Annotated in this window: 55 protein-coding genes (2 of these 55 cut by a window edge); 35 read left to right on the top strand and 20 right to left on the bottom strand. The window is 41.1% G+C overall.

Annotation, left to right across the window (positions count from 1 at the left end; translation table 11 throughout):
- On the top strand, positions 1 to 188 hold the 3' portion of the coding sequence (locus tag CSV70_RS02045) for an alpha/beta hydrolase (protein WP_099661114.1). The gene continues 562 nt to the left of window position 1, outside the view; 188 of the gene's 750 nt are visible here — the last part of the coding sequence; its start codon lies off the left edge, out of view; it ends in the stop codon at positions 186 to 188.
- A gap of 91 nt (positions 189 to 279) precedes the next feature.
- On the opposite strand, the gene CSV70_RS02050 is transcribed toward CSV70_RS02045, so the two are convergent.
- Positions 280 to 702 carry an organic hydroperoxide resistance protein gene (locus tag CSV70_RS02050; RefSeq protein ID WP_085132221.1) on the bottom strand — a complete coding sequence of 141 codons (423 nt, stop codon included), beginning with the start codon at positions 700 to 702 and terminating at the stop codon, positions 280 to 282.
- A 162-nt stretch (positions 703 to 864) separates the two neighbouring features.
- Here CSV70_RS02050 and CSV70_RS02055 point away from each other — a divergent pair, with 162 nt between their 5' ends.
- Both CSV70_RS02055 and CSV70_RS02060 read left to right on the top strand, forming a co-directional pair.
- The gene (locus CSV70_RS02055; RefSeq protein WP_099661113.1) at positions 865 to 2058 is read left to right on the top strand and encodes a DUF4317 domain-containing protein; all 1194 of its coding nucleotides are present in this window, start codon (positions 865 to 867) and stop codon (positions 2056 to 2058) included.
- Positions 2059 to 2305: 247 nt separating this feature from the next.
- A complete protein-coding gene (locus CSV70_RS02060; RefSeq protein WP_099628441.1) occupies positions 2306 to 3817 on the top strand; it encodes a malate:quinone oxidoreductase in 1512 nt (503 codons plus the stop codon).
- Between the two features lie 65 nt (positions 3818 to 3882).
- Here the strand turns inward: CSV70_RS02060 and CSV70_RS02065 are convergent, their stop codons facing one another.
- From CSV70_RS02065 to CSV70_RS02080, 4 genes are all read right to left on the bottom strand, one after another.
- Positions 3883 to 5100, bottom strand: coding sequence for an NAD(P)/FAD-dependent oxidoreductase (locus tag CSV70_RS02065; RefSeq protein ID WP_099628442.1), 1218 nt, complete (start codon positions 5098 to 5100; stop codon positions 3883 to 3885).
- A complete protein-coding gene (locus CSV70_RS02070) occupies positions 5090 to 5431 on the bottom strand; it encodes a (2Fe-2S)-binding protein (protein WP_099628443.1) in 342 nt (113 codons plus the stop codon). Before CSV70_RS02070 ends, CSV70_RS02065 begins: the two co-directional genes overlap by 11 nt.
- The gene (locus CSV70_RS02075; RefSeq protein WP_085132216.1) at positions 5428 to 5697 is read right to left on the bottom strand and encodes a (2Fe-2S)-binding protein; all 270 of its coding nucleotides are present in this window, start codon (positions 5695 to 5697) and stop codon (positions 5428 to 5430) included. Before CSV70_RS02075 ends, CSV70_RS02070 begins: the two co-directional genes overlap by 4 nt.
- 66 nt (positions 5698 to 5763) lie before the next feature.
- Positions 5764 to 7485, bottom strand: a complete 1722-nt coding sequence (locus CSV70_RS02080; RefSeq protein WP_099628444.1) for a sigma-54 interaction domain-containing protein — start codon at positions 7483 to 7485, stop codon at positions 5764 to 5766.
- Positions 7486 to 7782: 297 nt separating this feature from the next.
- Here CSV70_RS02080 and CSV70_RS02085 point away from each other — a divergent pair, with 297 nt between their 5' ends.
- The 6 genes from CSV70_RS02085 to CSV70_RS02110 are packed head-to-tail and all read left to right on the top strand — an operon-like array spanning position 7783 to position 14761.
- Positions 7783 to 8916, top strand: a complete 1134-nt coding sequence (locus CSV70_RS02085; RefSeq protein WP_369802570.1) for an NAD(P)/FAD-dependent oxidoreductase — start codon at positions 7783 to 7785, stop codon at positions 8914 to 8916.
- Positions 8916 to 9935: a proline racemase family protein gene (locus CSV70_RS02090; protein ID WP_099628445.1), complete on the top strand. Its 1020-nt coding sequence runs from the start codon at positions 8916 to 8918 to the stop codon at positions 9933 to 9935. Before CSV70_RS02085 ends, CSV70_RS02090 begins: the two co-directional genes overlap by 1 nt.
- Before the next feature lie 15 nt (positions 9936 to 9950).
- Positions 9951 to 10856: a proline racemase family protein gene (locus CSV70_RS02095; protein WP_099628446.1), complete on the top strand. Its 906-nt coding sequence runs from the start codon at positions 9951 to 9953 to the stop codon at positions 10854 to 10856.
- 35 nt (positions 10857 to 10891) lie between these two features.
- Positions 10892 to 12337 carry a Na+/H+ antiporter NhaC gene (gene nhaC, locus CSV70_RS02100; RefSeq protein WP_085132212.1) on the top strand — a complete coding sequence of 482 codons (1446 nt, stop codon included), beginning with the start codon at positions 10892 to 10894 and terminating at the stop codon, positions 12335 to 12337.
- A gap of 23 nt (positions 12338 to 12360) precedes the next feature.
- A complete protein-coding gene (gene dapA, locus CSV70_RS02105) occupies positions 12361 to 13290 on the top strand; it encodes a 4-hydroxy-tetrahydrodipicolinate synthase (protein ID WP_099628447.1) in 930 nt (309 codons plus the stop codon).
- On the top strand, positions 13271 to 14761 hold the full coding sequence (locus CSV70_RS02110) for an aldehyde dehydrogenase family protein (RefSeq protein WP_085132210.1): 1491 nt from the start codon (positions 13271 to 13273) through the stop codon (positions 14759 to 14761). The genes dapA and CSV70_RS02110 overlap by 20 nt, the downstream gene beginning before the upstream one ends.
- Positions 14762 to 14946: 185 nt before the next feature.
- Here the strand turns inward: CSV70_RS02110 and CSV70_RS02115 are convergent, their stop codons facing one another.
- Positions 14947 to 15483, bottom strand: a complete 537-nt coding sequence (locus tag CSV70_RS02115) for an ECF transporter S component (RefSeq protein ID WP_085132209.1) — start codon at positions 15481 to 15483, stop codon at positions 14947 to 14949.
- A gap of 175 nt (positions 15484 to 15658) precedes the next feature.
- Between CSV70_RS02115 and CSV70_RS02120 the strand changes: the two genes are divergently transcribed.
- The 6 genes from CSV70_RS02120 (at position 15659) to CSV70_RS02145 (ending at position 22352) form a co-directional block, all read left to right on the top strand.
- A complete protein-coding gene (locus CSV70_RS02120; protein WP_099628448.1) occupies positions 15659 to 16369 on the top strand; it encodes a polysaccharide deacetylase family protein in 711 nt (236 codons plus the stop codon).
- Between the two features lie 391 nt (positions 16370 to 16760).
- Entirely contained in the window at positions 16761 to 18281 is a 1521-nt protein-coding gene (locus CSV70_RS02125; protein WP_085132207.1) for a phytoene desaturase family protein, read from the top strand.
- A 13-nt stretch (positions 18282 to 18294) separates the two neighbouring features.
- Positions 18295 to 19158, top strand: a complete 864-nt coding sequence (locus CSV70_RS02130) for a phytoene/squalene synthase family protein (RefSeq protein ID WP_085132206.1) — start codon at positions 18295 to 18297, stop codon at positions 19156 to 19158.
- Between the two features lie 18 nt (positions 19159 to 19176).
- Positions 19177 to 20679 (top strand): phytoene desaturase family protein, encoded by a 1503-nt coding sequence (locus CSV70_RS02135; protein ID WP_099628449.1) that lies wholly within the window; start codon positions 19177 to 19179, stop codon positions 20677 to 20679.
- Positions 20680 to 20712: 33 nt separating this feature from the next.
- On the top strand, positions 20713 to 21831 hold the full coding sequence (locus CSV70_RS02140; RefSeq protein WP_099628450.1) for a glycosyltransferase family 2 protein: 1119 nt from the start codon (positions 20713 to 20715) through the stop codon (positions 21829 to 21831).
- Positions 21832 to 21869: 38 nt separating this feature from the next.
- Positions 21870 to 22352 (top strand): glycosyl-4,4'-diaponeurosporenoate acyltransferase CrtO family protein, encoded by a 483-nt coding sequence (locus CSV70_RS02145; RefSeq protein WP_099628451.1) that lies wholly within the window; start codon positions 21870 to 21872, stop codon positions 22350 to 22352.
- Positions 22353 to 22458: 106 nt separating this feature from the next.
- Here CSV70_RS02145 and CSV70_RS02150 read toward each other — a convergent pair whose 3' ends face one another.
- The gene (locus CSV70_RS02150) at positions 22459 to 23244 is read right to left on the bottom strand and encodes a lantibiotic ABC transporter permease (RefSeq protein WP_099628452.1); all 786 of its coding nucleotides are present in this window, start codon (positions 23242 to 23244) and stop codon (positions 22459 to 22461) included.
- Positions 23245 to 23397: 153 nt separating this feature from the next.
- On the opposite strand from CSV70_RS02150, the gene CSV70_RS02155 reads away from it, so the two are divergent.
- Positions 23398 to 23790, top strand: a complete 393-nt coding sequence (locus CSV70_RS02155; RefSeq protein ID WP_099628453.1) for a (deoxy)nucleoside triphosphate pyrophosphohydrolase — start codon at positions 23398 to 23400, stop codon at positions 23788 to 23790.
- A gap of 24 nt (positions 23791 to 23814) precedes the next feature.
- Positions 23815 to 26718, top strand: a complete 2904-nt coding sequence (locus CSV70_RS02160) for a DEAD/DEAH box helicase (protein WP_099628454.1) — start codon at positions 23815 to 23817, stop codon at positions 26716 to 26718.
- A gap of 37 nt (positions 26719 to 26755) precedes the next feature.
- On the opposite strand, the gene CSV70_RS02165 is transcribed toward CSV70_RS02160, so the two are convergent.
- Positions 26756 to 28543: a multicopper oxidase family protein gene (locus CSV70_RS02165; protein WP_099628455.1), complete on the bottom strand. Its 1788-nt coding sequence runs from the start codon at positions 28541 to 28543 to the stop codon at positions 26756 to 26758.
- A 163-nt stretch (positions 28544 to 28706) separates the two neighbouring features.
- Between CSV70_RS02165 and CSV70_RS02170 the strand changes: the two genes are divergently transcribed.
- Both CSV70_RS02170 and CSV70_RS02175 read left to right on the top strand, forming a co-directional pair.
- The gene (locus tag CSV70_RS02170) at positions 28707 to 29564 is read left to right on the top strand and encodes a YitT family protein (RefSeq protein WP_099626637.1); all 858 of its coding nucleotides are present in this window, start codon (positions 28707 to 28709) and stop codon (positions 29562 to 29564) included.
- Positions 29565 to 29784: 220 nt separating this feature from the next.
- Positions 29785 to 31239 (top strand): protein adenylyltransferase SelO, encoded by a 1455-nt coding sequence (locus CSV70_RS02175; RefSeq protein WP_099628456.1) that lies wholly within the window; start codon positions 29785 to 29787, stop codon positions 31237 to 31239.
- Positions 31240 to 31357: 118 nt separating this feature from the next.
- Here the strand turns inward: CSV70_RS02175 and CSV70_RS02180 are convergent, their stop codons facing one another.
- The 4 genes from CSV70_RS02180 to CSV70_RS02195 form a co-directional block, all read right to left on the bottom strand.
- Complete coding sequence (locus CSV70_RS02180) at positions 31358 to 32029, bottom strand: ABC-2 transporter permease (protein WP_099626639.1); 672 nt, start codon at positions 32027 to 32029, stop codon at positions 31358 to 31360.
- Positions 32029 to 32886 carry an ABC transporter ATP-binding protein gene (locus CSV70_RS02185; protein ID WP_099626640.1) on the bottom strand — a complete coding sequence of 286 codons (858 nt, stop codon included), beginning with the start codon at positions 32884 to 32886 and terminating at the stop codon, positions 32029 to 32031. Before CSV70_RS02185 ends, CSV70_RS02180 begins: the two co-directional genes overlap by 1 nt.
- 5 nt (positions 32887 to 32891) lie before the next feature.
- The gene (locus tag CSV70_RS02190; protein ID WP_099626641.1) at positions 32892 to 33263 is read right to left on the bottom strand and encodes a GntR family transcriptional regulator; all 372 of its coding nucleotides are present in this window, start codon (positions 33261 to 33263) and stop codon (positions 32892 to 32894) included.
- Positions 33264 to 33387: 124 nt separating this feature from the next.
- Positions 33388 to 34743, bottom strand: a complete 1356-nt coding sequence (locus tag CSV70_RS02195) for a TrkH family potassium uptake protein (protein ID WP_255397414.1) — start codon at positions 34741 to 34743, stop codon at positions 33388 to 33390.
- A 137-nt stretch (positions 34744 to 34880) separates the two neighbouring features.
- Here CSV70_RS02195 and CSV70_RS02200 point away from each other — a divergent pair, with 137 nt between their 5' ends.
- Positions 34881 to 35108 (top strand): group-specific protein, encoded by a 228-nt coding sequence (locus CSV70_RS02200; protein ID WP_099626643.1) that lies wholly within the window; start codon positions 34881 to 34883, stop codon positions 35106 to 35108.
- 27 nt (positions 35109 to 35135) lie between these two features.
- Here the strand turns inward: CSV70_RS02200 and CSV70_RS16410 are convergent, their stop codons facing one another.
- Positions 35136 to 35291 (bottom strand): hypothetical protein, encoded by a 156-nt coding sequence (locus CSV70_RS16410; protein WP_157111245.1) that lies wholly within the window; start codon positions 35289 to 35291, stop codon positions 35136 to 35138.
- 75 nt (positions 35292 to 35366) lie between these two features.
- Positions 35367 to 36284 (bottom strand): patatin-like phospholipase family protein, encoded by a 918-nt coding sequence (locus CSV70_RS02205; protein WP_099626644.1) that lies wholly within the window; start codon positions 36282 to 36284, stop codon positions 35367 to 35369.
- 170 nt (positions 36285 to 36454) lie between these two features.
- Here CSV70_RS02205 and CSV70_RS02210 point away from each other — a divergent pair, with 170 nt between their 5' ends.
- The 7 genes from CSV70_RS02210 (at position 36455) to CSV70_RS02240 (ending at position 41778) form a co-directional block, all read left to right on the top strand.
- Positions 36455 to 36802: a DUF378 domain-containing protein gene (locus tag CSV70_RS02210; protein WP_085132190.1), complete on the top strand. Its 348-nt coding sequence runs from the start codon at positions 36455 to 36457 to the stop codon at positions 36800 to 36802.
- 138 nt (positions 36803 to 36940) lie between these two features.
- A complete protein-coding gene (locus CSV70_RS02215) occupies positions 36941 to 37504 on the top strand; it encodes an RNA polymerase sigma factor (protein ID WP_099626645.1) in 564 nt (187 codons plus the stop codon).
- On the top strand, positions 37497 to 38210 hold the full coding sequence (locus CSV70_RS02220; protein ID WP_099628522.1) for an anti-sigma factor: 714 nt from the start codon (positions 37497 to 37499) through the stop codon (positions 38208 to 38210). Before CSV70_RS02215 ends, CSV70_RS02220 begins: the two co-directional genes overlap by 8 nt.
- Before the next feature lie 180 nt (positions 38211 to 38390).
- A complete protein-coding gene (locus CSV70_RS02225) occupies positions 38391 to 39752 on the top strand; it encodes a copper amine oxidase (RefSeq protein ID WP_099626646.1) in 1362 nt (453 codons plus the stop codon).
- Between the two features lie 40 nt (positions 39753 to 39792).
- On the top strand, positions 39793 to 40428 hold the full coding sequence (locus CSV70_RS02230) for a class F sortase (protein WP_099626647.1): 636 nt from the start codon (positions 39793 to 39795) through the stop codon (positions 40426 to 40428).
- A gap of 121 nt (positions 40429 to 40549) precedes the next feature.
- Positions 40550 to 40972: an RNA polymerase sigma factor gene (locus CSV70_RS02235; protein WP_099626648.1), complete on the top strand. Its 423-nt coding sequence runs from the start codon at positions 40550 to 40552 to the stop codon at positions 40970 to 40972.
- On the top strand, positions 40972 to 41778 hold the full coding sequence (locus tag CSV70_RS02240) for a DUF5643 domain-containing protein (protein WP_099628457.1): 807 nt from the start codon (positions 40972 to 40974) through the stop codon (positions 41776 to 41778). Before CSV70_RS02235 ends, CSV70_RS02240 begins: the two co-directional genes overlap by 1 nt.
- Positions 41779 to 41801: 23 nt before the next feature.
- Here the strand turns inward: CSV70_RS02240 and CSV70_RS02245 are convergent, their stop codons facing one another.
- Positions 41802 to 42575: a purine nucleoside phosphorylase YfiH/LACC1 family protein gene (locus tag CSV70_RS02245; protein WP_099626650.1), complete on the bottom strand. Its 774-nt coding sequence runs from the start codon at positions 42573 to 42575 to the stop codon at positions 41802 to 41804.
- Complete coding sequence (locus CSV70_RS02250; protein ID WP_099628458.1) at positions 42572 to 43705, bottom strand: amidohydrolase; 1134 nt, start codon at positions 43703 to 43705, stop codon at positions 42572 to 42574. Before CSV70_RS02250 ends, CSV70_RS02245 begins: the two co-directional genes overlap by 4 nt.
- Before the next feature lie 166 nt (positions 43706 to 43871).
- Between CSV70_RS02250 and CSV70_RS02255 the strand changes: the two genes are divergently transcribed.
- Both CSV70_RS02255 and CSV70_RS02260 read left to right on the top strand, forming a co-directional pair.
- Positions 43872 to 45488, top strand: coding sequence for an ABC transporter substrate-binding protein (locus tag CSV70_RS02255; RefSeq protein ID WP_099628459.1), 1617 nt, complete (start codon positions 43872 to 43874; stop codon positions 45486 to 45488).
- A gap of 359 nt (positions 45489 to 45847) precedes the next feature.
- A complete protein-coding gene (locus tag CSV70_RS02260; protein ID WP_085132181.1) occupies positions 45848 to 47404 on the top strand; it encodes an ABC-F family ATP-binding cassette domain-containing protein in 1557 nt (518 codons plus the stop codon).
- A 117-nt stretch (positions 47405 to 47521) separates the two neighbouring features.
- Here the strand turns inward: CSV70_RS02260 and CSV70_RS02265 are convergent, their stop codons facing one another.
- The gene (locus CSV70_RS02265) at positions 47522 to 48388 is read right to left on the bottom strand and encodes a LysR family transcriptional regulator (protein WP_099628460.1); all 867 of its coding nucleotides are present in this window, start codon (positions 48386 to 48388) and stop codon (positions 47522 to 47524) included.
- A 115-nt stretch (positions 48389 to 48503) separates the two neighbouring features.
- Here CSV70_RS02265 and CSV70_RS02270 point away from each other — a divergent pair, with 115 nt between their 5' ends.
- The 6 genes from CSV70_RS02270 (at position 48504) to CSV70_RS02295 (ending at position 55241) form a co-directional block, all read left to right on the top strand.
- Positions 48504 to 49199, top strand: coding sequence for a CoA transferase subunit A (locus CSV70_RS02270; protein WP_085132179.1), 696 nt, complete (start codon positions 48504 to 48506; stop codon positions 49197 to 49199).
- 15 nt (positions 49200 to 49214) lie between these two features.
- Positions 49215 to 49865, top strand: a complete 651-nt coding sequence (locus CSV70_RS02275; RefSeq protein ID WP_099628461.1) for a 3-oxoacid CoA-transferase subunit B — start codon at positions 49215 to 49217, stop codon at positions 49863 to 49865.
- Between the two features lie 70 nt (positions 49866 to 49935).
- Positions 49936 to 50868 carry a 3-hydroxyacyl-CoA dehydrogenase family protein gene (locus CSV70_RS02280; RefSeq protein ID WP_099628462.1) on the top strand — a complete coding sequence of 311 codons (933 nt, stop codon included), beginning with the start codon at positions 49936 to 49938 and terminating at the stop codon, positions 50866 to 50868.
- A 109-nt stretch (positions 50869 to 50977) separates the two neighbouring features.
- Positions 50978 to 51697, top strand: coding sequence for a GntR family transcriptional regulator (locus tag CSV70_RS02285; protein WP_085132176.1), 720 nt, complete (start codon positions 50978 to 50980; stop codon positions 51695 to 51697).
- Positions 51698 to 52073: 376 nt separating this feature from the next.
- Positions 52074 to 53723: an amidohydrolase gene (locus CSV70_RS02290; RefSeq protein ID WP_099628463.1), complete on the top strand. Its 1650-nt coding sequence runs from the start codon at positions 52074 to 52076 to the stop codon at positions 53721 to 53723.
- Positions 53724 to 53771: 48 nt separating this feature from the next.
- Positions 53772 to 55241, top strand: coding sequence for a sodium:solute symporter family protein (locus CSV70_RS02295; RefSeq protein WP_085132174.1), 1470 nt, complete (start codon positions 53772 to 53774; stop codon positions 55239 to 55241).
- Between the two features lie 130 nt (positions 55242 to 55371).
- On the opposite strand, the gene CSV70_RS02300 is transcribed toward CSV70_RS02295, so the two are convergent.
- From CSV70_RS02300 to CSV70_RS02310, 3 genes are all read right to left on the bottom strand, one after another.
- Positions 55372 to 56379, bottom strand: a complete 1008-nt coding sequence (locus CSV70_RS02300; RefSeq protein WP_099660787.1) for a FecCD family ABC transporter permease — start codon at positions 56377 to 56379, stop codon at positions 55372 to 55374.
- Positions 56376 to 57383, bottom strand: coding sequence for a FecCD family ABC transporter permease (locus CSV70_RS02305; RefSeq protein ID WP_099628465.1), 1008 nt, complete (start codon positions 57381 to 57383; stop codon positions 56376 to 56378). The genes CSV70_RS02300 and CSV70_RS02305 overlap by 4 nt, the downstream gene beginning before the upstream one ends.
- A gap of 67 nt (positions 57384 to 57450) precedes the next feature.
- Positions 57451 to 57671, bottom strand: partial view of an iron-hydroxamate ABC transporter substrate-binding protein gene (locus CSV70_RS02310; RefSeq protein WP_099626656.1) — the 3' end only. It continues 712 nt past the right edge of the window; 221 of the gene's 933 nt are visible here — the last part of the coding sequence; the start codon falls outside the window, past its right edge; the stop codon is at positions 57451 to 57453.

Genomic DNA, 57671 nt, shown 5'->3' on the forward strand with positions numbered 1-57671 from the left:
CTATTAAGGCGGCCAAGTCTAGTATGCCTAGTGATTCGAAGTTCATCGAAATAGAAGGTGGTAATCACGCAGGTTTTGGTGATTACGGTGAGCAGAAGGGTGACGGGGTAGCTACTATATCGAATAAAGAGCAGATTATGCAGACTTCTGCTGCGATTGTGAAATTAATGGAGGGAATGGAAAAATAGAAAGTATCTTCCGGTGAATTAAAAGGCTGTGCTAGATGTCGTGTATTCACGATTTCCAGCACAGCCTATCCTGTTATTTTTAGATGCAGAATTAAAGTACAGTAAGTGTCACTTCAATATTACCCCTAGTTGCTTTGGAATATGGGCAGACGTGGTGTGCTTTTTCCACTAGCTCTTCAAGCTTTGTCTTTTCAATGTCTCTACCGGTTACTTGTAATTCAACTTCTAGTTTGAAACCACCGTCTGTTTCATCTTTGCACAAGCTGACGTTTGCAGTGACTTCTGATGAAAACTTAACGCGTTCTTTGCTTGCTACAAGTTGAAGTGCGCTATCGAAACAAGCTGCGTAACCTGCAGCAAATAATTGTTCAGGGTTGGTTGAGTTCTCTAATTCTTTTGCTCTTTTTGTTCCCGGCATTGCCGTATCGAATTCTACTACTTTATCGGAGGATACTACATGGCCTTCTCTTCCTCCGTTAGCGGTTGCTGTGGATGTAAATAGTTTTTCTGACATGAAATCACTACCCCTTGTCTGATTTTTTAGTCTCACTTCATTGTGTACCCGAATAGTGGATAAGTATGTGTGAAAATTTTATTTTTTTATGCACGTGTATAGAAGCGTCATCCGACGTAGTGATTAAATTTATTTAAATCAGTTAGGAAGTGGGAACACGAAATGAATAAAAGTGATATTGCAGATATTCGTAAACGATTTAAATTAGATACTGATCTTTTGACGATCACTGATATTTACCATGTCTATATTAGGCAGGAAAGCAATGAGATTTACCATGAAGAAAGTCAGGCTTTTGCTTTGCTTGACCGTGAGCAACAGGAACTGTTTATGACCAATTTCAAAAAAGTGCTTGGTGGTAAACTAGGTATGAAGTTATTTGAAGTGAAGTTCGAACGTCAAGATGAAGAGACTAACGATCATCACGCACAAAAACTATTGTATGAAGGATTGCAAGCGGAAGAAGCCGATGAATGGAAAGAGGAAATGCAACATCTAGCACTGAAGATGGTGCAAGATGTCCAATATGAAAAAGATCTCGTCGTGACATTTATTCGTGGAAACTACTTTAAGAAGACTAAGCGTAACAGTGAGGAAACTGAAATTGATATGCGCGATGAAGTGTTTACCACACCGTTTATTTTGTGCAGTATGAATCATACAGACTTGCCGAAGCGCTCCATTATATTTGATTTCCAAGAGCGTGAATTCAAATCGAATACGATGCTCGATCCCATCATTAATCTTGCGTCACCAATAGGCGGCTTTTTATTCCCTTGCTTCACGGACAATTCAGCTGATGTCAATCATGTACTATATTCGGCGGGTAAAGCGAATAAACCCGATTATGCGTTCATAGAGAATGTCCTGAATGGTGAAGAAGTGGTGACCGCTGCCGACGATAAGGCCGTTTTCGAGGAGATTGTCAAACAAGTAGTCGGCGGTGAAGTAGATACGGAAACACTAGGAAATGTATATGAAGCAATCTACCGATTAACTGTAGTGGATGAAGAAGAGGAAGAACCGGAAGAGCCACCAGCAATCGATGCGAAGCAAGTAGAGCGTGTGTTGAAAATGAGCGGTGTTGACTACGTTAATACAGAAGCAGTAGAAACAGCTTTCCAGACCGTAGTGGATGATACCTCTTATGAAATGAAAGCAACACACATCGTACCAAGTTATACGTCGAAATCGATTAAGATCGAAACCAAAGTAGCAAACATTTCAATTAGTCCACAAGACCTGAAATATGTCAAACAAGTTAACTATGATGGCAAGCAATGTATTTTGATTGAAGTAGAAGAGGACACAATCATTGAAGGGTTCAAAGTGATCTCAGAAGACTTATTGACGTGAAAACAACCATGAATTCACTGGAATCCATAAAGTGGTTCAAAATTCCGACATATTACCGGCTTTATCCTGATAAATAAACAAGTCCCTTTAAACCTAATTATATTTGATGTATAATAGAAAAGATGGTAGTAGATGTATGGTTAAACTGAGACAGAATAAAGTGCTCCTAGTACGCGCCATGTATGCTGTGACGCCTTATTTAGGAACATTTACGTTTCTGTAAATTTCACATATAAGGAAGGTCAAAATGAGTAATAGACAAACTAAATCAGATGTTATATTAATTGGCGCCGGAATTATGAGTGCGACGCTAGGAACAATGCTTAAAGAATTAGCGCCTGACTGGAATATCTCGTTATTCGAGAAATTAGATAAAGCGGGTGAAGAGAGCTCGCATGAGATGAATAATGCGGGAACAGGACACGCAGCTTTATGTGAACTGAACTATACTTCCGAAAAGCCGGATGGGACTGTAGATATCACAAAAGCGGTTAAAGTAAATGAACAGTTCCAATTATCTATGCAGTTTTGGTCGCATCTAGTAGAAAAAAAGTTGATTAAAGACCCTGAGCAATTTATTATGCCACTGCCACACATGAGTCTTGTACAAGGTGAAGACAATGTGACGTATTTGAAGAAACGCTTTGAAGCTATGACAGCAAATCCACTATTCCAAGGAATGGAGTTTTCCGATGATCCGGAAAAACTAAAAGAATGGATTCCGTTGATCATGCAAGACCGTACTGTTGATGAAGCGATTGCTGCAACAAAAATCGACACAGGTACAGACGTAAACTTCGGTGCATTGACGCGTATGTTAATTGAGCATATGCAAAAAGTGGACGTTGAAGTGAACTACGGTCATCAAGTAGAAGATATCAAACGTACAAGTGATGGCGAATGGGAATTAAAAATAAAGAATAATAAAGATGGTAAGCTTGAATTCCATAAAACTAAATTTGTTTTCATTGGTGGCGGAGGCGGAAGTCTTCCATTGCTACAGAAAACAGGTATTCCTGAAAGTAAACATATCGGTGGATTCCCAATCAGTGGTGTCTTCATGGTCTGTAAAAATCCAGATGTAATTGCAAAACATCACGCAAAAGTATACGGAAAAGCAAAAGTCGGTGCACCGCCAATGTCCGTTCCGCACTTGGATACTCGCTATATTGATGGTGAGAAGTCCTTGCTATTCGGTCCTTTCGCAGGATTCACACCGAAGTTCTTGAAAGAAGGATCCATGATGGACCTTATTGGTTCTGTGAAACCCAATAACTTAACGACTATGCTAGCATGTGGTGCAAAGAATATGTCATTGACTAAGTATTTGGTAGAACAAGTGGTACAAACAAAAGAACAACGTATCAATGAACTGCGTGAATTTATTCCGGATGCGAAGAGTGAAGACTGGGATTTATGGACTGCAGGCCAACGTGTGCAAGTTATCAAGGATACTCCAGATAGCAAAGGTACACTTCAATTTGGTACAGAACTTGTAACGGATAAGGACGGTTCCATTGCAGCATTGCTTGGAGCTTCGCCTGGAGCATCCACTGCAGTAGCAGTTATGTTGGATCTGATTAACAAGTGCTTCCCGGGACAAGTAAGTGATTGGGAGCCAAAATTGAAAGAAATGATTCCTTCATATGGTAAAGCATTAGCAGAACATCCTGAGTTATTGAAGGACATGCATGCTTCTACTTCTAAGATATTGAAGCTAACAGAAAATGAGCTCGAAAAAGAAACAGTTCATAGCTAATAGTGTAGATGTTGAATAGCTCTACTGCGATGTACTTCGCAGTAGAGCTTTTTCGTTTGGAAAAATTATGTTGTCACCGCTGCATGGTATTCATCCCAATACTTCTGAAGCTTATTCTTACCATGACCGATTTCAGGATGAAATTGAATATAGGCATTCTCTCTCGTATGCTCAGTATCCTGTATCGAGGAAATTAAGTCATTTTCCAGTGTGCCATTCTCCAAGTTGTTGACAATAGAGAGACCCGCAGTTTGCCCTTGACTCATGGCAACTTTAGCTCCTTCAATACCCGTGATGTTCCCCGCAACATAAAGCCCGGGAAGGGTGGATTCCATGCGTTCGTTATGCAATGGGACATATCCACCAAGTTCTTCTATGTGATAGAAAGGACATCCAGCGACAGCTGCTAATTCCGCTAGAGGATACAAACCACCGGCTATACATACGAAATCCGCTCCAATAACCTCTTCAGTGCCAGGAATCACTTCACCGGCTGCATTGATCGTAGAGACTTTCACACCTTCGACTTGTTCATCGCCAATGATTTCAGTAACTGCTTTTCGTAACATAATCGGTATATCCCACATTTTCACGCCATTTTTAGGAAAGAATGTAATACCAAGTTGTTTGAAAAAGTCATTTTTCATCAGTTTACTTCCCATTTTAATAAATGCAGAAGGAGCCATATGTGAAACATGCAGAAGTGAGTTCATAACTTCTAGTGGCTGTCCGAACTTTTCATTTACGGTATTGGAAACGGGCAATGTAATACAAGCGATATCAATATCTGCCATTTTCAGTTCCATTGCAATTGCAGATGATAAGACATTCACACCGATAATGACGCCACGATCTCCGGGTTTTACGCGATGCACGTTGGTCATAACTTGTGCAGCTCCGACTGACATGACTCCCGGAAGCGTCCAACCTTTAATGGGAAGAGGACTTTCCGCGGCCCCTGTCGCCAGCAATAAATGAGTAGTTTCATAAATGTCTACATCTGTATGGACGCTCCAAATTCCGTCCTGCAACTCGATGTTAGAGACGGGTGTGTGTAGCTTAATATCGACACCCAGTTCCTTAGCCTGTTGATGTAGTTTGTTGGATTCTACGATACCGTTCCACCAGTTACCATTAGGCTCTTCGTATAGCTGACCGAGTAAGCGTCCACCAGGTTTCATATATTCGTCGATAACTAGTACACTGTGACCGCGTGATGCAATCGTGATGGCCGCAGTTAATCCGGCTGGTCCCGCACCAATAATGATGGTTTTATTTTCCATGATTGGTCCTCCAATCACGTACGTCTGTCAGTAATTTACCACCGCTTACGACCCGCATTCCTTGTTTGATCGGTGTTAGACATGCTCGTTCACCTTGTACACCGTCTACGGTTACTCGGCATTCAAAGCAGTGACCAATATTGCAGTAAATGCCTCTAGGAGAACCGCTTTCTTCGTGATGGCGCAACGTTCTAATACCGTTAGCCAGCAGGGCAGCGGCAATTGATTCGTCATGAAGCGCTTGGTATTCTACATCGTCGAATGTAAATGTGATGCTTTGTGATTCGTCTAGTGTTCCGAGTACTGGGTGGTTTACAATTCGCTGACTCATTCGAAAACCTCCCCTAATTTGCTGAAACTTACGGGTCTGATTGGAGGTTGATATTTTAATGTGATTTGTGATTCATCCCGTTCTGTACTTTCAAGCGCTATGCTGTCTACGGCGTTGCGGCAAGTTCTTCCTCCGCAATAGCCCATACCTGCACGCGTACGTAATTTAAGTTCTCTCGGTGTGCATTGAAATCTTTTGGCTGTTTCTTTTAAATCGGAGTAAGTAACTTCTTCGCATCTGCAAATAATTATATCTTTTTCGGACATGTATGTTCACTCCTTGCTAGTTTACTGCTTAACTAATATGCAAGAATCATGCCAATGAAAGAAGTTTTAGAAAGGTATGTCTAATTTGTGCATTTTATTGTACAAAGTGGCACGGGTGATTTCTAGGTTTTTTGCACACTGTAATTTATTTCCGTTTGCCTTTTCCAACTCCTGTACAATCAACTTGCGTTCAAAGTTCTGCATCTGTTCTATGAGTGGCGCACTTTCTGTTTGAACAGGTTTCGTCATATTGGTCACAGCCAGTGAGTTGGTATTTTCAATGACTTCAGGGGGGAGGTCTTGAACATTGACGAGACCTTTATCAGAGAATACGACTAGGCGTTCAATAGCGTTACGGAGTTCCCGAATATTCCCCGGCCAGTTATGTTGGAGAAGCGCTTGCATAACTACTTGCGAAATACTATTGATCTGCCGGTTGTACTTAATGGAGAATTCATAAAGGAAGTAATGGGTCAACTCTATGATATCCTCCGCCCGTTCGCGCAGTGCAGGGATTTTCACGTTGACAACATTCAGGCGATAATACAAGTCTTCCCTAAAAGAACCTTCGCTTACAAGCTCCCTTAAATCGCGGTTGGTGGCGGCGACAATGCGAAAGTCAGCCTCAATCTCTTTTGTACCACCCACTGAATAGTATCTACGCTCTTGGAGGACCCGGAGGAATTTCACTTGCATATCGAGTGGCATTTCTCCTACTTCATCTAATAGAAGAGTACCACCTCTGGCTAATTCAATCTTTCCCTTTTTCCCGCGCTGGTCAGCGCCTGAAAAAGCTCCCTTTTCATAACCGAATATTTCACTTTCAAATAGGCTCTCAGGTATTGCTCCACAGTTTATGGCGACGAATGGTGCGTTCTGCGACTCTCTTAAATTATGTATCGCTTTAGCGAACAGTTCCTTTCCTACACCGCTCTCTCCGTACAGCAAAATGCTGGCATCCGTAGTAGCCGCCTTTTTAGTCATGTTGATTGTCTGCTTGAGTTTATCGCTGTTTCCTTTTATATAATCGAAAGGATTATGGCTAGATGCACTTTTCCGTACCTCTTCTTCAAGCAAGAACAGTTTCTCGGAAGTCGCGTACAACTCATCATTCATTCGGATCTGGCTTGTTATATCGGTTTCTGATACGACGGCGCCAATTATACGATCCCTGTGATAAATAGGGTTGGAGTTGATTAGCACTACGAGATCCTTGCGTGCATGATGTTGCGAATGACGCACTGAGGATCCATTTTGTAACGTGTGTAGTATCTCCAAGTGCTTCGTATCAAAAAAGTCTGTAATGGGTTTACCTATTACGTCTTTTTCTTTGAGAGAGAATAAAGACTCCGCTCCTTTGGTCCAGTACAATACATTGGCATCTTGATCAATCACGGTGCAAGATTCGTCGATTGTATAAAGGACGGTCTGCAAATACGCCAATGTCTTTTCGTGTTGTTCTATCAACTTATCAATGAATTGTTCAGCTTTTATATAACCTGTAATTTCACCTTGCGCGTCACGACATAATAAGAATTCAACATGGGAAAACTTCTTGGATACTTCACTGATTGGAATACCTAAAGATAGGATCGGTGAATTTTCGTAACGGAGTTGATTTTTGTGCAAGCGTACATGTAGGTAGTATTGTGCTTGTTTAATAAACAGCTGTGTAGATGGAGAGTTTGTCATATATTGTTTAATCATTTCCTCGCTTGTGTTTCCGTTCACAATGAGAAAGTCTTTTTTCATAATATCTGTAATGAAATCGTGAATGTATTTCAACATTTTGGTCACTCCAATGTCAGTATTTTATACAGTGTATATAATACTTTACACTTATTGCCTGAAAATTCAATAGTTGCAGTAAACGACCTTCCAAAAATAAATTGGTAGTAGAAGATTCCGCAAATAGAAAGCGCTACCATACATTAGGGTTTTTATGGTTAATAAACTGTCACATAAATGTTGGATTGTAAAGTTGGCATGGTTCTTGCATTATATAAAAGTGAATAGGCAATCGAGAGGAGGAGTCCTGTGAAAGGAATACAACATAGCGATATCGTTGTAATTGGTGGGGGAATTATGGGAGCCGCCATTGCGTACTACGGTTCTAAAGCAGGCTTGGAGATTACAGTGCTTGAAAAGAACGAACTAGCGAGTGGCACTTCCTCAAAATGTGATGGAAATATACTGGCGATTGATAAAGATCCCGGTTTCGACAGTCAAATGTCTTTGAAAAGTCAGGAATTGGTTCATCAATTAGATAAAGATTTGGAGCTTTCATTTGAATATCGCAATCCAGGTAGTATTTTAGTTTGTGAGAATGATGCAGAGATGGAAGCTGCAAATCAATGGGTGTCAAAGCAAGTAGAAGCGGGCTTAAGCTTCAAGATGCTAGATCGTCAAGACTTACGAAATGAATCAAAATATTTTGCAGATGATTTATACGGTGGATTGGAATGCAAGACGGATTCCACTGTTAATCCCTATATGATGACATTTTCCATGTTCCACAGTGCTGAAAAGCAAGGAGCGATCATTCATAAAAACACGGAAGTAACGAATATGTCACGGAATGTTTCAGGTGAGTTCTTACTAGAGACGACAAACGGACAATTCACTGCCAAGCGTGTAGTGAATGCAGCAGGTGTTTGGGCACCGTTAATTGGACAAATGCTAGATCTGGATATCCCAATTGTACCTAGGAAAGGTCAATTAATTGTCGCATCGAGACAACAGCCTGTGGGATTACGGAAAGTTATGGAGTTCGGTTACTTAATCTCGAAGTTCGGCGGTGAACGTTCAGTGGATCCGCTGACGGAAAAGTATGGTGTAGCGCTTGTCTTTGAACCGACGGAAGCGCAGAACTTTTTGATTGGCAGCAGTCGTGAATTTGTCGGCTTCAATACAAAAGTAGACTATAAAGTGATTCGTCAAATCGCCAAACGTGCATTGCGCTTTTATCCTCAGATGGCCGATATGACTGTCATTCGTACGTATGCAGGCTTACGGCCATGGACAGAAGACCATTTGCCGATTATCTCAAGAGTCGAACATATCCCTGGCTATTATATTGCGGCGGGTCATGAAGGTGATGGAATTAGCCTAGCGGCGGTTACAGGAAAGTTAATAGAAGAAATGCTGAACGATAAGGAAACGTGCATACCGATTGAACCGTTAAGTCTCGTTCGTTTTCGACAGGGGGTTGTGCATTGATGAAGTACCAACGAGTGTTTACGACGTTAGATACGCACACCGGAGGCAATCCAACCCGTACGCTGATTAGTGGTATGCCTACTTTGCAGGGCAATACGATGTCGGAAAAAATGCTATACATGCAGAAAGAGTATGACTGGATACGAATGTTCCTCATGAATGAACCGCGTGGACATGGTGTTATGTCAGGTGCAATTATGACGGACCCCTGTCATCCCGATGCAGATGTGGGTGTCATTTATATTGAAACGGGGGGCTACTTGCCGATGTGTGGTCATGACACGATTGGTTTTTGCACCGCGTTGATTGAAACCGGCATGATAGAAGTGAAAGAGCCCTATACCATGATCAAAGTAGATACACCGGCGGGTTTAGTGGATGTTACCGTAAAAGTAGAAAAAGGCGTGGCGAAGGAAGTTACGTTTGTCAATGTTCCTTCTTTCTTATTGAAAACAGTGGAGTTGGACGTAGAGGATGTGGGTCATGTCATTTGCGAAATCGCTTACGGCGGTAACTTCTATGGCATTATTGACGCCCGTACGCTAGATCTTCAGCTGAATGAAGAAAATGGGGCATCACTTATCAGTAAAGGAATTAAGATTCGCAACGCAATCAATGCAACACAGGAAATTATTCATCCGGAGTTTCCTTTCATTAATGGGTTGACACATATCGAATTTTATACTGATCCTACTCATCCAGAAGCGGATTTAAAAAATACGGTCATTGTACCTCCTGGCGGCATCGACCGTTCACCGTGTGGTACAGGAACTTCTGCTAAACTCGCGACATTGCATAGTAAAAATGAGTTGAAAGTAGATGAACGTTTTGTTTATGAAAGTATTGTCGGGACATTATTTACAGCGCGCATTCTAGAAGAAATAACAGTAGGCGGTGTTGCTGGAGTCATTCCTGAGGTAACCGGTTCTGCATGGATCATGGGAATGCACCGCTTTTACTACAACGAAAAAGATCCTCTGCGGGAAGGGTACCTTCTCATTCCGCCAATGGATCATTGAAGGTGGGAAAACTGAATGATTCTACAAAAGATGTTCCGTACGATGGATACACAAGTATTTGGAGAGGCGTACCGTATTATAGTGCATTCACCTTTTTACTTTGAAGGCCTGGATATACAAAGTAATCAAAAGAGGTTAGAAAGTCACTTTGAAGCCGAAAAGAATTTACTATTGAACGAACCCCGCGGACACCGTGGAATGAACGGTTGTATTGTAGGTCCTTCAGCCGCAGCGGATTTTCAGTTATTGTTTCTTCATCATCAGCAAGCGATCGACTTTAAATACGAAGCACTTCTTGCCACTACTGGGGGATTGCTTGAAATAGGGCATTTGCAACAGAAGAACGATGGGCAATATACGGTGGAAACCGTTCACGGTATATGGCATGTAAAAGTGTCGGTAGAGCAACAGGAAGTAACCGCTGTCAAGATGGAAGTAGCAGAAGGAAAAATGCTGGAGAGTGATTTAGAGGCTTCTTATGTGGAGCTACCAAGTGGTCACAGGTTCTATGTGTATCCGTTGCCTACTATTATTGAATCTCTTCAATTGGGACAGCTATCAGAGATTATGGAGTGGGGAGCAGTAAAGGTAAAAGAGCTGAAGTCACAACGGAAAGCTTTTGACGGCATTATCTTACAGGAGCAACTTGCAGATCATGAGTATCGATCGGTTACATTTGAACAGGACGGCTATATTTTACGCTCGCCAGGCATAGAAAGTACCATCGCTTTGGCGGTGAAAGAGCAGCGCACTATAAAATCATTGAGCAACCAGAGTATATTCGAAAGCAAGATTGAGGTTCAATCTGTGCCAGGCGATAGGGGAATATTCTCGGTGGAGGGCGTGCCTTACATAACAGGTTCGCATGAATTCATTCTTGACCCTGAAGATCCATTACCAAAAGGATTTATCTTAGCTTAAAAGCCACGTCTAGTAAAACCACAGGGGGTTTTAAAATGGAGAAGAGATTACCCAGCTTGGCCGAAGTATTGTTTGTGCTGATCGGATTTGGAGCAATTATGGTGACATTTATTGTCGTATTCGGCATTTCCATTCATCTGGCTCTATTGACGACTTGGTTCCTAATTATAGGCTTAGGATTAAAGATTGGTTATAGCTATAAGCAAATGCAGGATGGTTTATTGAATGGTGTAAATGATGGTCTGGAAGCTGTCATCGTCCTGACTTCGGTCGGTGCGTTAATAGGTACCTGGATAGCGGGCGGTATTGTCCCCTCGATTATCTATTACGGATTATCAGTCATTAACCCAAGTATTTTCTTATTGGCGGCTTTCATTATTTGTACAGTAACCTCGATTGCTACAGGAACTTCATTTGGATCGGCAGGTACAGCTGGTATTGCCATGATGGCGATTGGTGCAAGTTTTGGATTCCCATTACCGCTCGTTGCAGGTGCTGTTATTTCGGGTTGTTATGTAGGGGATAAAATGTCACCGCTTTCTGACACAACGGTTATGACAGCCTCACTGTCAAAGGTTGATCTTATCGATCATATTAAGTCGATGTTTACCGTCGCACTGCCAGCGTGGATAATTTCAGCTGTCTTGTTCTTAATTGTAGGACTTTTCTACAAAGGGAACGGAGACCTATCAGCTGCCTTGAACACAATGGATTCTTTGGAAGAGTATTTCAATATTAGCTGGTTTATGTTGATTCCAGCAGGAGTTGTCATTTTATTATTGGTATTCAAAATGCCCTCAATTCCCGTTATTTTGTTCGGTGCATTTTTAGGAACAATCTGGGCATTTTTGTTCCAAGGCGCGACGTTCCTCGAGGCATTCAATATTATGTATGCGGGTAACACGATTGAATCAGGCGTACCGTTTATCGATAATTTATTAAATCGAGGCGGAATTGTGTTTATGCTAGACGTAATCGCATTGATCATTTTTGCTCTAGGTGTAGGCGGATTAATGGAACGAATTGGTGTATTGCGTGCAGTAGGGAATTACCTTGGCAAATGGGCAAACAATCCCGGTAAAGCAACGGTAACCACGATGTTAGCTGGACTTCTCGGTAACGCATTTGGTGGAGCTTATGTTTCATTGATTACGGCCACTAAAATTACTGGAGAAAATTATGATAAATTGAATATCGACCGCAGGGTGCTGTCAAGAAACTCCGAAGCCGGTGGAACAGTCACTACGGCTATGGTTCCCTGGTCGGATGGCGGCGTATTCATGGCCGCAGCACTCGGAGTATCCACGATGAGTTATTTACCATTCTTATGGTTTAACTTTTTAGTCATCATTATCTCGCTTATTTACGGGTTTACAGGCAAATTTATTTGGCGGACCCAGCCTGGCGAGCACACGCAAGAGCTTGAAAGCGAAGCTAGTAGCGTAAGTAATGTAAGTGAAATAGGAAATGTAACTAACTAAAACACTAATTGGAGGAATTTAAAATGACAGAAGTAAAAGGTATCTTTCCAGTATTGGTAACACCGATGTTAAATCAGAAAGAGATTGATTGGGACGGGTTCCGTAATAATATTGAGCATTTTATTGGAGAAGGCGTTAATGGAATTGCGATTAACGGAAGTACAGGAGAATTCGTAAGTTTAACAAAAGAAGAGCGTTTCAATGCAGTAGAAGTAGCAGTGGAACAAATCAATGGCCGCGTTCCGTTGATCGTGGGTACAGCGGCTGAAACAACAGCGGATGCAATTGAATACACACAGCAGGCAGAAAAAGCAGGTGCACACACAGCATTATTGATTAACTCTTATTATGCTCATCCAAAAGAGGATGAAATCTACGAACACTTCAAAGCGGTAGCTGAATCCGTTAAAATACCGGTTATGATTTACAACAACCCGTTCACATCTGGCGTAGACATCAGCACAGAAACGATTTTGCGTGTGGGTCGCGATGTAGAAAATATTACACATATCAAAGAGTCTAGCGGTGGAATCGGTAAAGCTCGCGATATTGCACGTCAAGGCGAAGGGTTCCTAAAAGTATTCTGTGGTTCAGAAGACTTGGCGATTGAATCATTCTTAGTTGGTGCAACAGGATGGATTTCCGTTTCAGGAAACATCGTACCGGGTCATGTGATGAAATTGTATAATGCCTTGCAGGATGGAAATATGGATGAAGCGTGGAAGTTATACGATGAATTATTGCCTCTATGTGAGTTCCTTGAAGGTTCGGGTAAATATGTACAAATCGCAAAACGCGCAATGGAGCTTAAAGGTTGTGCAGGAGGACCTTGCCGTCTGCCACGTCTGCCATTAAATGAAGAAGAAGATCAAAAACTTAAAGATTTGATGGATGGATTAGGCGTACTGAAAAAAGAATTGGAGGTAGTAACGAATGCTGAAAGTAAATTATGATCTAAAACCTAAAGTAAAGGAATTTTTACAACATACAAAAGGACTCTATATTAATGGAGAGTATGTAGAAGCGAAAAGCGGGAAAACTTTTGATGTAGTTGATCCTGCAACGGAAGAAGTCATCGCCAAAGTAAGTGAAGCACAGCCCGAAGATGTCGATACGGCGGTGGAAGCTGCTCGTAAAGCATTCGATGAAGGGGAATGGACAAAGATGGACGCGGCAACACGTTCTCATTTGATCTACAAGTTTGCAGATTTACTTGACGAGAATCGTGAAGAACTGGCACAGCTTGAAGCATTAGACAACGGCAAACCATACGAAGTGGCATTGGCTGACGACGTAGACGGTACTGTACAGCATTTCCGTTACTATGCAGGCTGGGCAACAAAGATTACTGGACAAACTGTTCAAGTATCTCCTGACTACCTTAACTATATCGTGCATGAGCCAGTTGGTGTGGTAGGGCAAGTAATTCCTTGGAATTTCCCTCTAGCAATGGCGGCATGGAAACTTGGATCTGCGCTCGCAGTAGGCTGTACAGTAGTTATCAAACCAGCAAGTGAAACACCATTATCGTTACTTTATGCAGCTCGCCTATTTAAAGAAGCCGGCTTCCCGGACGGCGTTGTTAACGTATTACCAGGTGCCGGAAGTGTAGCAGGTAATGCTTTAATCACACATGAAAAGGTAGACAAGGTAGCATTTACAGGATCTACTGCAGTAGGGAAACAAGTAATGAAGTCTGCTGCAGATCAGATGAAAGGCATCACACTTGAACTTGGTGGGAAATCACCTTCTATCGTATTGGAAGATGCAGATGTGGAAGAAGCTATCGAAGGTGTATTTGCAGGAACTATGTACAATCATGGACAAAACTGTAGTGCATGTACTCGCGCGTATATCCATCGCAGCTTGTATGATCAATTTGTTGAAGCGTTAGCTACTAAAGCGAAAGCGTTAAAAGTAGGACCAGGAATGGATCCATCTACGGAAATGGGCCCGCTCGTATCTGCTAAGCAACAGAAAACGGTATTGGAATATATCCAAAAAGGTAAAGAAGAAGGTGCACGTCTAGTAGCTGGAGGCGAAAAAGCGCATGAAAAAGGTTTCTTCGTACAACCCACCGTGTTTGCAGATGTGAAAGATGATATGACAATCGCTCGTGAAGAAATCTTTGGTCCTGTTTTATCACTATTCGTCTTTGATACAGTAGAAGAAGCAATTCAGCGTGCTAATGATAGTGAATATGGCTTGGCGGCAAGTGTGTGGACAGAAAATGTCAAAAAAGCACATTATATCGCAAGCAAGTTGCAGTCTGGTACTGTCTGGATAAATGACTTCGGCCTTGAGTGGGAGACTATGCCATTCGGTGGTTATAAGCAATCGGGTATTGGCCGCGAAATGGGCGGAGAATATGGTTTAGCGAATTACACGGAAGTGAAAAGTGTATTCGTGAATATGAAGCAGTAATATAAAGCGGCAAAAGAAATAACCTGTCTAGGATCACTCCAGACAGGTTATTTCTTTTGTCCTAAACCGCTATTTTCATATTTATACACGTTGGTAATATTTGACGATCATGACCTAATGAAGTGAACTTTGGGATTTAAAATGAACAGTAGCGTGTGAAATACTGCAGATCATGATTATATTATTTATTTGAATAGCGAAACCTTTTTTAACATAGCGCAGACGGGAACGGCAATGGCGATTCCTACTGCACATTGAACCAGGTCGCCTGGAATGGAAGCGAGCGGGATGATCAAACTGTTATACAGAATACTTTCTCCGATATAATAGCCTGCAATAGTGAATGGTATGGACGCTAGCATGGCGAGTAGATTGAACTTAAAGCTTGTTCCTTTACGACCGTTTGACCAAGCAATTTTACCTACGATATACCCTTGCAAGCCGCGTGTCAGGATAGTGATAGGTGCCCATAATGCCCATCCACTGACGAGGTCAAACAAGCCCATTCCGACAGCTCCTGCTATCATACCTTTCTTCGGTCCAAATAAAATGGAGACAATGAACAACATGGCGGTACCGAGATGGATTAATCCACCGTTTCCTAGAGGCAGCTTAATATTAAGTAAAAGCGTAGCGACGAACACGAGTGATGCAAGCATGGACGTCAATATTAGATCAAACGTCTTCGTTCGTTGTGCTGGATAGCTCTGTGTTTTTTGCATGATCTGAACCTTCCTCACGTATAAAAGTAGTAAATTTAGAATAAAGGCAATCTGATGCTTTAAAAAGAGTCAATTTATAATTAATTTAAGTGGTCAGATATAAATAAACACATGGAGATAGTTTTGAATTATGAACACATACACTCTATACTAAAGAAAAAGGAAGTGGACTAGTATGAAAAAACAGAATTTAGCCTGGATCGCAGGAGTAATTGCACTTCTTCCTTTCGCCTATGGCATGGGGGCAACTGCGTTGATCCTAAAAACTCGCTATCGTATCACGCAACAGTTAGATGAACGAAAAGGGATTGCATTAACGTTTGACGATGGTCCCCATCCTGTGTATACAATGCAACTGCTTGATTTACTCAAACGCTATCAAATCAAAGCAACATTTTTTGTATTAGGTCAGAACGTACGGCAGTATCCCAACGTTGTCGAACGTATGCATAAGGAAGGCCATCAAATCGGTATTCATCATGATCGTCACACATCTAGCTGGCTATTAACACCATCTCAACTATCACATGAAATTAAAGAAACTCACCGTGCCATCGTTAATGTTACGGGTGAATCGCCAATATTATACAGACCGCCATGGGGCCTTCTGAATGCTGCAACACTATTCGTCACCAAACCCTATCAAATTATACTTTGGTCACATGTCTTTCAAGACTGGAAAATAGAGAGTTGTAAATCAGGATTACTAAAAGGTTTGCGCAACACACCAGCTGAAGGCTCTATTGTACTATTGCATGACGACGGTACCAACCGAGGAGCAGATGACGAAGCACCAGCCTACATGTTGGACAGGCTATCTATATACTTGGAAGAGGCTGTGGCGGAAGGTGTGGAATTCGTACCCGTCAATGGTCTTAAACGGTAGCTGGGTAGTGATTTGTGCATGTTTAACTGAATATCCATTTTGTCTTTCATAAATGCAGTAGCTTTTGAAAGCAGAAAACATTTCACTACAATATCGATAAACACTAACTTTCTCCTAACTTTATATTCGTCTTACTGCGTAATCAAGCAAGTTCCTACAAGTCTATATCTATATAAATCCATTTATGATTATACAGAAATGCCTCTGATCTTTTATAAGATTAGAGGCATTTTCGCGTAATTTTTAAAACACACATTCTATCGCTTGTGTAAGTTTCAATAATAGTGTATAACCATTGTATAAGGTTATTTGTATAAAAACGCTATTATTCCATTTAATATGTATTCTTGTATAAGGTTTGTTTCGATATAGAAGTGAGGAGATGTTGAAAATGAAGAAAAAAGTACATGTAATTGGGGCAGGTGTAGCAGGATTAGCCAGTGCTATTCGACTTCAACACGCAGGTTATCAAGTAGAGCTTTTTGAAAAGGAATCCATGGCTGGAGGTAAGATGCACCGTATTGAACAAGACGGCTATCAATTTGATCTAGGGCCGACAATTGTTATGATGCCTGATCTGTATAAAGAAATATTTTACCTATGCGGAAAAGACCCGGACGACTATATTCCAATGGAACGGTTGGATCCTATGTACAGCGTATATTTTGGAGATAAACCGCAAGATCACTATGAAATTTCCGCGGAATTATCAAAATTAATAGAAGTCTTTGAAGGGATAAGTGAAGATGATGCAGCAGGATTCCTTGAATACCTACAGGTCATCTATAAACGCTTCCTTGTTGCGAAAGAGCATTTCTTGCAGAAACCATTCCGTAAACCATCAGATTTCTACAATTTATCCGTACTTAAACAAGGTTTAAAGCTGAAGACATTTGACACCGCAGATGAATTTATGAGCAAGTACATTAAAGATGAACGTCTGAAGCAGATGATCAGCTTCCAGACATTATATATTGGCGTTTCTCCGTATAGTGGTCCGTCATTATATACGATGATTCCAATGATCGAATTTCTCTACGGCGTATGGTTTATTAAAGGCGGAATGTATACGATGGCATCATCGCTCGAGCGCTTATTCTTAGAACTTGGAGGAAAAGTACATTACAACACGTCAGTTGAAGAGATTGTTATCGAAAACAGAGAAGCAAAAGGAATCCAAGTAGCTGGTGAATTTATTGAATCAGACTATGTAATGTGTAATGCCGACTTCCCTTACGCGATGAAAAACTTGGTAAAAGATGTTCCGTCTAAAGGGAAATACACAGATAAAAAAATTGATAATATGAAATACTCATGTTCATGTTTCTTGATGTACCTAGGAATGGATAAGAAATATGAAGAAGTAAAGACAGCTCACAACTTTATTTTCAATGAAAAGTTAAAAGAAAACTTGGATGATATTTTCACCGGAAAGAAATTAGAAGAAGCATCATTCTATGTTTATATTGGCTCTAAATTGGATCCGACTTTGGCACCGGAAGGTAAAGACGGTTTGTATATTCTGGTACCGGTTTCGGATCGTTCTTGTTCACAATACGACTGGGATAAAGAAACAATCCAGCACTATCGCCACTATGTCCTTGAAGCATTGAAGAAAGTAAAAGGTTTTGAAAACGTGGAAAATGAAATAGTATCGGAAAGTTTCATGACACCACAAGACTTTGAAGAACGTTTCAACGCACAAAATGGTGCAACATTCGGATTGCAACCAACACTTAGCCAAAGTAATCACTTACGTCCACAAAGCAAAGCGACACACTGTGAAAACCTATACTTTACTGGTAGTAGTACGCATCCAGGCGCAGGCGTACCGATTGTTCTCCTTTCGGCGCGAATTGCGACAGAGGAACTTATGCATGACGACAGAGGTATATTATTCCAAGCAACTTGAGAGGAGAATTCATATGCTGACCAATCGGCCAACGACTATTGCTTCAGATTATGCTTATTGTGAAAAGATCATTAAGTATCATTCAAAGAGCTTTTATTATGCCTTTTCCAATCTGCCCGAAGACAAAGCGCGTGCAGTATATGCTATCTACGCTTTTTGTCGAATTGCAGATGATAGTGTGGATGAAAATAGGGAAAGTGGATTACAACTAATTGCGCTAGATCGGTTACTGGATGAGCTCACTCATTTTGCAAAAGGTCAGGATGTAGATCATCCATTATGGAGGGCTATGCGTGATGTATTCAACCGCTTCGATATGGATATACAACCGTTTTACGAGCAACTGACAGGGCAGCGGATGGATATTCATTTTATGAGGCCACCGAATCTAAGTTCATTGGAAACGTACTGTAAATATGTGGCGGGTTCTGTAGGAAAGATGCTGTTACCAATTATCGCAAGTAATACGAAAGCTAACTTGAATCGCGCGGCGGAAGATCTTGGGATTGCGATGCAGTTGACAAATATTCTTCGCGATGTTGGTGAAGATTATCGCGAAATAGGTCGTATTTATTTACCACAAGATGAAATGGAACGTTATGAGTACAACGAGTTGCTATTGTCTGAAGGTCAAGTCACAAAAGGATTTGTGACTATGTGGGAATATCTCGCGAAGCGTGCGGAGTTCCTGTATGACAATTTTACACAGCATATTGGAGAATTCGATGAAGATAGTCGTTTTCCTGTATTATCTTCAGCGTATATCTACAGAGGAATTTTAAACAGTGTACGGAAAAGTGAATATGATTGTTTTACTCAGAAAAATTACGTGTCGGCGGTCGAAATGACCAAGCTGGTAGCCCGTGCAAGCTTGTAAAAAGGAGAGTGGACCTTTATGTTGGACAATCAAAAACGCGTAGTTGTAATCGGGGGAGGTTTAGGGGGACTATCAGCTGCAATATCATTAGCCCAACGTGATTATTCCGTATCCTTGTATGAACAAAACAATCATCTGGGTGGAAAGTTAAATCGCTTAGAGCAAGATGGTTTCGGTTTCGATTTGGGTCCTTCCATATTGACGATGCCGCATATTTTCGAGAAGCTATTTACGGACAGTGGGAAGCGTATGTCAGATTACGTTAAAATCCACAGATTGGAACGTGAATGGCGTTCTTTTTTCCCTGATGGAAAAGTGCTTGATTTATATGGTGACTTGCAAAAAATGGAACAGATGAATCCTCATTTATCACGCAGAGATATGAGAGATTATCAGAAGTTCCTGCACTACTCTAAAGGTCTATATGACATGACAGAAGCGGGTTACTTCAAAGAGGGATTAGATTCGACATATGAAGTAATTAAACATCATGGCGCGCTAAAGTCCATTAAAGGCTTTGACCTGTTCTCTACTGTGCATGAGGCAATTGACGAGCGTGTACGTAACCCCCATCTACGCGATATGCTATCGTATTTTATTAAATATGTTGGTTCTTCTCCTTACGATGCACCCGCTATTTTGAATATGATGGTCTACATGCAACATGCTCAAGGTTGTTGGTATGTGCCTGGTGGAATGCATCATTTAGCCAATGCACTGATTCAACTGGCGGAAGAAGTAGGCGTCAAGCTACATACAGGGATGGGTGTTCGGAAAATGAAGGCAGAAGGCGACCGAGTTATTGGTGCGGAACTGGCAAGCGGGGAAATAGTAGAAGCAGACTACTTTGTTTCCAATATGGAAGTAATTCCGTTTTATCAGAAGATGATCGATAGTGATCCGAAGTTCACGAAAAAACTTGAGAAGAAATTTGAACCATCCAGTTCAGGTTTAGTTCTTCATATTGGCGTCAAGAAGAGCTATCCACAACTTAATCATCACAACTTCTTTTTCTCCAAAAACTTAAAAAAGCAAATGGATAAAGTATTTATAAAGAAACAATTACCTGACGATCCTACGATTTATCTCGTCAATACGAATAAAACAGATCCTTCACAAACGTTACCCGGTCATGAAAACTTGAAAATTTTACCGCATATTCCGTATATTCAAGATAACCCGTTTACGCGAGCTGATTATTTGAAGTTGGAAAACAATGTACTGAAAAAGCTAGAGTGTATGGGACTTGAAGGTTTACGGGAAAATATTGTGACGCGCGATGTATGGACGCCCCATGATATTGAACGCACGTATGGTTCACACCGCGGCTCAATTTATGGAACCGTGTCGGATAAAAAGAAGAACAAAGGGTTCAAACATCAGAAGCAAAGTGAACGCTTTAATAATCTGTACTTTGTCGGTGGCACAGTTAATCCAGGTGGTGGTATGCCCATGGTGACGTTAAGCGGTCAACAAGTATGTGATAAAATTCTGACACGTGATTTGGAGAAACGTTCATAGTCGTAACGAAATGAGGCGGGAGAGGATTTTGCGATGGACATCTTTGTACTTTTACTGTCGATAGCACTTGTCATAGCACTCCTTGGTCTATTGTGCGGGGTACTGGTCTTTTGGCGAGTGCCCATTATACGAGATAAGGGCAATTCAACGTCTTCCGTCTCTATTATTATTCCGGCTAGAAATGAAGAACTTCGTCTGAAACCGTTACTCGAATCAATTGTTCGTCAGCAATACGTAGCGTATGAAGTGATTGTGGTAGATGACGGATCTACAGATAGAACGAGAGAGTTGGCGCGTTCTTACGGAGCAACCGTGATCTCAAATGAGCTGTTGGAAGACGGCTGGATTGGAAAATCTGCGGCTTGCTGGGCGGGCGCATTGGCAGCGGAAAATAAACTATTGTTATTTATGGATGCAGATACGGTATTTACGCATCCAGACAGTTTGTCGAATTATATAGCATCATTTGAATCCATGAGGAGCCGTGGTATTTTGTCATTACAGCCAGATCATTATGCAGAAAAATGGTATGAGCAACTAGCATTTCTCTTTCCGCTCATTGTAATGGTAGGGATGAACGTCTTTACAATAGCAGGAAACCGTTTAAAAGCGGGGGGTTCATTTGGGCCATGTTTGCTATGTGAAAAGGAACAGTATCAACAGGTTGGCGGACATGCAGTCGTACGTGGAGCCGTAATGGATGACTTGGCGCTAGGGAAGGCATTTCAAGAACACGATTTGCCTGTGCGTTGCTTTGGCGGTAAAGGAATTGCGTGGTTACGTATGTATCCCGGAGGCTTGTCCGACATGGTACAAGGCTATTCTAAAAGCATGGCAAGCGGTTCTACAGCAACGCTACCACTTGTTATGGGGCTAATTTACATTTGGATGGCAGGTGCATCCATTACTCCAATGATGCTTGTTGCTTCAGGTTTTAGTTCGACAGGTTGGCTAGGGGTGTCTATTGGTTTATATACGTTGTACGCGGTGGAATTAGTGATCGCTTCCAGACGTGTCGGTCGTTTTGTTTGGTGGATATTTCCACTGTATCCGTTATTATTGGTCGTCTTCATTTTGATATTCATGTATTCACTTTATCTATCAAAACGAAAAGGCAGTGTACAATGGAAAGGACGGAACATTAATGTTTGAGGTCGAAAGTTACAGAAACCAATGAAGGAGGTGATGGGATGCCGCTGATCGAATTACCGTTACTTTGGGTCATCATTGTAGACACAGTAGCATGGGTGATCTTTCATCTATCCATATCGATGGCGGCGCAGCGAATTCCTATCGATTGGTTTGCGCAGCATAAACGCTTGTTCAAAGTTTTTCCTTGGGAACAGGAAGGTCGGATTTGGCAACGTTTATTCCGCGTGAAGAAGTGGAAGGGGTATATTCCGGATGGTACGTTATTCATTTCGAACGGTTATAATAAAAGTCAGTTACACGGGGCCGATGCTTCATCGCTATATGACTTTCTGTTAGAATCCAGACGTGCAGAGTGTGTGCATTGGCTGTCCATCTTACCGGGGTTTGTCTTCTTCTTATGGAATCCTGTTTGGGCTGCTTGGCTAAACATTGCCTATGCTGTACTGTTCAACGTACCATTGATCGTAGTGCAACGATTTAATCGTCCCCGATTGGAAAGGCTGTTAAATTCATCACGATAAGTTTTTGTAGTAGTATGTAAGTATTGGGTATTGTATGATAACACGACCTGATAGCACGACTATTTGACGCAAAGGAAGAGGCGATTGCCTACTCCTTTGCGCTTTTTTATTTGCGTAGCTTTTTTACTGCAACGAGTACAATGGTCAAAGTTATGAGCACTAAACAGATTAAGATAGATAAGATAATAGCAGGATACTCTCCATTAAAACCACTTTCTGAAGTGTGCTTTGAATATATGCCATAATACGCCCAGATCAATACAAGGGCATAGGCTATATCTTGACGTCGAATAGTAGTTAAAATCCCGATAGCTGCTCCGACGAATAAAATGATCACCGTCCAGGTGACGTCAGATAAACCCAATCCACCCCACTCAATAGAAACGAGAAAAGCAGTAATGTTTGCAATGGTAGCGATTGTAATCCATCCGAAATAGATGCTAAATGGAAGTTTAATAAAGAACACTTCTCTACGAGTTAACGAAGCGTCAAATGTGACGGTATTGATTTTTATTAATGTCAGTAACATGAGTAACATGACTATAACGGAAAGTAACAGATATTCATAATGCCACAAGAAAATCCACGATGCATTTAATATTGAGGAGATACAAAACCATATGCCTACTTGACTAAGAAGTTGTGGATTTTTCTTCTTTTGGAAAAGCCCAAGTTGATAGAAGACATGAAGCAGTAACAATAAGTAGATCAGACTCCAAATGGAAAAAGTAAATCCTGCCGGCGCAAATAGATTCCCGTACTTATCTGATAGTTCGCCTGTCGTTTGTCCATTAAGAGGAAGGATATTGGCCAATGCGTTAGCTAGGATCATAATTGAGTAGGTAATAACAATAGCTATGCGTAAAAGTACAGATGTCTTATCTTGTTTCATTTCCTCACCCCACTTTGTTTAATTATAGTGTAGTCCATAGTTAAGTATTCCTGATTTACTGCGGAGTGAAACATGGGGGCCTTCTTCATTTCATTTTGATTGATGGTATAATGGATCCCAAATGGACAGATAACCAAATGGAGGTAGAAATAGATGAAGAAACAAGTACATGTCGTGGGAGCAGTGATTGAAAACGAGAAAGGTGAAGTGTTAGCTGCTCTTCGTAGTCCTGTGATGACACTACCGAATTACTGGGAGTTCCCGGGAGGTAAAATAGAAACTGGGGAGACGCATCAGGAAGCATTGCGCAGAGAGATTCAAGAAGAACTCGGTTGCACGATTAATGTAGGGGAAGCAGTAGAAGATACTACATATGAGTACGAAAAAGTAATTGTACGCTTGGAAACGTTTATGTCGAAGATTGTGGAAGGAAAGCCTGTAGCGACAGAACATGCGGAATTATGTTGGATTGCAAAAGATCAGCTACATACGCTAGAGTGGGCGCCTGCGGATATACCGGCGATTGAAAAATTGGAAAATCAATAGCATGAAGAGAGAGGTGTCTGTGGGATGGGAGATTTTATTCGGCAACTGGAAGCTTCTTTGCACAAGGGGTTTGTGAATAAAGAACATAAGCAGAGTGACAGTTATAAACCGAAGCTATTGGTAAATAGTTCAACAAAAAGTACGACTGTTCTATCCTCGATTCAGGATGAACTTCGACACTGTGAACAATTCTTGTTTTCAGTGGCATTTATCACGGAAAGCGGATTGGCTACACTTAAATCTTTGTTTTACGATTTACATAAACGAGGCGTTAACGGCCGAATCATTACGTCAACTTACTTATATTTCAATCAGCCAAAAGTATTTCGTGAGCTTCTGAACATTCCGAATGTGGAGGTACGACTTACTGAAAAGGAAGGTTTTCATTCAAAGGGCTATATTTTTCAACGAAGTGATCAATATTCATTAATTGTAGGCAGTTCCAATTTGACGGCACATGCGCTACAAGTGAATTATGAGTGGAATGTGAAGCTGACATCCCATCGTGATGGGGAAATTGTCTATCATTTTAAAGACCAGTTTGAGGATGTATGGTCAGATGCCAAAGTATTAACTGAAGAGTGGATAGCACACTATGAAACGGTTTATCAGGAACATGCAGATCGGACAAGCGCGGCTCAAGTATTTGAGCATCCATCGGCCTATCAAACCAATGCAATTGAACAGGCGTTAGAGATTACGCCAAATAAAATGCAACAGGCGGCTCTGGCGAATATTGAAGCGGTGCGTGCGAACGGTCAGGATAAAGGGCTGGTCATTTCAGCAACAGGTACAGGGAAGACGTATCTATCCGCTTTTGATGTACGTAAGTTTGCACCGAAACGTATGCTATTCATTGTGCATAGAGAGCAAATCTTGAAGAAAGCTATGCAAGACTTTAAGCGGGTACTCGGAGGAATAGACGAAGAATTCGGGTTGTATGTCGGAGCCAATCGGCAGTCGGATAAGAAGTATGTCTTTGCAAGTATTCAAACGTTATCCAAGCCTGAAAACCTTCGGGACTTTAATCCGGAAGACTTTGATTATATTTTGATTGATGAAGTACACAAAGCGGGTGCGACTAGTTATTTGCGTGTGATCGATTATTTCACCCCCAAGTTTTTGATGGGGATGACCGCTACACCTGAACGAACCGACGATTTCAATATATACGAACTCTTCGATTATAATATTGCGTATGAAATCCGTCTTCAAGAAGCACTAGAAGAGGATATGCTGTGTCCGTTTCATTATTTTGGCGTAACAGATTTTGAAATAGATGGCGAGCTAATAGGTGACCACACGATTCTTTCTAAATTGGTAACGAGCGAACGTGTAGAGCATGTCATTGAAAAGATATCCTATTACAGTCATGCCGGTGATCAAGTGAGAGGTTTGATGTTTTGCAGTCGAAAAGAAGAGGCGCATGAGTTTTCAAGAGAACTGAATTTGCGCGGCTATAAAACTGTAGCATTAACAGGTGATAATTCGTATGATGAGCGCATGCGTAGAGTCGATCAGCTAGAAAAAGGAGAACTCGATTATATTTTGACTGTGGATATATTCAATGAAGGTATCGACATCCCAAGTATTAATCAAGTCGTCATGCTTAGACAAACACAGTCCAGTATCATTTTCATTCAACAACTGGGACGAGGACTACGCAAGGATCAAGATAAGCCATTTGTGACGGTCATTGATTTTATTGGTAACTACGCGAATAACTATTTGATCCCAATTGCGTTGTCAGGGGACCGTTCGATGAATAAAGACAATGTTCGACGGAATATGAAAGATACTAGTTATATCAAAGGTGTCTCGACAATTAATTTTGAAGAAGTTGCACAGAAACGTATTTTTAACGCAATCAATAGTAGTAATTTAACGACTTTAAAAATCTTGAAAGATGCGTATCAGGACCTGAGGAATAAAATTGGCAGAGTGCCTTATCTGTATGATTTTATCGACCAACACTCTATCGACCCAGTCGTAATTATCGAAAAACATACTAGTTACTTTGATTTTCTAATGAAAGTTAAATCTAATGAAGATCATATTCCCAAGATTACTCCGTACGAGAATCAAGTATTAACGATGTTCTCCATGGAATTACTGAACGGCAAACGAATCCACGAAGTAATACTGGCCGAGATGTTACTTACTAAGGGAAGTATTCGTTTGGATGAATTCATCTACGAGCTAGAATCTATAGGCTGTCAAGTTGATACCGATACGATCGAATCTATTACACGAATCTATGACTTATCGTTTTTCACACAAAACACCCAAAAGAAATACGGAAATCAAGCGATTATAACGATGGATCCTAACCAAGTCTTCACATTCAACGAAAGGATCCAACAAAGTATTACGAATGACTCGCATATAGTCTTTCTGATTGCTGACGTATTGCGTAGCGCCAAGGAAAAGTCAAAAGTATACGATTGTGCTAACAAATTAACGCTACATGCAAAATATTCACGTAAAGACGTATGTAAATTATTGAATTGGCGATCAGATGAGAGTTCGACGATGTATGGCTATAAAACGAAACATAGAACGTGTCCTATATTCGTAACGTACCATAAGCACGGAGAAGTAGAAGCGAGCGTGGATTACGGTGATGAATTCATCAGTCCTGAATTATTCAAATGGTATACACGCAGTAACCGAACGTTAGGATCGAATGAAGTACAAACTATTATTCAAGCTAAAGAAAAGGATATTGATATCCATATATTTGTAAAGAAGGATGATGACGAGGGAAAGGACTTCTATTACTTAGGTAAGGGTCTACCTGATCAGCAAAGCGTTGTAGAAGACCATATGATAGATGGTAAAGGGAAGCGTTTGCCGGTAGTCCATATGAACATGGTGATGGAACATCCGGTAGAAAACAAACTCTATGATTATTTGATAGAAGCTTAAAATCCCCGCGAGATAGAATCTCTCGGGGATTTTTCCGTCATTCACATTCACAACGATACGTTTCGGAACAAGGAGGGCACGTAGGACACTTTTTATGGTGGCGTTCTTCTTTCGATACGTGATTGGATTTCTTTTTCTTGCAAGTACATGACTTTTTACATGTACACTTGCCGCGACATGTACACTTCTTCTTACATTCACATTTACGTTTTGGTTTATGTTCCTTGCATATGCAGTTATTTTTGCAACTACATTTGCGCTTCACTACTTCGAATTGTCGCATCATGTCATGGTCTTCATGTTCTAAAATATGACAATGAAGCATGTAGCGACCGGTGAATGGAGCAAAACGCATAATGACTCGTGTCACAAATCCAGGCGGAGATTGAACGACGTCTTTCCAGCCTCGTTCATTGACGTCAGGTTGTACAGGGGGGCCCGTAAAACTGAGTAAACCATTCGCTGTGAAACCTTGGGCGTCAAAGGGAATACGGTCGAGAATCTGGAATTGGATCAAGTGGATGTGTATAGGATGCGTTGCGCCCGCCGTGTTGATGATGCGCCAGATCTCTGTATCATTCAGTTTAGGCTTGAAATCGATTCGTTCCATGAAACCTTTATTATTAAACAAGAACCTAAAACGACCATACTCATCGATGTCTGCATCCAATGTAATGTCGCGCGTTTGGGCAGCATCACATTCCCGTAGTTTAGGTATGTTGCTGAGTATAGCGGGAACTTTGCTTGTATCTGGTCCTGTTAATTCGACCACTCTAAACTGCATAATCTGTCCATCGGTTTCAGGATCAGGGAGAGTGCCTACTGGCGGTGGGAAATCAAATGGCGTGGCTGCCGTATTTTCTAAAACAATCGTATCATCGGGTGCCAGTTTAGAGAAATCAATAATTACATCCATCCGTTCAGCGGGTGCAATCGTTAATGTATCCATATATACGGGTGTTTCCAATAACCCACCATCTGAGCCAATTTGTATGATTTTCTGACCGTTTGACAAGTTCATTTTGTAAAAACGTTCGTTTGAAGCGTTCAATATACGGAATCGGTACTTTCTTGGCTCTACTTCTAAGTATGGCCAGACCTTACCGTTAACTGTGATGTTTTCAAACGCTTCACCAGGTGTGACGGATGGATGCGGGAATGTCAATCCAGGCTGTACAGGTCCTGGCCTCACATTTGTTGTATCTGAATAAAATAAGGAACCATCTTCGTTAAATCCGCGATCAGCGATAATGAGTGGAATTTCATACGCCCCAGAAGGGAGATTCAGTTTACGTTCTTCTTCATCGCGAATAATATACATTCCAACGAGACCGGCATAAACATTTAAACGTGTAATACCGACTGCATGATCATGGTACCAAAGTGTGGCGGCACGCTGATTATTATTATATTTATAAACAGGGGAGTCAAATACTGCGCCCACTGTATGATAATTATTCGTAAACCATGCTTCAGGATGACCATCACTTTCGGGTTCAACTTCCGCTCCGTGTAAATGAACGACAGTACGAACATCTGGCATGTGTTCGCTTGAACCGTGGAGCGTTCTATCAATGGGTAGGAAATGTTTGTCGGGCAGTTCGTTCTTCCACTTGATATGCGCACACTCGCCACTGTTCACATTGACGAGTGGACCAGGGAATTGCCCCTCATATCCCCAAATCTTTGTAGGCGTCAACTCTGAATGGAATTCGTGGAAGAATTCCTTCATTCCAATTTCATAGTACGAGAAGCACTTATGTCTCTCAAGTGGAGTAAGATATTGTGGAATAGGTAATTGATCAATGAACGGTGTTAATTTCAATACATCTCTTCCTTCCAGGTGGATTTACTATCAGAATTAGTAGATGCGCAGGAGGCACCACTTATGCTTATAAACTACTGATAGGCTAGGCTATTCATCTTGTGAAATTTGATGTAAAATAGCAAACGTGCTTTTCGCTCAACAAGAAAGGGAGGTTTTATGAATGAAAACCCGTTCACCAAGGAAAAAGCTACTGATAGAATACGTTTGGATTATGATCGGATCCATATTAGTCGGATTAGCTTTTAATATATTTTTCTTACCAGCAAGACTTGCAGCTGGCGGCGTATCTGGAATTAGTACCATTCTGTATGAAATGTATGGAATTGAACCAGCTTTTATTCAATGGCTCATTAATATCCCATTATTTTTTATAGGCTTACTGCTTCTTGGCAAGGATTTTAGTCTGAAAACATTAGTAGGTACATTTTTTGTACCGCTAACCATTTGGCTGACTGCTGGAATACCTTCAACAATTGACAATCCTTTATTGTCAGCAATCTATGGAGGGATTATGTTGGGAGTAGGACTTGGTATAGTCTATCGAGGAAATGGATCGACTGGGGGCCTTGCGACCGTTGCGCAGATTGTTAAGAAGTTTACGGGTCTATCTAGCGGTTATGCTCAATTGCTCGTAGATGGACTCGTTGTGATTGCATCTGCTATCGTATTTAATCTGGAATTGGCATTATTTGCGATGATGGCCATTTTTGTGACGAGTAAAGTGATTGACTTTGTGCAGTTACAAACATCTCAATCGAAACTAGTATTAATTATTACGGATAATGAAGAACGTATTCAGACGATCATTAAAGAAGAAATTGATCGTGGTTTGACTAAAGTTCGTTCGGTAGGTGGCTTTGCCAATCAAGAGAAGACGATGATTTTATGTGTGGTAGAGCAACCGGAAGCAATTTATTTGAAGAAGATTTTAAGAGAAGAAGATCCTCAGGCATTTGTGGTCTTTCTAAATGCTTCGGAAATCCTTGGTAGAGGATTTTCACTCGCAAAATCAAATTGAAAAAGCTGTCCTGGACATCAAATGATGTCTTGGATAGCTTTTTTATGATTATACTGGTTCAAAGTGGTCGGCTGTTTGAGGGACTTCAGTAATTCGAATGCTTTGGCTGGCCGATCACCGAAATGATACAATACATGCATCTGGATAGAGGAAGAGAATTAATTAATATAGAGCACAATACGATCATACTAGGGCATCATACGGGAAGGATGGGGAACATATGAGACATAATCAAAGCATGGGTTGGAATGTTGAGTGTAGTTATCGTGAATTACCGGAAACATTTTACACAGTAGTGGAACCAAATACTGTCAGCTCACCGCAACTGGTTCTGACTAATGAGGAACTAGCGGTATCGCTGGGACTCGATGAAAACCAATTACATTCGGAAGAAGCGATCGCTATTTTTGCTGGAAATGAACGACTTGAAGCAATGGACCCTATTGCTCAAGCCTATGCAGGTCATCAATTCGGTAATTTCACTATGCTAGGTGATGGACGCGCTATGCTGTTGGGAGAGCAATTGACGCCAGGAGGGCAACGGGTAGATATTCAGTTAAAAGGATCTGGAAGGACGCCCTATTCACGCGGTGGAGACGGACGTGCTGCACTCGGGCCAATGTTACGTGAATATTTAATTAGCGAAGCAATGCATGGACTAAATATCCCCACCACACGCAGTTTAGCTGTCACGGTGACAGGAGAACCTGTTTTACGCGAAACGGCTTTGACAGGAGCGGTGCTGACAAGAGTGGCTTCGAGTCATTTACGCGTTGGGACATTCCAATACGCGGCAGCCAGACAAGTAGTGGCGGATTTGCGTGAACTTGCGGACTACACGATTGCACGTCATTTCCCGGAAGCGGCTTCGGATAGCCAGCCATATCTTGCGTTGCTTGAACAGATAATACGCCGACAAGCATCTTTGATCGCGAAATGGCAACTTGTCGGTTTTATTCATGGTGTGATAAATACGGACAATATGGCAATTAGCGGTGAGACGATTGACTACGGTCCGTGCGCGTTCATGGATACATATAATCCTCAAACGGTCTTTAGCTCCATTGATGTGCAAGGACGTTACGCGTACCGCAATCAGCCAGGTATCGCAGAGTGGAATCTGACTCGTTTTGCAGAAACACTTGTGCCATTGCTTCATGAAGAACAGACAGAAGCCGTAGCGCTGGCAGAGAGCAAGCTTGCTGAATTTGCAAGACTGTACATGACGGAGTGGCTGGGTGGTATGCGCTGTAAACTAGGTCTGTCCAATGAAGAAGAAGCCGATGAAACATTGATAAAAGACTTGCTTGCCATGATGGAAACTCATCAGGTTGATTATACAAACACGTTCCGTTCATTGACACTCGGAAAACAAGAGGACATGTTCAATAGACGGGAGTTTAAAGCGTGGAAAGAACGATGGATAGAGAGACTACAACGTCAGACGCTAGACGTTCAAGAAGTAGAAGCATTGATGAAGCAGCATAACCCATCCGTCATTCCAAGAAATCATAGCGTAGAAGAAGCATTGAAGGCGGCAGAGGCTGGAGATATGCATCCTTTTGTAAAATTGCTTGCCGTTCTCGAAAATCCATATGCCTATACAGTAGAACAAGAAGAATACGTGAATCCTCCTGAAGACGGAACTGCATTTCAAACGTATTGCGGAACATAACATGAGATGCCCTGTTGAAAGTGACAACACTTCAATGGGGCATCTCATGTTTGTGGAGGTAAGGTCAAAACTTACTTAGTCGAGATTTTTATTTTCAAAAATTATTTGGTTTAAAAAATTACGCATGATCAAAATCTGTTTTGTGAACAATTCGGATCGATAACAGAATGGATAACCATGTCAGTAAGGCGCTGATTAGTAGAACGGAGAGTGCGATTGTCCATTGATTCATAGTAATGAGGTCTGCGGTTTGCAGGAAGAATGTTTGTTCTGCAACCATTCTTGGGTTTTCCATAATATTCAATATGATTCTAAACGACATCATGCTTAGTAGGGGCAATATAATCGTCAAAGAAGTTGCCAGCACGTAGCCTGCTTTGAAGTGCAGTGGATAAAATAAGGAGATGATTATGAAAAAGAATCCGAGTGCGATGAGTAATTCAGCTACTGTCATCATTCGTGTAGGAAATGGAGCAAATGTATCGAACATGAAGATATAGACAAGCACGACTACCGCTGATAAACCAAACCACATGAAACCAGCTGCATACTTAGCCAGGACAAATTGTTTTCTTGTGACGGGCAGGCTGTTGATTAATACAGATTCTTTCTCAAAAGCTTTGTTGCTGGTTGAAATGGCTATGAAATAAGCAACGAAAATCAGAAGTAAGACATGGCGCACAGGTTGGCCGTCTGTAAAAAAGTTTGTAAATGCTATGAAAAACAGCGCTGCCAAAAAGTAGACACTTACCTTTTGCGTATATAACTCTTTCCGAATCAAAGCATTCATTAGAGCTCTCTCCTTCCTGTGTAATACATAATGTCTTCAAGTGTTGGTTGTTCAAAGAGTAATGACGGCAGACGGTCTAAGGCAATCTCACTAGTATCCGCCAGACATTCAAAGCCGACATCTGTAGTGCGCAGTCCAATCACAGGTAATCCATCAAGTAGAATGTGCTGGTCAGTTGTACCTTTTATTAATACATAACGTTCAGTGAATTCATCTTTCTCGCCTTGAAAGATAATCCGACCATCGTGAATGAAAACAATGAAATCTGCTATTTTCTCTAAATCAGTTGTAATATGTGTGGAGAAGAAGATAGCTTTTTTCTCGTCTTGTATGAGATCCTGCATCATATCAAGCAGTTCGCGACGGATAATTGGATCCAACCCAGCTGTCGGTTCGTCCATGATGATAAAGTCAGGATGGTGGGAGAGTGCCATCGCAAGTGAAAACTTCATACGCATTCCTTTAGACAAGTGTTTGATACGTTTAGCAGTATTCAGCTGGAACTTCCTGAGATAGTGATAGAATAGTTCGTCATCCCACTGCGAGTAGAAGGGAGCGAGAATCCGTTTGTTTTTCTCGATAGTCAGGTCTTCATAATAGTAATCCGCGTCATAAACAAAACCGATGCGTTCCTTAATCTCTGCCGTATGATTATCATGTGATTGGCCAAATACTCGTATTTCTCCTTGTTCACTTCGAATTAAATCCATCAAGCAACGGATTGTCGTTGTTTTTCCAGCACCATTTGCCCCGATGAATCCGGTGATGAACCCTTTTTTAATATCGAAGTTGAGATTGTTCAGTGCAAAGCCCTTAAACTGTTTCGTCAGATCCCGTACTTCCACTATATTTTCCATTCTTTTCACTCCTCATATAGCAATGTCAGCATATGAATGATCTCTTCAAGCCTTATGTCAAATGCTCGACCGTCCTCAATAACATTCATTAGCTGTTCTTCAATTTTCTTTAACTGTTCTTCTTTCAATAGCTCGTGATTCTGCGCAGCAACAAATGATCCTTTGCCTGGAAAAGTCTCAATAAGTCCATCCCGTTCCAGTTCTTCATAAGCTTTTTTCGTTGTGATGACACTGATCTGCAAGTCTTTCGCTAGTTTACGTATGGATGGTAGTGCTTCTTTCTCCTTCAGTGCACCCAATAAAATCTGCTCTTTCAACTGATTCTTGATTTGCAGATAAATCGGTTGGTTCACCGAATTGGAGATGACAATATTCAATACATCACCCCTTTTCCTTTATACTGTATATGCACAGTATATACAGTTGTGACAATTGAGTCAACTATAAAAAACCCTCCAGAGTAAAATCTGGAGGGTTTTCGATATGAGCAGTTACTATCAATCAACCTGTCTGCACTTGGTCATATGAAAAATGATACGATTCTTTTTTAGTTCGAATCAGTAAGAAAAACAATGTCAATGGGCCAATTCGTCCTAAGAACATGACAATACAGAGTATGACTTTACCTACAGAACTAAAATCGTCTGTAACTCCCATGGATAATCCAACTGTGCCAAAAGCTGAAATGGTTTCAAATAATACAGGCAAGAAAGGGATCTTTTCTGTGATGGATAATAAAAACAATGCGGTGAAAATCACACAGGAGCTCACTGCGGCGATCGCCATGGAGCGTACAATGATTTCCGCTTTAATTGTGCGTTTAAAAATATGTGGCTCTTTTATGCCTCTAAAATAAGAAAGTGTGGCCAATATAATAACCATAAATGTTGTTAGTTTAATTCCCGAAGCTGTAGAAGCACTTCCACCCCCAATAAACATAAGAAGAAGAGTGAGGAGCAACGAGGATTCTTCCATATCACCGACATTCATTATATTAAATCCCGCTGTTCTTGGTGTAACGGCCTGAAAGTAGGAAGTCCATACTTTATCCAAAAAGCTCAAATCAGCAATGGTTTTGTCATTGTGAAATTCTAGAATAAGCAAAAACAATGTTGCAATCGCATTCAAGGTCAATGTGCCAAAAATCATCATCTTAGTGTGCAAAGCCCATTGCCGTACAGAACGTTTGTGCCATACGTCCATCACAACTATAAAACCAATGCCACCAATAACAAAAAGACTAGATAAGATGAGGATGACAGGTGGATTTCCTGCAAAAGACACTAAGTTATCGGAGAATATGGAAAAACCGGCATTATTAAATGCGGATACTACATGAAACACACTGTAATATAAACCGTCTTTCCATCCAAATTCAGGTACCCAGAAGAATGATAGAGCTATAAATGCTATACCTTCCGCAAAGAAAACGAACAATAAAATTTCACGCAAGAATTTGATCGTACCCCCAATGGACTGATAGCTGAACGATTCCTGAATAAATATCCGGTTTTTCATGCCGATTTTTCTCCCAAGAATCATCAGCAAGGCAACAGCAAATGCCATAAACCCCACGCCTCCGATTTGAATCAGCAAAAGTAAAACGATTTCACCAAATAAAGTCAGTGAAGTATTAATATCGAATACACTCAGACCCGTAACGGTGGTGGCGGAAGTAGCGGTGAAAAAGGCATCCGTCCAGCTAATCGAAACATGTGTAGCGATAGGCAGTTTCAGAAGTAATGTGCCAATCATAATAGTAATTGCGAAAGACAAAGCAATAAGTGCAGGTGGAGAAATAGTTCTTCGTTTTTTATAATTAGTTGTCATATGCTGCTCATCTCCCGTACATTGAATGCAAAACCACTTCCATTGAAGGGTACTATATGAACAAATCACAAAAAGACCTGCAGCTCTTTCAATATAGGCAACAAGTCTTTATTTCACGTTTACCGAATATTGTGATATGTTATCAGTTAAGGAAGTGAATGTAAATGAGCAAATGTACGATTGATCACATGCATCAAGAAATTGTCAAAATGTTCAATGAGCAACAATCAGTAATACCGGAAAAGCTCATAGAAAGTGGTAAGGTATTTTTGAATGGGCCATTGAGTCAGGAAACATTGAATGAAGTATTTCATCTATTAAAAAAATATGACTTGGCAACGGGAGAAGAACGCGCAGAACGCAATAGTAAGATGCGACAGTTCTTTGTTTGAGAGAAATACACTTTATATGATGAGTAATTACTGTACGTCACTTTGTAAAAGGGAGATCGCAGATTCAAGTAACTCAATATCTTGTAGGATATAAGTTTTGATATCGTCGGGTGCAGTATAGTACTCGTCACTGAGTAGTTCAAGCTCTCGGATAAAAATAGAACTTTCTTGGTAGTTGGTCATGATTGCAACCCTCCTTGTAAGTCAATTTACCCGCCACGACAGCGTTTTAAACTGGCCTTATGTCAAATGTTTCATTTACATAACATTTTGGTTGCTGACTAACTTAGAATTTGCTGGCGACCAAGTTAGCAGAAATTCCTTGGTACGACTACGTCCGATTGATAGCAAGTCTTCCATTTGCTCTTCGTTTAGATCAAATTGTGTGGCACTATAATTTTCTACGGGAATAAAGACGATGTTTTGCACATGTTGCTTCGAGATATATTTTTCATCATGCGCGTTCTTCATTGTAGAGAATAAGGCCTCAAATAATTGCAGGGCATTTCGAATGGTGCGTCCGGGTGTTTCATCTTGGTTGCGACTTAGCTTGATCCCGATTACAGGTCGTTTATGGGACGATGTATCTTCATCAAAAATCCACATCGGAAAATTACTTAATACACCGCCGTCTACTACAATAGGTCCTTTTGGTGCATCGAGACGTATGGGTTCAAAAAAGTAGGGAATACCACAACTCATACGCAGTGCTTTCGCAATTGAAAATCGGTCAGCATCATATCCATATTTCTCTAAATCGTCAGGTAATACCATCATCTTGCCATTTGTTAAGTCAGATGCCACTAATTTTAACGCGCCTTTCGGAAGATCTCCGAATGCATAACAACCTTTTCGTGCGAGTTTATCAAAAAACCATTCTTCCAACGCCTTTCCTTGATACAAACCCATTCTCCAATAAAGTGAAACCCATTTCATAAAGGGAAATGGTAATAGGGTCTTTCTCGGATCCAGCAAAGCTTGGAAATCTTCTTCAGCCAACATGACTTCGATTTCTTCAGCTGTATAGCCGGCTGCTAAGAAGCTTGCAACAATTGCACCTGCACTTGTGCCAGCTACGTTTTCAAAACGATAACCTTGTTTCTCCAACTCCTGAACTGCTCCGACTAGCGCAAAACCTTTCAATCCGCCGCCTGAAAACACACCATTTATCCGCACAGTATCCCTGCTTTCATTTTTATTGGTCTATCACTGTAAGGTTTCCGTAACAGAAATAGAACAATACTTATGTGGAAATGTATGAAAATTCTCTTTCGGTGAACTATAATAAGGAATCTATACAAACATGTACAGGATTCGATTATAGATTGTTGGAGGAGGTGTGCAACATGAGCGTATTTATGCGAATTGCACTGACATTAGTCATTATTGGTGCTCTAAACTGGGGACTGATCGGATTTTTCAACTTTGATTTGGTTGCCAGTATATTTGGAGGACAAAACACGATTCTTGCGAAGATTGTCTATGCCATTGTGGGACTGAGCGGATTGGCAACGATTGGACTCTTAGTTAAATCGAATGAAGAGATTATTGACGATGTGGATGAGAAAGTAGAGCCCCATAAGCAGTTTGATCGAATTCGGAATGTGAATTATAACACCGAATTTGGGGAAGAACTGGATTTGAAGGGGAAGCGTAAAAAAGTGGATCGGTCGCTTGAAGATCCTAAAGAATAATAAAAGGGGCGTTCTCGTAGCATAATAACGGGAACGCCTCTTTTTTATACTTTTAGAAATGTTAGGAGTCTAGTAAATGATGTCCTTCGATTGTCTGTGGTAAGGTAAAAAGAAAAAGCCTGTAAAAAGGAGAATTTTATGACCGAACCGGATGACATACAACTCTATTATCAAACAGTTGCTCACAATCGGCATTCATTTGAACAATTATATGACCGCTATGAAAAATTGGTTTTTTCATTTGCCTATCGAATGACTAATAACCGCACCATGGCGGAGGAAGTGACACAAGACGTCTTTTTAAAGTTGTGGAATGGAACAAATCAATATGCTGAAGAAAAAGGAAAGTTTTCATCTTGGCTTTTGACAGTAACACGAAATAAATCGATAGACGAGCTTCGTAAGTCTAAACGTCATGCGTATGAACCCATATTGGATAAAGACTCACTGACGGAAGAGACCGTATCCACAGAAGTTACAGCTGAATGGAATGAACGGCGTGAAGTGATCCGTACAGCAATTGCGGAGCTACGCGCAGAGCAACGGGAAATCATTGATTTATTTTACTTTAAAGGTTTCAGCCAAAGTAAAATTGCCGAACACTGTAAGTTGCCACTCGGAACAGTTAAAGGTAGGATTCGGCTAGCACTTAAACATTTAAAAGGAATTATTGATCAGGAAGGAGGGGTTTCGAATGAATAAATCATGTCATATGTTGATTGACTATTTCAATCGTACCCTGACTGAAGACGAGATGAGACAATTTGAAGATCATTTGATTGAGTGCCCATCCTGTCAAGAAGAATTAATGGAGTGGGAGATGTTAACGGAAAACCTACCGTATGAGTCAGAAGCTGTGGAAGTCCCAATAGATTTAAAAGCGCGTATATTTGCTTCACTTCCTGACATCCCAGCAAAGGCCGAATTTGTAACAATGCCGACTAAAGAAAAAAGTCGTCGACGTATGGGTCCTGTGACAACCGTACTGGCTGCAGGGTTATTTGCTTCACTTGTTGCAAATGCTTTCCTGTTTTCAGAAACACAAAAGGAACCTGAAATAGCACAGAGTGAGATCCAGTTGATTGGCCAAAGTATACTGGCACCACAAGAAGGTACGAGTGCATCCGCAGTCGCAATGTTAATAGCGGATGGCGATCAAAATGTATTGCTACTCGATGCCACAGATTTACCAACACTCTCTAAAGATGAACTATATCAAGTCTGGGTGATAGAAGGCGATCAGCCGTATCCAGCGGGAATCGTCCAACCTAATGAAACGGGTACGGGAACTGTGAGCCACCCACTCACGAATCTTTCCGGAACATGGGATACTGTTGCGATCACGATAGAAAAAGAACCGAACCTCTCAGCGCCAGAAGGTCAGATTATATTGGCCGGTGGAATATAGTAGATAAAAGTAAAGCCTGAAACCTCATGTAAAGTGATGGATTCAGGCTTTTTCATATAGTATTAAACGCTGTATGTATAGTCTTTTAAAAGTTTTTAAAAAACTTTTAAGGAAAAGTGATCCGTTTTTATATTCGTTGCGTTAGCTGTATAACAAAAACGAATAAGGGAGCGATTGATTATGCAATTTAAAAAATCATGGGCAGCTATTCCATTGAGCGTGTCACTACTATTTCCAACAGGAGCGATTCTGACAAGCGCAGCAGAACACGAACACGGAGGAAAAGTATCTGAAGCTGTATCGAACAAAGCAGTAGATTTACGAGCAACACTTGAAAGTATCCTTTCAGAGCATGCCTACTTGGCCGTCGTGACGATGCAAAAAGGATTGGATGGTGCAGCAGACTTTGAAGCAGCTGCCGGACAACTTGGAGAAAATACAGATGAATTGTCGAAAGCGGTAGGTTCTGTTTACGGCGACAAAGCAGGAGAACAATTCAAAGAAATCTGGAGCAGCCATATTGGCTATTTCGTCAACTATGTTACAGCTACAGCTGAGAAAGATGAAGAAGGCAGAAAGAAAGCGCTTAAAGATCTAGACACATATCGCGTCACGCAAGCAGATTTCTTGGCTGTCGCTACGGAGAATCGTCTAAAGGCATCGGATTTAGAAGAAGGCTTGAAAATGCACGTTGATCAGTTGATCTGGGCATTCGATAACTATGGAGCAGAAGATTACGATAAGGCATATGAAAGTCTTAAGGAATCTATGCATCACATGTTCGGAACAGGAAAAGGTCTATCATGGGCGATCACAGACCAGTTCCCTGAGAAATTCGACAATCTATCTGTAGACACGAAAGCTGCAGATTTACGCGAATCACTAAACAATGAATTTTCTACGCACGCAGCTTTGGCAATACTCGCTATGCAAAAGGGAATTGACGGCGCGAAAGACTTTGACGCAGCTGCAGCTATTTTAAACACGAATACAGAAGATCTAACGAAATCCGTTGAATCTGTATACGGAGCTGAAGGGGCAAAACAGTTCAATGAAATCTGGAGCAGTCATATTGGCTACTTTGTCGATTATGTACAAGCAACAGCGAAAGAGGATAAAGCCGGACAAGATAAGGCCATGGCAGATTTGGATGCCTATCGTGTAACACAAGCTGCATTTTTGGATACGGCAACGGAAGGTCGATTGAAAGCAGCAGATCTTGAAGAAGGCTTAAAGATGCACGTCGATCAATTATTAATGGCATTCGATAGCTATGTAGACGAGGACTACGGGGCAACATATGACAATATCCACGAAGCATACAGTCATATGTTTGGTGTAGGAACAGCTTTATCCGGTGCAATTGTCGATCAGTTCCCAGATCAGTTTGCTTCTGCAATGCCAGCAGATATGCCAAAAACGGGAATGGGCGGTATGAGTCAAGAAACGGATTATACGGTGTTATGGGTAACGTTGAGCATGATCTTCATCGTAAGTACATCCATTGTCATGATTCGTAGAAAAACAGCGAAACAGCAATAAAAGAATACACTACTTTGTCCAGGAGGGAGCCGTTTAGACGATGAAACTATATATACAAATATTCATTGGGGCAATGATGTTGGCTGGTTGTGCTCAGCCCAATGCAAAGCCGCAAGAAAAAGTTGTAGAGGCTTCTTCCTCTGCCGAAGTAGCTGAGGTGGAAGATATGCCGATTGTTCCCTTACGTACGGCGGAGGAATTTTCATTAGAAGATAAACGGGTTGGAATCGAACCGAAAGTAATTGAAATTCCTTCGCTCGACGTCAAGGCTACAATTGAAGAAGTAGGACGTCTTGATAATGGCCAGATGGGCGTCCCGCAAGACCCCGATCAGGCAGGCTGGTTTTCACCGGGGACGAAGCCCGGTGGTAGGGGGAGTGCGGTTATTGCAGGTCACGTAGATTCAAAGACGGGCCCTGCCGTATTTTATGAGTTGGATAAGATGGAAATTGGCGATGAAGTATTCATACATGGTAAAGACGGGAAGATAATACGCTTTGCGGTGGTGAAAAAGATCGCGTATCCGCGTACCGATGCGCCGGTTGATGCGATCTTTGGCTTCACGTATGGTAGTGGATTGAATTTAATTTCATGTACGGGATCGTGGGATCGCAAAGCTAAAACGCATGATGATCGTCTGGTCGTCTATACTGAATTAGTGGAAGGAACAGAATAAGTATAGCAAGGTGCCTAGTAAGAGGAGGCACCTTTTTTGTATAAAATAAATAAAAAATCATGTGAACTTTTTAGCTGTTGTAGAGTCTAATGTATAAGAAGGTACAAGAGGTGATAGTCCAATGGAGATGAATGTAAAGGAGTTGCATAGAAAAGCAATCGTCGGCGATGACGACGCGTTTCTGGCAATGATGCAACTGCATAAGGAATCGCTTCTGCGGACAGCCTTGGCTTTTCTGCGAAATGAAAACGATGCGATCGAAGCGCTGCAGGAAGTAACCTATCGCGCGTATAAAAAGATTCGCATCATGATGAATTACTGCCAAGATCAGTTAAACCTTCGTAAACGATTCACTGTAGATGCTAGCGCATTGGAGACTGGATCTACAGAGGACATTTCATATCTTGAGATGAGGGAAGCACTGGCAACATTGTCTGATGAAGAGCAACGGTTAATATACTTAAAATACTTTCAGGAATCGAATATTAAAGACATTGCACAATCGGAGAATACTCCGAAAACAGCTTTTCTTATGGGAATGTGATGGATGAGGGAGAGAATTATACGTATAAAGATCGTATAACTTATCAGTTTAGTGAGCTATATACTTCGCGAAACCAGTCATTTGATTTGAAGATAGCTATCAAGTTAAAAGGCGAAGAGACAGTGTTTTCTGTACCGTTTACTGTGCCTGAACAAATCAAGCCGAGTGAAGTCTATGCGATAGACAAGGAAGTTGATATCAAAGGGCAGAAGTTTAGGGTTGAAAAGGTGATGATATCCCCATTACGGTTGGGTGTAAAAATCTCTATTGACCCCGACAATACGATGAAGATTCTACAATTCGAGGATATGCGGTTAGAAGATGAAAAAGGCGAGGTGTGGGGATCTATTCGAAACGGTACGACGGCGTTCGGCGGGGAAGACGGTAAATATACGTTCTTCCTGCAGAGTAATTACTTCTCGCAACCTGAAAAATTGTATTTGCGTATCAATAAAGTGCAGACGTTAAAAGTGGAAGAGGCCTTTGCGGAAGTGAATACGGAAACGGGGAGATGGCTCAATCAGCCAAAAGATCAAAAAATCCAGTTACTGCAATCCAATAAACACCACGCCGAATTCATCATGAAGAATTCGGGTGATGAGGAATTTCCATTTTTCTTTATTGGTTCCGCTATTGATGCAAATGGGGAAGAAGTGGAAACCCCTATGACAGGAAAGTTTAGGGAAGAAGAAGCGACACATTGGAACTTGAACTTCGATCGGACCGATTATGTGAATCCATTAAGGCTAGAATTATTCGCTTATCCAAATTACTTAGAAGGCGACATGAAAATAGAGCTAAAATAAAGATGCAGTGAGGGATCTTTTCCTCACTGCATCTTTTGCGTGGTTCGCTTGATGAAACTGACATGACGTCCTGCCTGCTTGTCTTGACGGTATGAAAAGCCGTTTGGACTCAGGAATGTACAAGTACGGTCGATTGTAATATTTGCTTCGGGTATTCTTGCCAACTCGCATTGTTTTTTCACGGTCAGTTGATTATTAATATGATATTTTTTTGTTTTGACTTGATAGTCGATCCATTGGTCTGCATAGCCGAGCTCGTGAAATTTCTTATAGACGTCTTCATCCACTTCAAATTTTTCTTGACTGAGTGCGGCGCCGATTTGAACATGAATTTGGCTCAGATCACATTGCTCATTATGTTGTAAGTGGCGGAACAGCTTTAGTGTAATTTCCTTTACAGTCCCTTGCCATCCTGAATGAATAGCACCTATTAATGTGCTGTCGTCACTGTAAAACAGTACAGGCACACAGTCCGCTGTTAAACTGCATAGTACCATGTCGGTTTCAAATGTATACAGTGCATCCGTATCTGCAATTGCCGTTTCTTGTCGCAATGCTCCTTTACCACGGTCTTGTGCAGTCACTTTATGAAAGTTCGCGCTATGTGTTTGGTTGGCAAATACGAAATCTTCCAACTCACATTGTAAGAAGCTCGCCAATCGTCGGCGATTGTTCGTCACGTCAACTGCTGAAACACATGCATGCAAAGCCATATTATTGCATTCCGGTTCACTGCAATCTTTCATGGTCATCCCCGTTAGGATATTGTCGTGGTCTTGATAGATCATGGTTTTCATAACTCTTGATCCGCATTCAGCAATAGTTGCGTAAGAATTTGTGCACCATAAATTAAAGCATCGGTATTGAAGGACATTTGTGGATGATGTAACCCTGGTTTCAAATCACAACCCAATCCAATCATCGTCGCTGGAATATCAGGTGTTTTCCAAGTGTAAAAATGAAAGTCTTCTGCTCCTTGAGAAATACATGGCACATCTACGTTTTCTTCTCCTAATACAGAACCAATCGCTCGTTGTGCTAGTCGAATTGCCGTGGCATTTTCCGTAGCGGCGGGTGAATAGCCTTCTTCAGTATATACAATCTCGGTCTCTGTCAGCGCTGCAGTATGTTGGATAATGTGGCGGGCTTTTGCTAACAGAGCATCCATTGTTTCATTCGTTTCCGCACGAACATCCAATGTGAACCGTGCACTGGCTGGGATAGAGTTGCTCGTTTCGCCACTATGCAATTCGGTGATTTTGATGGAAAACTTTTTATTGCCTTGCAAACGAATTTGACGCAGGGACTGGATTAGGGAACTTGCTGCTTCGATTGGGTTATTGCCTTCTTCAGGTCTCGCTGCGTGTGCAGGCGTCCCTGTTATTGTACCTGTAATAGTCGCAGACGAGCCGTGTAAAATTGCGGGGGCAGATTTACCGAATGGAACTTCCGTATGCGGGCGCACGTGCAGGCCACCTAGGAATAGAACATCTTCGAGCACGCCTTCTTTCATCATTTGTAACGCGCCTTCTGCTACCTCTTCTGCAGGTTGGAAAATGAATCGGATCGTATGATGCAAATCCATTTCGCAGTTTTTCAAAGCTAGTGCGGTATAGAGTGCCATCGTACTGTGCGCATCATGTCCGCAAGAATGGTTAGCCATTACTTTACCATCGACTTCCTGTACCAGTGCATCCATATCCGCGCGTAACGCAATGACGCCCTTCGTATGGCCCTTGATTTCTGCAATGAATCCGTGATGACCAGTAAAGCCGGTGATGCGTAAGCCGGCAGCCGAAAGCTGATCCTGTAAATACCGTGAAGTCTGCTGTTCTTGCCAGCTAGGCTCAGCGATGGCATGCAGTTCTTGATAGGTCTGTAGAATTTCCTTTTTATGATGTTCTATATAGTTTATTGGGTTAGTCATAAAGAATTGCCTCCATTTCAAGAAGTAGATGATGTTAAAAGTAAAACATATTGACTAGTAAACAGCAAAAATCATGATTACTCTTCATAGACTAATTGACTTTTCAAAACATTTACACGAGAATAGTAGGGTGGTAACTAGAACTATCAATTATAGGAGGATCTTTATGAAACGATTAATAATCGCAATGTGTCTGTTAGTAGGATTATTCCTCCTTAGCGCTTGTTCAAATACAGGTGACAAAGAGAATGCGTCTAAAGAAGAGGGACCGAAAAAAGGTGGCGCAATGATCTATGCAAGGGGAGCCGATTCGGTTGGACTCGATCCGATCAATATTACAGACGGCGAGTCGATTCGAGTAACACATGCAATTTTTGAAACATTATTTGAATATGATAAGGACTTACAGCTGCAACCCAAATTGGCTGAGTCGTATGAAACTAGTGAAGATGGTTTAACGTGGACGCTTGCGTTGAAAACAGGAGTACAGTTTCACGATGGAACAGACTTCAATGCAGATGCGGTAGTATTTAACTTTGAACGTTGGATGGATCCTGATAATGAATACCATATTGGTGATTTCCCTTATTATCCATTTCTTTACGGAGGGTTTAAAGGAGAAGATAATCATAAAATTGAATCTGTTACTGCGATAGATGAACAGACAGTAGAGATTAGATTGAAAGAGAAAATTGCCCCGTTCGTTAGCTATTTGGCTATTCCAATGTTCGGAATTGCAAGTCCGACAGCTATCGAAAAGTATAATGAACGATTCTTTGAAAACCCTGTTGGTACAGGCCCATTTAAATTTGAAAGCTGGTCTCGCAACGATAAAATCGTCGTGAAGGCAAATGAAAACTACTATGTAGAGAACCAGCCGATGCTGGATCAGATTATCTTTACAGTCATACCAGATAACTCTACGCGATTGAATGTACTTTTGAGTGGAGAAGCAGATTTCATTGATGGGATGAATCCAGAAGACGCAAAGACAGTGGAAAAATATGAAAATCTCAAACTCGTTAAACGACCAAGTTTTAATGAGGGTTTTTTGGTTATGAACACGCAGAAGAAACCATTTGACGATGTAAAGGTCAGACAAGCCATGAATATGGCTATTGATAAACAGTCTATAGTTGATGGATTTTACAGCGGATTTGGGGAAGTGGCAAAGAATCCTATACCCCCTTCTTTATGGGGCTATAACGAAGACATCGAAGATTATGCTTTTGATTCTGAAGCAGCTAAAGCATTGCTAGCAGATGCAGGCTATTCGGGTGGTTTTGAGACGGAGATTTGGACAATGAATAATCCGCGACCCTATTTACCGCAACCAATGAAAACGGCAGAAGCGATTCAAGCGAATTTAAAGGAAATTGGAGTCAAAGCAACAATCGTGACATATGAGTGGGCAACATATTTAGAGAAGACAGGAAATGGTGAGCATCCAATGGCGTTATACGGTTGGACAGGCGTCATGGCAGACCCCGACAACTTCCTATATCCGAATCTAAGTAATACGAATATGGAGCCTCCTGCTAATAATAAAGCGTTTTACGATAATGAAGAATTCCAGAAACTGATTGAACAGGCGCGTGTTACGTTTGATCAAGATGAGCGGGCAAATCTGTATAAACAAGCACAAGTAATTTTTCATAACGATGCCCCGTGGGTTCCACTAGCACATACGACACCGCCTCTAGGATTTGCTAATTACGTTAAAGGTTTTGAACCACATCCAATGGAAAACGATAACTACGCAACAATATATTTAGATAAGTAACTGCAAAAAGTACAATAGATCATTTAAAGAAGACCCATGCAAGCATTCGCATGGGTCTTCTAATAGTATTCAGATTTTAACTCATGTACGTTGTATTGCGTATTGGAGTGCAAGATGTCTTGTCAATTCGTTAACTACTTATATGGCAGCATTGTATATAGCTAGATTTTCTTAACTTAAGTGAACATAGTGCCACACAGTGAAGTATGCAAATCAGTGGTATTTTGTTCATCTGCAACGTAAAAGGTGCTACATCTCATACTATTGTTTTTTCTTTTCTGAAGTAATTGTAAGTGGAGGGTGTTAAAATAACTTAGATAAGTTTAATCGCTATAATGGAAAAGGAATAGGTGTACAACATGAGTTTATTGACAGTAAAAAATATTAGCCACGGTTTCGGCGACCGTGTGATTTTCGAAGATGTATCATTTCGTCTATTGGCAGGTGAACATATAGGATTAGTAGGTGCAAACGGAGAAGGTAAATCTACATTTATGAATATCATTACGCATAAGCTGGAGCCGGATGCAGGAACAGTGACATGGTCAAAGCGTGTACGTATCGGATATTTAGATCAACATGCAGCTTTAAAGCAGGGGATGTCCATCCGTGATGTATTGCGCACAGCGTTTCAATATTTGTATGATATGGAAACGGAAATGAACAGTCTTTTTGCGAAGATGGGCGAAGTAGAACCAGACGAACTGGAAAGTTTGCTTGAAGAAACCGGGCAAATTCAAGAATCTCTAGAGCAGAGTGACTTTTACATGATTGACGCAAAAGTGGAAGAAGTCGCAAACGGTCTCGGGCTCGATGAATTCGGATTGGATACTGATGTGAATGATTTGAGTGGAGGCCAGCGCACTAAAGTATTACTGGCTAAACTGTTGCTTGAAAAGCCTGATATTTTATTGCTTGATGAGCCAACGAACTATTTGGATGTCGAGCATATTGAATGGTTGCGTACATATTTGCAAGAGTATCCAGGGGCATTCATTTTGATCTCGCATGATATTCCATTCTTAAACAGTGTCATTAACTTGATCTATCATATGGAAAATCAACAGGTCAATCGTTACCCTGGTGACTATGACGAGTTTTTACGTGTGCGTGAAATGAGACAGCAACAGGTCGAAGCTGCTTATAAAAAGCAACAGAAAGAAATCTCTCATTTGAAAGACTTCGTAGCGCGTAATAAAGCGAATGCGGCAACGAGTCGAATGGCAACGTCTCGACAGAAAAAACTAGATAAGATGGACATCATTGAGTTGGATTCTGAAAAACCGAAACCTCATTTTGATTTTAAAACGGCAAGAACACCTGGGAAATATTTATTTGAAACGACAGATCTAGTCATTGGATACGATGAGCCGCTGTCGAAGCCTTTGAATCTTTCAATGGAACGTGGACAGAAGATTGCTCTTGCAGGAGCAAACGGGATTGGGAAAACGACGTTGTTAAAAAGTATTCTCGGGGAAATAACCGCTCTTTCAGGTAAAGTGGAGCAAGGTGAGCATCTAGCAATCGGTTACTTCGAACAGGAAATGAAAACAGACACGGACAATACGTGCTTGGAAGAGATTTGGAGTGAATTTCCTCACTTTGCACAATATGAAGTACGTGCGGCTTTAGCGCGAGTCGGATTAACGACGAAACATATTGAAAGTAAGGTAAAGGTATTAAGTGGAGGAGAACGTGCGAAGGTGCGTCTTTGTAAACTGGTAAATAGTGAAACCAATTTATTAGTTTTAGATGAACCAACAAACCACTTGGATTATGATGCAAAAGAAGAACTGAAACGTGCTCTAAAAGAGTATAAAGGAAGTATCTTACTTATTTCACATGAACCTGACTTTTATGAAGATGTAGTATCTACTATTTGGAATGGGGAGACATGGACTACGAAGATGTTCTAAAAAACTAACCTGTTCCACGTGAAACAAAAACCAACCGGTAACGGTTGGTTTTTTGTTTCAATAACTTATAATACTTGGTTTAATTGAAATGTTTTGTACAGCTTTATTACACGTGCTTCAAAACATCTGCATAAATTTTTTCAATGCAAATGAATGATAACTGTTTTTCTTAGTGACGATGCCGAGCTTCCATAGTAAAGGTGGTCCTTCGATGGGAATCATCTTAATGTTTTCATTAGTAAATTTCGTCGATATCGTTCGGGGAAGAAGCGTGATCCCCAGTTTTGCTGCAACCAGTTCAATGATCAAATCCCACTGGGAGCTTTCATACGATATAGTAGGATTAAACCCGGCCTCTTTGCAAGCACCTATGATATAGCGGTGTAAGGTAAAACTTTTAGAAAATAGGATAAGCTGCTCGTTTATTAACTCAGATAAAGCGACAGCATCTCGTTTTGCAAAAGGATGATCAGTATGGACAAACAGGAAGAATGTATCTGAGATAAAAGGCTGAACTTGGAAAGCGTCTTGATCTGTTGGTAGCACGATAATACCGACATCAATCTGACCTTTATCTACAAGCTCTTCGACGACTTTGGCACCTAGTTCATGCAATTCAATTTTAATATGAGGGTAATTCTTTGAAAGACGTTTAGCGATCTGCGGAAAGAACAATGTGCCAATCAAAGGTGGCATGCCGATTTTAATTTCTCCTGATACGCCCTCGGCAAGATCTTCGAGTAAGACAGGGAGCTCGCCGAACAATTGGAGAATTTGTTGTCCTTGCTCATATACAATTACTCCTGCATCTGTCAAACGGAGGCTACGAGTAGAACGGTTGAAAAGGATAACATTCAGTTTTTCTTCAAGTTTTTTCACTGATTTACTTAGAGTGGGCTGTGATATATAAGAATGTTCAGCCGCCTTTGTAAAGCTTAGATGATTTGCTACTTCTATAAAAGCATGAAGGTCTTTAAGTTCCATAGCGATCCAACCTTTCAGTTATTCCAATTAAGAATAAGTTTCATTCACTATATTCATTTTACATATAAGTCAGAAATCTGTACACTATTACTAAAGAGTTGGAGGAGGTTACGGTATGAGTAAAGTGATGAATTCATTTATGGAAGCGGTTTCAGATATTCAAGATGGTGCTACGTTAATTGTGGGAGGCTTCGGTTTATGTGGTATTCCGGAAAAATCCATACAGGCGTTACAAGATAGTGGCGTAAAGGATTTAACGGTTGCAAGCAATAACTGTGGAATAGATGATGCGGGTCTTGGAAAGTTACTAGATAATAAACAGATAAAGAAGATGATTGCTTCTTATGTGGGAGAAAATAAGACGTTTGAAAAGCAGTTTCTTAATGGAGAGCTAGAAGTAGAATTGAGTCCACAGGGTACGCTTGCAGAGAGAATTAGAGCGGGAGGTGCAGGGATTCCTGGATTCTACACAGCAACAGGGGTAGGTACACCAATCGCTGAAGGTAAAGAGACAAAAGAGTTTAACGGCAAGACGTATCTACTTGAAGAAGGTATCGTCGGAGACTTTGCGCTTGTGAAAGCTTGGAAGGCGGATACACTTGGAAATCTGGTTTACCGCAAGACAGCGATGAACTTTAATCCGTTAGCTGCAACAGCAGGTAAAATAACGATTGCGGAAGTAGAAGAAATCGTGGAAGCCGGTGAGCTTACTCCAGAAGAAATTGATACGCCAGGCATCTACGTACAGCGAGTACTACTCGGAACAGATTACGAAAAACGCATTGAACGCTTAACAGTGAATAAAGCGTAAAAAGGAGAGATGAACATGACGGAAACACGAAATATAATCGTAAAACGTGCGGTAGAAGAAATTCAGGACGGTATGAACGTCAACCTCGGTATCGGTATGCCCACCCTTGTTGCTAACGAAATTCCAGCTGGTATGACGGTTTTATTGCAATCGGAAAATGGCCTGCTTGGCATCGGGCCTTATCCAGTAGAAGGGCAAGAGGATGCAGATCTGATAAACGCTGGAAAGGAAACGATTACGACAGTCCCAGGCTCGTCCTTCTTTGATAGTGCGGAATCGTTCGCAATGATTCGCGGAGGACACATTGACTTGGCAATTCTCGGTGGTATGGAAGTATCTGGAAATGGAGACCTGGCTAACTGGATGATACCAGGAAAAGTGGTGAAAGGAATGGGCGGCGCAATGGACTTGGTTGTCGGTGCGAAACGTGTCGTAATCATCATGGATCATGTCAATAAACACGGTGAATCAAAAGTTAAGAAAACGTGTTCGTTGCCGTTAACGGGTCTTGGTGTGGTAGACCGACTCATTACGGACTTGGCTGTGTTTGATTTTACACAGGACGGCATGGTGCTTGTCGAAACTTCTGCTGGTATTTCTATAGATGAAGTACAAGACAAGACGGAAGCAAGTTTTAAGATTTCACCAAACTTTACGGCTAGATAATTCGATTGACGATACCCGTTTGCAAAGGTGTCGTCTTTTTCATTTGGATAACAGAATTGGGGGCAAGGTGATGGAAAGAATAGCAATTATCGGATGCGGTACAATGGGTCATTCAATTGCATTGAGTGCTGCGTGGGCGGGATACGATGTAACGATGTATGGAATAGCCATTGAAGAACTAGAGCGTGCGCTTACAAGTATTGAAAGTAAGTTGCAAGTGCTAAGGGATAATGACTTGTTGGCGGTTGAAGAAGTACAATCAGTGACAGACAGAATAACTACAGTAACAACAATTGATGAAGCGGTGAAAGATGCTACGTTCATTATCGAAGCAGTGCCTGAACGTCTCGAGTTGAAGCAACAAATCTTCAAACAACTCGACGAGCTTTGCGATCCATCCGTGATTCTGGCAAGTAATACTTCGGCAATCAGTCCAACTGACATTGCGGCTCAAACGAAACATCCTGAACGTACGGTCATCACACACTTTTGGCATCCGGCGCATTTGATTCCATTAGTCGAAGTAGTTAGAGGAGCGAGAACAAACGACGAGACAGTTGAACGTTCGATGGCATTAATGAATGGGCTAAATAAAAAGCCGATCGAAGTGAAAAAAGAAGCACCCGGATTTGTAGGGAATCGTCTACAATTCGCTTTGTTGCGTGAAGCACAGCATATTCTACAAGAAGGAATTGCGACAAAAGAAGATATAGATGCCGCGGTTCTTTACAGTATTGGTAGAAGATTATCTGTCACAGGTCCTTTCTTATCGGCGGATATGGGTGGCCTGGATGTTTACACAGACATATCGAATTATCTATATAAGGATTTATCGAATACACACCAATCCGCAGCTAGTATGCAGGAATTAGTGGAAGAGGGGGAGCTCGGTAGTAAAACAGGTAAGGGGTATTATGAGTGGAATACTTCGTTTACTGAGGAGATACATTCTGCGCGGGAAAAAGAACTGATACGTTATGTGAAGCAAGATAGGGGAATGTAAAGATTGCGAGCCTATAAAATGTCCATACAATATACTAAATAACGGAATTTACCAGACAACTATTAGAAATATAGTTGTCTGATAAACCGATGAGAAAGGAAAGTGTGGTATGAAATTAGATCCTCATAGTCCATTACCACTACACGTTCAACTTAAAGAAATAATCAAGAACTCTATCGAAGAAGGTCTTTATCAAGACAAGATCCCTAGTGAAAGAGAGCTAACAGAACAACATGATGTAAGTAGAGCTACAGTAAGAGAGGCTGTGTCCCAACTAGTTAGGGAAGGTATGCTGGAAAAGAAACATGGTAAAGGAACGTTCATATCGATAAAACCAATACATGACTGGCTAGGATCTTTAAGCAGTATGACTGAAACAATTAATCAAATGGGCATGAAGCCGGGGGCGAAGTTAATAGAGCATATGGTTGTGAAAACTCCAGAACCGGTTCGAAACTTTACAGATGAGGCTGAAATGTATGTAATCAAGCGCCTACGGTATGCTGATGAAACTCCATTAGCCATTGAAACTCATTATTATCCTGTGGATATAGGAAGAGAGTTGGCAGGGCTCGACATTGCTAATGGTGCAATTTATGATTTGCTAGAAAATGAACTCCATATTCAATTATCAGAAGCGGAACAGATTATAACGAGCAACACTTTGAATAGTGAAGATACAGAGTTATTAGGAATTAACCAATCAGATAATACTCTGCAAACGGAAAGGTTTTTGACGGATACGAAAGGTTCGTTGATTGAATACTATATCGCTAATTGTAAAGCTGATATGTATTCTTTTCACATTAAGCTATCAAGAGAAAGGTGAATTCATTTCACACCTCCGTATATTGGTAAATTAGTTGAATAACGGAAATTGCAAAAAAGACTTCTTTGAAATCATCTTTTGTAGATGAGCACAAATGAAGTTTCCTATATGGATATAAATGGGGGTCTGAACAAGGAAAGAGAAAGAATCTATAGAATATTTTAATATATTATATTATTCTTAATATATAGTGTACACAAATCTTTACTTATGCTAGTATATAAACAATTCTTAACTGGTACGGACAACATGATGAGTTGAGAATTATACTATTTGACGTTGAAAATAGATAAGCCATTCGTATTTTTTCACTACTAATTCGTTGGTTGATTTATTCGACACTCATTAAATTCACTTAAATGGGAAGGATGACAACATGATAAAAGCCGATTTAATTATTCACAATGGCACGGTTTTAACCCTTGATAAAGATAGCACCAAGGGGCGTTCGCTTACGAGTTATCAGGGACGTATAACGGGTATATGGGATGCAGAAAAACCACCTGAAGAGAAAATAATGCGGGCGGAAAAAGTAGAGGAAATAGACTTGAATGGTAAAACTATAATGCCGGGTTTTATAGACACTCATAATCATTTGCTGATGTATTCTCAGAATAAGGCCCAAGTAAACTGTTCATCGCCTTTACATAAAAGTATAAAAGATATACAAGCCAGCGTGACTAAAGAGTGCTCGGTTAAAGAAAAAGGAGAATGGATCTTAGGATATGGATATGACGATACCATGCTCGATGAAAAACGACATCCATCTAAAGAGGATTTAGACGCAATAAGTACAGTTCATCCGATTTTCATTCGACATATTTCAGGCCACTTAGCTGCGGCTAATACGGTTGCTTTAGAGCTTGCCGGGGTGAATAAGGATACACCAAAACCTGATGGCGGTTATTTTGGAAAGGATCAGAACGGTGAACTTACAGGAGTGCTATATGAACCTGGAGCTATGGATCTAGTATTTGACTTCGTGCCAATACCAAGTACTGAAGAAATAGTTGAACTGATAAGACAAGGAGCTCTTGATTATCTTGCGCAGGGTATTACAACCAATACAGATGCAGGAGTAGGTTTACATTTGCTTGAGAGAGAATTTGATGCTCATATACTGGCTGTTCAATCAAAGGCGAATCCTATGAAAATGCGTCTCATGATATTAAGTTATCTGTTAGAAAAAGGCGGAGTGTTTAGTGAATATACTGCTGTAGAACTTGATAAGGAAATCCGGAAAAAGACAAATGACCGTGCAAAGTTAGATAGTGCAAAGCTATTTCAAGATGGCTCAATCCAAGGGCTGACAGGTGCATTGCGGAAACCGTACTACTGCGATGATAAGCTGTATGGAGATTTAATATACACGCAGGAACAATTAAATGATTATGTGTTAGACTTCCATCAAAGAGGTTTTAGAATTGCTACACACGGTAATGGAGACCGTGCAATAAATTCCATTATAGAATCCTATGAAAGCGCTATCAATAATGGGGAACAGCGTGATCATCGTCATCGTATAGAACATGTCCAAACAGCAACAGGAGAAGATTTGAAAAAGATGAAGTCGTTAAATATCGCAGCTTCATTCTTCATAAATCATATTTACTACTGGGGTGATCGCCACCGTGATATCTTCTTGGGACCAGAGCGGGCTAAGCGAATGAATGCATTACGCGATGCTAAGGATCTTGATATGCTTTATACACTTCATTCTGACTGTCCCATCACACCCATCTCCCCGTTATTCTCTATCTGGGTAGCTGTCAATCGCGTTACTCGAGACGGAAAAGTCTTAGGTGAAAATCAAAAGATAGATGTGGAATCTGCGTTGAAATCAATGACGATTTATGGTGCTCAGCTGAATTTTGAAGAGGATGAGGTAGGTAGTATTGAAGTAGGGAAAGCAGCAGACTTTGTAGTATTGAACGAAAATCCTGTGGAAATTGATCCTATGAGAATAAAAGATATTATAGTAGAAATGACAATTATTGATGGTGAATTAGCTTATAAGAAGCCATGAAATAACAGATACCTATAGTGGACTTACTTGATAAATGGAGGAATGTAAATGGCTTGGTATGTAACTTATTCATCAGTATACTTCATAGCAATGTTTGCTATCGGTATTTATTACTTTACAAAGGTAAAAGATGCGGACTCCTACTTAATAGCAGGTTGGAATATGAAGTTTTGGAGTATAGTAGGCACAACAATCAGTACGAATGTGGGAGCAGCAGTTTTTATTGGTTGGGTAGGAATGGGTTTTACTGTAGGCATGTCCGGCTATTTTAAGTTTGCTTTACCAGCTTATCTGACGAGTATATTACTAATTTACGTTTTTAGTAAACCGCTTAGAAGACAGAGATTATATACGATGGCAGATTTGTTTGGCGAAAGGTTTGGTTCTAAAACAGGGATTATACCATCAGTATTATCTGCTTTTATTTATTCGGTTCCTGCTACAGCACTTCAAATTGTTGGAATGAGTACAGTATTTAGTATAGTTTTTCATATTGACGTAAAGGTAGGAATCTTCTTATCGTTTGCACTGATTCTTGGCTTTACAATACTCGGTGGTCTAGTAGCTGCTATCGTCACAGACGCATTACAAAGCTTTATCCTAGTAATTGGTTTGTTCATACTGGCATTTGCAGCACTAAAGTTTGGTGGCGGCATTTCAAGTGTGCTAGCCCAAACGCCGATAGAGTATTTATCTCCTGCTGGTCCCCATGGAATTGGAGAGGTGTTAATGTTTGCATTGACAGTAGCTCCATTCTACCTAATCTGGCAATCAACATGGCAACGGATTTTTGCATCGAAAAACGAAGAGGTTGCTATTCGAGCAGGAATAACGGGTTATGTTATAACATCTATTATTAGTATATTTCCTTTTGTAATCGGTGTAACAGCTCGTCAATTTGTGCCAGCGGATATTCATGCTGATTTAATATTTTCGTATGTAACTGTTGATTTATTACATCCGGCAATTGGAGGCATCGTAATTGTAGGTTTACTAGCTGCATTAATGACAGGTGCAGATTCATTTATACTTCAAGGCAGTTCCAATATTGCACAAGATTTGTATTTTCGTATGATTAATCCTAATGCCTCAGGTAAGCAAATGATGTTTGTTGCTCGTTTTAGTGTAGTAATAATTTCTGTTTTGGCATTAATTGTTTCTTACTTCATGACAGATATCATCAGTGTTTATCAGTGGGCATTAAGAATTTCCGCAACTACAATTGTCTTTCCATTTTTGGCAGTGATGTTCTGGAGAAGGACGACAGCACGGGGTATCGTTGCCAGTATGTTAGTAGCTGGTTTTGTCACTGTCATATGGCCATTTTTTAATACAGGACTCGATGAAGTAGTGCCTGGACTCTTGGCTTCTATAATGGGATTAGTTATTGTAAGTTTAATGACTAAACATTCATCGGAAGAGATCGTGAAAGCAGTATATTGGGAGGATCTTCCTTCCGCGTCTAGAAAAATAACCGGTGATGAAACTTTGGGAGCAGACAACGTAACAAACAGTTAACTATTCAACATACTTTCTTGTGCTTGTAAATTAAATTTAAATGGAACAATATATGATTATTATAATGCATAGACAATAAGGATGGAATTAGTGATCGCCAGAACACCCAAAGCGGGTAGTTCTGGCATTTTTATTTCTTCAATAGTAAATAGCAAAAGTATGGTGCACCTATCAATGAAACGATAATACCCGCTGGAATACCACTCGGTTCCAAGATATTTCGTCCGATTGTGTCTGCTAACAACAGAAGAAAACTGCCGAGCAAGATCGCAATAGGTAAATTCATTCGATGGCGTGGACCGATTAGGGATTTGGCGATATGAGGCGCCATCAGACCGATGAACGCGATACCACCTGTAACCGACACAGCGGATGCAGCTAAAGCTACAGCGGTCAGCAATAGCACTAGACGCTCCCGTCCAAGCGACACACCAATTCCCGTCGCTACAGCTTCATTCAAACCAAGCATATCGAGCCGGTGTGCTTTAAATAGTGCGAACGGGATCAATAGGAGCAACCAAGGTGCCAGTGCCCAAATATAAGGCCAATCAGTTCCCCAAATATTCCCGGCTATCCATCTTGAAATAAAATCGACTTTCTCTTGCTTGGCGGAAGAAGTCAATACGACCATCACACCTGATAGAGCCATTGAAAACCCAATACCCACTAGTACAAGGCGCATAGGCTGTAGTCCGTTTTTTCTATTGTAAGCAAAAAGGTAAATTAAAACCGAAGTGATGAGGGCTCCCCCAAATCCTACTAACGGTAATAAGTAAGTGAACGCGCCAGCCTCGATCGGTACAAATAAGAAAAATAGTGCAATAGCGACTCCAGCACCAGAATTTATCCCGATGATACCGGGATCAGCAAGGTCATTACGTGTGATTCCTTGTAAAATAGCACCTGACAAGGCAAGCGCGGCACCGGCCAACAACGTAATGATGATTCGTGGGAGGCGAATAGAAAACAGTACAAACTCTTCTTTGAAAGTGCCTTGACCAAGAAGAGTAGGGACTAGCCGGCTCCATTCAATAGAAGCAGATCCTAAGCCAAGTGCAAGAGTTGTCAGGAAGAGAATCAATACAATGAAGCATGCCAAAAGAATTCTTTGTTTTCTCCGTATATGTGGAAGTATCATGAGAATGCCTGACCTCCTTTGCGTACGATTAAGAGAAAGAACGGTAATCCGATGATTGCAATCAATGCAGCAACAGGCGTTTCAAACGGTGCTTGTAATATTCGTCCAACCGTATCCGCTAGCAACATAAAAGTTGCACCTAAAATAGCGGAAATGGGGATGATGAATCGATAATCTGTTCCGACGATTGCACGGACAATATGTGGAATCATTAAACCGACAAATGCTAAGTTACCTGCTAAAGCCACAGCGGCTCCTGCTAATAAGATAATAACCATAAACAACAAGACTTTTATTTTCACTGTATTTTGTCCAAGTCCAATCGCTACTTCTTCATTCAGACTCAATAATGTCAACTGACGTGAAAGTACGAATGCGACGAAAATACCTATGATGATGACTGGCGCAATGGTCTGCAATTGTCCCCATGAAGTGCCGATCAATCCGCCAGCCGTCCACATTGCCACGTCCTTCGAAATCTTAAAATACAAACCAACGCCCTGTGCAATAGCGAATAAAAATGTAGAGACGGCTGCGCCTGCCAAGACTAGCCGAATAGGTGCAAAGCCGCCTCGCCTCGCGGAAGCAATACCAAAGACGATCAGCGCACCGACAGCAGAGCCGATGAAGCAAGCTGTCATGATGCCGAAATAGTTAATAGTTGGAATCAATGCAAGCGCAATGGCTAATGCGGCATTTGCCCCGGCAGTCAGTCCAAGCAACCCCGGATCAGCCAATGGGTTTCGCGTCATGCCTTGCATGATCGCCCCTGATACGGCCAAAGCCGCACCTACAAATACAGCACCTATTTCACGCGGAAAGCGGATCTCTTTCAGGATTAGAATAGTATCCTCTTGGTTTGACGTGAATGAAAGGTAGACATCTCGCCATGAAGTGTGAGCGGCACCAAGCTTCACGGCAAATAGGAAACTAATTAGTAAAAGTATCGTGCTAGCAAATAATTTAAAACTAAATGGTATAGCTTTTTTAACGGGTTTATCCATTTTATTCATCCGCTCCTTTCTTGTCATAACAAAATGGGTTCTTCAATGAAGAACCCATTTTGTTTGATTACTTAGTTCCTAAAAAGCTTTTGATGAAGAAATCAAGCTGATTATCAAGTGTATAGGCATCATTGAAAGAGAATTCTGCTGTGTTTACCTGGTAGACTTGATCATTTTTGACGGCAGGAATATTCTTGTATGTTTCCGTTTCCAAGAATGAATTATCTCCTGTATCACTTTTACTCAAGATGACATAGTCCCCGGCAAATTCAGGCAAAACTTCTGCAG

Origin of the sequence: Sporosarcina sp. P25 (genome assembly GCF_002743235.1) — a bacterium.
In the GTDB taxonomy this organism is placed as follows: domain Bacteria; phylum Bacillota; class Bacilli; order Bacillales_A; family Planococcaceae; genus Sporosarcina; species Sporosarcina ureae_B.

Bases quoted from the DNA above. Each gene is read 5' to 3' on its own strand.
- CSV70_RS02050 (WP_085132221.1), bottom strand. From the start codon at position 702: ATGTCAGAAAAACTATTTACATCCACAGCAACCGCTAACGGAGGAAGA.
- CSV70_RS02055 (WP_099661113.1), top strand. From the start codon at position 865: ATGAATAAAAGTGATATTGCAGATATTCGTAAACGATTTAAATTAGAT.
- CSV70_RS02060 (WP_099628441.1), top strand. From the start codon at position 2,306: ATGAGTAATAGACAAACTAAATCAGATGTTATATTAATTGGCGCCGGA.
- CSV70_RS02065 (WP_099628442.1), bottom strand. From the start codon at position 5,100: ATGGAAAATAAAACCATCATTATTGGTGCGGGACCAGCCGGATTAACT.
- CSV70_RS02070 (WP_099628443.1), bottom strand. From the start codon at position 5,431: ATGAGTCAGCGAATTGTAAACCACCCAGTACTCGGAACACTAGACGAA.
- CSV70_RS02075 (WP_085132216.1), bottom strand. From the start codon at position 5,697: ATGTCCGAAAAAGATATAATTATTTGCAGATGCGAAGAAGTTACTTAC.
- CSV70_RS02080 (WP_099628444.1), bottom strand. From the start codon at position 7,485: ATGTTGAAATACATTCACGATTTCATTACAGATATTATGAAAAAAGAC.
- CSV70_RS02085 (WP_369802570.1), top strand. From the start codon at position 7,783: ATGGGAGCCGCCATTGCGTACTACGGTTCTAAAGCAGGCTTGGAGATT.
- CSV70_RS02090 (WP_099628445.1), top strand. From the start codon at position 8,916: ATGAAGTACCAACGAGTGTTTACGACGTTAGATACGCACACCGGAGGC.
- CSV70_RS02095 (WP_099628446.1), top strand. From the start codon at position 9,951: ATGATTCTACAAAAGATGTTCCGTACGATGGATACACAAGTATTTGGA.
- nhaC (WP_085132212.1), top strand. From the start codon at position 10,892: ATGGAGAAGAGATTACCCAGCTTGGCCGAAGTATTGTTTGTGCTGATC.
- dapA (WP_099628447.1), top strand. From the start codon at position 12,361: ATGACAGAAGTAAAAGGTATCTTTCCAGTATTGGTAACACCGATGTTA.
- CSV70_RS02110 (WP_085132210.1), top strand. From the start codon at position 13,271: ATGCTGAAAGTAAATTATGATCTAAAACCTAAAGTAAAGGAATTTTTA.
- CSV70_RS02115 (WP_085132209.1), bottom strand. From the start codon at position 15,483: ATGCAAAAAACACAGAGCTATCCAGCACAACGAACGAAGACGTTTGAT.
- CSV70_RS02120 (WP_099628448.1), top strand. From the start codon at position 15,659: ATGAAAAAACAGAATTTAGCCTGGATCGCAGGAGTAATTGCACTTCTT.
- CSV70_RS02125 (WP_085132207.1), top strand. From the start codon at position 16,761: ATGAAGAAAAAAGTACATGTAATTGGGGCAGGTGTAGCAGGATTAGCC.
- CSV70_RS02130 (WP_085132206.1), top strand. From the start codon at position 18,295: ATGCTGACCAATCGGCCAACGACTATTGCTTCAGATTATGCTTATTGT.
- CSV70_RS02135 (WP_099628449.1), top strand. From the start codon at position 19,177: ATGTTGGACAATCAAAAACGCGTAGTTGTAATCGGGGGAGGTTTAGGG.
- CSV70_RS02140 (WP_099628450.1), top strand. From the start codon at position 20,713: ATGGACATCTTTGTACTTTTACTGTCGATAGCACTTGTCATAGCACTC.
- CSV70_RS02145 (WP_099628451.1), top strand. From the start codon at position 21,870: ATGCCGCTGATCGAATTACCGTTACTTTGGGTCATCATTGTAGACACA.
- CSV70_RS02150 (WP_099628452.1), bottom strand. From the start codon at position 23,244: ATGAAACAAGATAAGACATCTGTACTTTTACGCATAGCTATTGTTATT.
- CSV70_RS02155 (WP_099628453.1), top strand. From the start codon at position 23,398: ATGAAGAAACAAGTACATGTCGTGGGAGCAGTGATTGAAAACGAGAAA.
- CSV70_RS02160 (WP_099628454.1), top strand. From the start codon at position 23,815: ATGGGAGATTTTATTCGGCAACTGGAAGCTTCTTTGCACAAGGGGTTT.
- CSV70_RS02170 (WP_099626637.1), top strand. From the start codon at position 28,707: ATGAAAACCCGTTCACCAAGGAAAAAGCTACTGATAGAATACGTTTGG.
- CSV70_RS02175 (WP_099628456.1), top strand. From the start codon at position 29,785: ATGAGACATAATCAAAGCATGGGTTGGAATGTTGAGTGTAGTTATCGT.
- CSV70_RS02180 (WP_099626639.1), bottom strand. From the start codon at position 32,029: ATGAATGCTTTGATTCGGAAAGAGTTATATACGCAAAAGGTAAGTGTC.
- CSV70_RS02185 (WP_099626640.1), bottom strand. From the start codon at position 32,886: ATGGAAAATATAGTGGAAGTACGGGATCTGACGAAACAGTTTAAGGGC.
- CSV70_RS02200 (WP_099626643.1), top strand. From the start codon at position 34,881: ATGAGCAAATGTACGATTGATCACATGCATCAAGAAATTGTCAAAATG.
- CSV70_RS16410 (WP_157111245.1), bottom strand. From the start codon at position 35,291: ATGACCAACTACCAAGAAAGTTCTATTTTTATCCGAGAGCTTGAACTA.
- CSV70_RS02210 (WP_085132190.1), top strand. From the start codon at position 36,455: ATGAGCGTATTTATGCGAATTGCACTGACATTAGTCATTATTGGTGCT.
- CSV70_RS02215 (WP_099626645.1), top strand. From the start codon at position 36,941: ATGACCGAACCGGATGACATACAACTCTATTATCAAACAGTTGCTCAC.
- CSV70_RS02220 (WP_099628522.1), top strand. From the start codon at position 37,497: ATGAATAAATCATGTCATATGTTGATTGACTATTTCAATCGTACCCTG.
- CSV70_RS02225 (WP_099626646.1), top strand. From the start codon at position 38,391: ATGCAATTTAAAAAATCATGGGCAGCTATTCCATTGAGCGTGTCACTA.
- CSV70_RS02230 (WP_099626647.1), top strand. From the start codon at position 39,793: ATGAAACTATATATACAAATATTCATTGGGGCAATGATGTTGGCTGGT.
- CSV70_RS02235 (WP_099626648.1), top strand. From the start codon at position 40,550: ATGGAGATGAATGTAAAGGAGTTGCATAGAAAAGCAATCGTCGGCGAT.
- CSV70_RS02240 (WP_099628457.1), top strand. From the start codon at position 40,972: ATGGATGAGGGAGAGAATTATACGTATAAAGATCGTATAACTTATCAG.
- CSV70_RS02245 (WP_099626650.1), bottom strand. From the start codon at position 42,575: ATGAAAACCATGATCTATCAAGACCACGACAATATCCTAACGGGGATG.
- CSV70_RS02250 (WP_099628458.1), bottom strand. From the start codon at position 43,705: ATGACTAACCCAATAAACTATATAGAACATCATAAAAAGGAAATTCTA.
- CSV70_RS02255 (WP_099628459.1), top strand. From the start codon at position 43,872: ATGAAACGATTAATAATCGCAATGTGTCTGTTAGTAGGATTATTCCTC.
- CSV70_RS02260 (WP_085132181.1), top strand. From the start codon at position 45,848: ATGAGTTTATTGACAGTAAAAAATATTAGCCACGGTTTCGGCGACCGT.
- CSV70_RS02265 (WP_099628460.1), bottom strand. From the start codon at position 48,388: ATGGAACTTAAAGACCTTCATGCTTTTATAGAAGTAGCAAATCATCTA.
- CSV70_RS02270 (WP_085132179.1), top strand. From the start codon at position 48,504: ATGAGTAAAGTGATGAATTCATTTATGGAAGCGGTTTCAGATATTCAA.
- CSV70_RS02275 (WP_099628461.1), top strand. From the start codon at position 49,215: ATGACGGAAACACGAAATATAATCGTAAAACGTGCGGTAGAAGAAATT.
- CSV70_RS02280 (WP_099628462.1), top strand. From the start codon at position 49,936: ATGGAAAGAATAGCAATTATCGGATGCGGTACAATGGGTCATTCAATT.
- CSV70_RS02285 (WP_085132176.1), top strand. From the start codon at position 50,978: ATGAAATTAGATCCTCATAGTCCATTACCACTACACGTTCAACTTAAA.
- CSV70_RS02290 (WP_099628463.1), top strand. From the start codon at position 52,074: ATGATAAAAGCCGATTTAATTATTCACAATGGCACGGTTTTAACCCTT.
- CSV70_RS02295 (WP_085132174.1), top strand. From the start codon at position 53,772: ATGGCTTGGTATGTAACTTATTCATCAGTATACTTCATAGCAATGTTT.
- CSV70_RS02300 (WP_099660787.1), bottom strand. From the start codon at position 56,379: ATGATACTTCCACATATACGGAGAAAACAAAGAATTCTTTTGGCATGC.
- CSV70_RS02305 (WP_099628465.1), bottom strand. From the start codon at position 57,383: ATGGATAAACCCGTTAAAAAAGCTATACCATTTAGTTTTAAATTATTT.